This is a genomic window from Methylopila musalis, assembly GCF_042679725.1.
GTDB classification, from domain to species: Bacteria; Pseudomonadota; Alphaproteobacteria; order Rhizobiales; family Methylopilaceae; genus Methylopila; species Methylopila musalis.
Genome location: NZ_JBHTMX010000003.1, coordinates 1 through 56,301, shown reverse-complemented (window position 1 = coordinate 56,301; position 56,301 = coordinate 1). Strand labels below are relative to the sequence as shown.

The following is a 56,301-nucleotide window of genomic DNA, read 5'->3' as shown; positions in this document are numbered from 1 at the left end:
TGACCTCATGGGCGACCTGATCGAGCCGCTGGTCGTCGAAGACCAGAAGTCCCCTGCGCCAGGCGGTCGCTGCGCGCACGTCGACGGCGCGCGGCGCCAGGAGGCCGCCGTCCCGGATCTCCGCCTCCTCGCCCTCGCCGAGCTCGGTCTGAGCGCCGGTGCGGATGTCGCTCGCCCGAACGCGCCTCTCGGTGACCAGCACGCTGGTCGCGTCATAGGCCTGTTCGACCTCGAAGGCGGTGCCGAGCGCCCGCGCCTCCAGATCCCCCGCCGTGACGATGAAGGGGCGGGCGGCGTCCGGCGAGACCGTCACATGGAGCCGGCCCGCATAGAGCGTCAGCCTGCGCTCGCCGGGCGTCAGGTCCACGTCGAAGCTCGTCGAGGCGTCCGCCTCCACGGTGGAGCCGTCCGCAAGGGAGATGGTTCGCCGTTCGCCGGCGGACGTGCGTTCGTCCGCGAAAAAAGCTCCGGGCGGACCGAAGGCTCCCGCCGCGAACGCGCCGCCGAGGCCGATCGCCAGCGCCGCGACGATCGCCACGGTTCCGCCGCCGCGCCGCGGCTTCAGGGCCGGGCCAAGACGCGCCCACAGCAGTTCGGCCCGTTCCGCCGCCGCCCGCCGCTCCGCGCTCGAGGCCTTCCAGTCCTCATAGGCCTCCCAGTCCTGCGCGACGGCGGAGCCGGAATGCAGGTGGACGATGCGCTCCAGCGCCGCCTCCGTCAGGGCGTCCAGCGTCTTTTTGGCGTCGTCCGTCATCGCCTGCGCGCGCTCCCGCGGTCTTCCTGTCTTTCAAGACGTCCGGGGAGTGAAAGCCGACAGGGATCAGCCGGCCGCCGGGTCGAGACTTTGGAGGCAGACCTTGAGCGCCTTCATGATGTGCTTGCTGACCATGCTCGGCGACACGGACAGTCGCGCCGCGATCTCCGCATGGGAGAGGCCCGCCACGCGGTTCAGCAGAAGCGCCGTCCGCGTCTTCGGCGGCAGGCTGTCGAGCGCGGCCTTGAGCCGCGCGAAATCCTGCCGGGCGATGAGGCTGCGATCGGCGAGCGGCGCGGCGTCCGCCAGCATCGTCGCCTGCTCAAGCGGCAAGGCGCGCCCCTGGCGGCGCTCCCGGCGCACGAGATCGACGATCAGATTGCCCGCGATCCGCCACAAGAAGAACTGGGACGCAGGCGTGTCGGAGCGCTCGTCCCGCCGGCTCGCCACATAGCGGAGAAACGCCTCCTGCGTCAGATCGGCCGCGGCTTCCCGGTCGCGAAGGCGTCGATAGGCGTAGCGCCTGAGATCGTCGCTGTAGGCGCGAAAGAGCGCATCCATGTCGGCGGGCGCGTCCGTCCCGCCCCGAAACGAAACACTCATAATGCCGCCCTCAGATCGAGGACTACATACCCAAATGATGAAAACCCTTCAAGATCAATGTTTTATATGAATTCCAAACTGCGCGGGGCATCGTCGCAGCTCAAGTAGAGCTGGCTCGGTTCAACTGAACCTGTCGACGATTGCGAGACAGACGAAGCCCCGCGCCATCGTCGCCCTTCACCGCCCTTCGCCGCCGGCGCCTTACGGCCGCGCTGGTCGCCCGCGACCGCCAGCCTGCCTTGCGACGTCAACGCTTCGCGGCGCGGGTCGGCTTTCGACGGCGGTGCGGTCTCTACGGCACGAGCGTCACGAGCGCGCGCACGGTCGGCCTGAAGACACGGTCGCGCAGAGGTGATCCTCGCCGCGCGCAGCCGGTTTCAATTGGCGTGCACGCAGAATAGTCAGGCTGCAAATAATTTTCTCTTTACGAAAATTATGTCCCCAGAGAGAAATTAAGGCGCGGTGGATTGAGCGCCGCGTCGACGGGGGCAGCCTTCATGGGTGATCAAGCGCGTCGTCTCCCGCAGAACGTCCGCGGGGCCTGCCGGTGACCGACACAGCGGCCTATTGCACGCTCTGCACCTCGTCCTGCGGCGTGATCTACTCGGTCGAAGACGACCGGGTCACGGCCGTCCGCGCGAACCCGGAGCACCCGACGGGGCGTTCCATGTGCCCCAAGGGCCGCGCCGCGCCGGAGCTGATCGACAGCGCCGAGCGCCTCCGCCACCCCATGCGCCGCACGCGTCCCAAGGGCGATCCGGATCCGGGCTGGGAGCGCATCTCGTGGGACGAGGCGCTCGACGCGATCGCGGCGAAGGTGCTGGCGATCCGGGCCGAGAGCGGCGCCGAGGCGGTCGCCTTCGGGATCACCACGCCTTCCGGCACGCCGATGGCCGACAGCGCTCCCTGGGTGGAGCGCTTCGTGCTGCAGTTCGGCAGCCCCAACATCTGCTACGCGTCCGAGCTCTGCAACTTCCACAAGGAGATCGTTCACGGCTTCACCTTCGGCCGCGGCATGCCGACGCCGGACTACGCCAACTCCGACCTGATCGTGATCTGGGGCCACAATCCCACCAACACGTTTCTGGCCCAGGCCTCCGCCATCGCCGAGGCGCGCAAGCGCGGCGCGAAGCTGATCGTGGTCGATCCCCGCGAGACGGCGCTCGCCCGCGAGGCCGATTGCTGGCTCCGGGTGCGGCCCGGCGCGGACGCCGCGCTCGCCATGGGGATCGCGAACGCGCTGATCGCCTCCGGCCACTACGACAGGGACTTCGTGACATCGTGGTCGAACGGGCCGCTGCTGGTCCGGGAGGGGGATGGCGCGCTGCTGCGCGGGAGCGACCTCGGCCTCGCCCCGGCGGAGGCCGCCGTGTTCTGGGACGCGGCTGCGGGCGCGCTGTCCCTGTTCGCGCCGGGCGCGGGCGCACGCTCTCTTCCCAGGACCGCGGCGCTGTCCGGCCGGTTCACGCCGACCGGGGCCGACGGCGCGCCGATCGCCTGCCGAACGGCGTTCGATCTCTACGCGCAGGCGTGCGAGCGCTTCACGCCCGAGGCGACCTCGGCCCACGCCTGGATCGATTCCGACACCATCCTCAAGGCCGCGGAGCTGATCGGCGCGGCGCGGCGGATCTCGCTGCACAGCTGGACGGGGCTCGAGCAGCACGCCACCGCGACCCAGAGCATGCGGGCGGTCTCCTGTCTCTACGCGCTCACCGGATGCTTCGAGACGGAGGGCGGCAACCGGGCCTTCGGCGCGCTGCCCTACCGGGCGGTGAACGGTCTCGACCAGCTTCCCCAAAGCCAGCTCGACAAGGCGATCGGCCGCGCCGAGCGGCCCATGGGCCCCGCCGCGAGCGGCTGGATCTCGACCCACGACCTCTACCGCGCGATCACCGCGGCCGAGCCCTACCGCGTGCGCGCCTATGTCTCGTTCGGGGCCAACCTGCTGCTGTCGCAGGCCGACACCGAGGCCGCGACGGCGGCGTTGAGGTCGCTGGAGTTCCACGTCCACGCCGACCTCTACATGAACCCGACAGCCGAGCACGCCGACATCGTGCTGCCGATCAACACGCCCTGGGAGCGCGAGGCGCTCCGGATCGGCTTCGACATCTCGCCGGAAGCGGCCGAGTGGGTGCAGTTCCGCCCACGCCTCGTTTCGTCCCGCGGCGAAAGCCGCTCCGACGCCGACATCGTGTTCGCGCTCGCCACCCGCATGGGGATGGACGAGGCCTTCTTCGGCGGCTCGCTGGAGCGCGGGTGGGACGCCATGCTGGCGCCGCTCGGCCTCGACGTCGCCGGCCTCCGTCAGACGCCGGACGGCGTGCGCGTTCCGCTTGAGCACCCGACCAAAACGTATGTCGAGACCGGTTTCGCGACGCCGACGGGCCTCGTCGAGCTCTACTCCGAGCGCATGCTGCAGCACGGCTATGCCCCGCTGCCGGCCTTCGCGGACGCCGACCTGCCGCCGACCTCGGAGGAATTCCCGTTCGTGCTGTCGACCGCCAAGAGCGGCTACTACTGCCACACCCAGCAGCGCGGGCTGTCCAGCCTCCGCCGCAAGGCGAAGGAGCCGACGCTGGAGATGGCGGGCGTCGTGGCGCGGGCGAAGGGCATCGCGGCGCGCGACTGGGTGGAGGTGACGACCCAACGCGGCGCGGCGCGGTTCCGGGCGCGCATCAACGACGCGCTCGACCCGCGGGTGGTGATCGGCGACTACGGCTGGTGGCAGGCCTGCACGGCGCTCGGCCAGTCCGACATGCCGTACCGCGGCGAGCGCACCAGCAACTACAACAGCCTGATCGACGCCGCCGCCTCCGACCCCTTGAGCGGGTCGGTCCCGATGCGCTCCTCGGTCTGCGACATCCGCCGCGAGACCCGCTACGGCGAGCAGCCGCAGCGCTGGGGCGGCTTCCGGCGCCTCGTGGTCTCCCGCGTCGAGGCGGAGGCCGAGGGCGTCCGGCGCGTGCATTTCGCGGCCGAGGACGGCGGCGCGCTGCCCGAGTTCGAGTCGGGCCAGCACGTGACGCTGCGCTTCGACACCGAACGGGACGGGCCGGTGACGCGCTCCTACTCGCTGGTGGGCGACGCCGGCGACCCGGCGCCGCGGGAGTACGTCATCTGCGTGCGGCAGGCCCGGCGCGAGGCCGCGCCAAACGCGCCGAGCATCTCCGCCTACATCGCGACCGAGCTCAGGCCCGGCGAGATCGTGGAGGCGCAGGCGCCCAGCGGGACGTTCCTGATCCCGACCGCGGCGGCGCGGCCGGTCGTGCTCCACGCCGGCGGCATCGGCGTCACGCCTTTCGTCACGGCGCTGGAGACGGCGGCGAAGGCGGGCTCGCGGTCGGAGTTCCTGCTCATCTACAACAACCGCGACGGCGCGGCCCATGTGTTCCGCGACCGCATCGCGGCGCTGAAGCGCGCGCTGCCGGGACTGACGGTGATCGACGTCTACAGCCGCCCCCGCGCCGAAGACGTGCGCGGCGAGCATTACGACGCGGACGGCCGCCTTTCGGCGGCCATGGTTCCCGACGGCTGGCTCGAACGGCGCGCCCTGCATTACCTGTGCGGCCCCGAGGCGATGATGGCGTCGGTGACGGAGGCGCTGCGCGCGCGCGGCGTGGCGCCCTTCGACATCTTCCAGGAGACGTTCCGATCGCCGGTCGTCTATCGCGGCCGTCCCGGTGAGACCTTCAACGTGGTCTTCGCCCGAAGCGCGCGATCGGAGCGCTGGGAGCCGGGCTGCGGCCCGCTGCTCGACTTCGCCGAAACGCTCGGCGTCGCCCTGCCCAGCGGATGCCGCGTCGGCCAGTGCGAGAACTGCACGGTCCGCATGATCGAAGGCCAGGTCACCCATCTCCACGGCGGAGACCACGCCGACGCGGACGCCTGCATCGCGTGCCAGGCCGTGCCCGCCTCCGACCTCGTCCTCGACGCCTGAACCCCCTTTCACCTCCTACCTCGATCCGGCGGTTCGCCGGCGCATGTTTAAGGAACGACACCATGAGCGACGCCACGTCAGCGACCCAGGTCCTAGTGAAGCTTGATCCCGCGGGCAGCAACAGCGGCGCCGAAATCCGCGGCCCGGCCACCCTGGGCGAGATCGTCGAGGGAACCTGCGAGCAGGTTCTGGACGTCTTCATGACGAGCGAGAAAGGCAACTTCCTCGCCGGCGTGTGGACCTGCACGCCCGGCACGATGAAGCTGACCGATTACCCGTTCAACGAGATGGCGGTGCTGATCGAGGGCCGCATCATCGTGACCGACGCCGACAGCGGCGCGGTGCAGGAGTTCGGTCCCGGCGAGGCGCTGGCGATCCGCAAGGGCTTCCGCGGCACATGGACGATGCCCGAACCGGTGCTGAAGCGCTTCGCCGCCGAACTGTGAACCGGCGCGCGCATATCGCTGAAGGTCTCTGACGCCTGCGGTATGAGGCGACATGGGCGGCGGGATCGGCCGACACAGACATCGGCCAATCCCGCCGCGGCTCGCGTTCCAATGATCAGCAGCGTGCTCAACCGCGAGAGCACGACGACATGCGTTCGCCAGGTAAAGCCGAGGTGAGCGATCGCCGTTGGCTCTTGCCGGATAAGTTCGGCCGCGCGGGCGTGGCCATGCCAGCGGCTCCCGGCCCATCGGGCGCGGGAAATTGCCCGGGCGCTTTGGTTTGGGGGAGGATACGCCGCCGCCGATGGACCTTTTCCATTCGGCGATATCGTGGAGTTGGGCATATTAGCGTTTACATACGATCTCAGTCGACCTGAACATCTGGGGTTTAACCGACCCACAGGTTTTTGTAGGCGGGTAAGGGAGCTAAGAAGTAGGGGGCGAAGGAATGGCGCTCCGTCTCGAAAGGCCTTCAATGCGTCCAAAAAATAAAATGGTAAAAGTAACGGTCACTCGGCGGCGAGAATTATGATATAAAACTTGGGATGTAAGCATAATAAAATCTGATATTAAAGTGTTATGAATTGAAGGAGGCTGAATTGGGCGACCACCAAGTTAGTTCCGTTGCTTTCTTGGTAAAAGGTGTGCGCCTGAATCCTCATGATGTCACGTCCTATACAGGCATGACGCCAAGCGAAATTAGATTATTCGGAGAAGTAAGGACTTTACAATCAGGTAAGAATATTAAATCAAGAACCGCACTGTGGCTCATGGAGGCTCCAAAGAATGTTTCTTTAGAAAATAAAATTTTGTTCATTGACGATAAATTGCCGTCAAATATTAACAATATAAGAAAAATAAATGGCGTTGAAGATGTTTATCTTGATATTTTTGTTGCTTCTGACCTGCACGATAAAGAAGAAATTTCCTCTTTTCCATAAAGCTTCCTGTAACTCTGTGTACCAAGATACATCTTGCGGGTGCCGAGGTTATAATCGGGTCGTATTGTAGTTTCGCAGATTGAAGCGATATGCGGTCGTGTCTCCGGCGCCAATCGCAATGGGGAACGCAATGTGGACACGCTCGGGGGCGCGTCGGAGAATGTCGCCGTTTCCTGCGGACGCGCGGCGGAGCGGCTGAAGATCAGAGCGAATCCCGACAACGCGGGCAGCCGCGACCCCCATGTTCTCCGCCAGCGCCGCGACGTCGATCCCGGGCGCCTTGCGCCGAGCGCAACGCGACGACGGGATCGTCGCCGGAGATCAGCCCGAGACGGCTAAGCGCCTGATCCACCCGCCACCCGCTCTCCTCCGCCGCACGACGCGCGCGGAGAAAAGCGTATGCTGAAATCATCATGCGGGCAGTTGGTGCGCCCAACCCTATCTCAAATAGTACACCAAATGATAGATTTTATTCTCGAGACCGATTGCTAATTTGGTTCTTAATCAGTCGCGATCGTCAATCGATCGGATATTTCTTGCGCATTAAAATTTCTATTCGGATCCACGGCCATCACCGCTTCCCAAAATTCTGTTGGCGGAGAGTAATCGTGCTCTTGGATGTAGTGAATTATCATGGTCGGCGCCACAAAATATGTGCCAGATTGAGTTGGTATCCATAGCTCGGCCGATCCTATGCTCATTTTTCTGTATTCGAGTTTGTCCGAGAAATAATCTAATCCACAAAACGGACATTGATGTGTGCCGCGCATGGGGTTCGCATAGTAGCTATTGCCGTTCTCCGCTAGCATCAATGATCTCAACTTATCCAAAAACAAATTTGGGGCGCGCCCCTTGTTGTAAAAATGATGTTTATCGAGCCACCCGACAGAAAATGCGCTCTCGAATATAAATCCATCGAGAGGCGAAAAATCGTTCAAGTCCTTAATATACATTTCAGATACCTCTGCGTCCCGTGTAGGGCGCTTAAATCATGCAGGCCATATTTGGGTGCGGCATGTTAACGGTGTGATTTTCAATCGACAATCATATATTATTAGTATGTACTCGAAGTACACTCGGGCACTTTCCGAAAATAAGCTAGAAATTTCGTTTTCGGCAAAAAAGATTGGAATTCTGATTTGATATTCCACCAGTCGCAGGTTGTATCCGGGCCTCCCAACCAGTCGCTGACGCTGGCGGCGATGTGGACGGCGGCGAGGAAGCTCGCCGAGAGGCGCGTCATGTCGGGTGGCGACGCGCCTTAAGTCCTTAAGGCGGCGGAACATCCGTCCGATGGCGTTGCGGGCGCGATAGAGAGCGGGCGAGACGCGCGGTTCCCAGCGACGATTGCGTTTTGGCGGGATGTTCGGGGCGACGCCGGCCGCCTTGACCTGTCGCTGGATCGCGTCGCTGTCGTAGCCTTTGTCGCCGTGAAGCATGTGGGCGGCCGGAAGATAGGCCGGCAGCGGTGCAACTGCTGCGCCGTCCGCCGCCTGGTTGCCGGTCCGCAAGAAGCCGATCGGGCGGCCCAGCCGGTCCATGCGCGCGTGAATCTTGGTCGTGCGACCGCCGCGAGAGCGGCCGAACGTCTGGCTGCGCTCGCCTTTGCCTCCTGCGGCCGAGCAGAAAACCGATGCGTCGGGCGAAGTCAGCCGACACAAGCGCCGGCGCGATCCTGCGGATGATGATTGTTGCCGGAAAATCCACGGCCATCCGCCGGGGAGGATCGCGACGCTCGAGGCGTTCGCCCCAGCCTGCGCGGCCTGACTCAATCGTCAGGTTGGCCTCCCGGCGGCGGAAAATCCGGCATCTGGCGAATTCTTGGCGCGTCGAACCCGATGTTAGCATCGTTCATTCGCGATTTCGTCGCTCAAAGCATTCCGCTCGAAAGAATGCAGCAACGTTTCCCGCGAACGCGATTCTATGGGCAACAGATTATGGGCGAGGCGGGGCATATGATTAAGAATTTTGGGATCACCAAGTCGGCCGCCATGTTTGTTTTGGCTGCGTCATGCGGACTTGTTTCGCATGTCAATCAGGCCGAAGCGCAGACCCCGGCCGAGATGTGCAAGAAGAACTACAAGATCGGCTACAGCCATCCTGTGAGCGAAGCCAAGGCGGTGCAGGCCGTCGCGAAATACGCCAAGAAGCGCGCCACCGACCTGGGCTGCGTCGATCTCCTGATCGACGCGACGACGAATCTCAATCTGCAGACCCAGCGCGCCGCCGTCGAGAACTGGATCCTTCAGGGCGTGGACGCGATCGTCATCCGCGCGGTCGATCCGTCCGCCTTCGTCGGGCTTCAGAAGGAAGCTCAGGCCAAAGGCATAAAGTGGCTGACCTACACCAAGCCGATGAAGGGTCAGGATGGGTCCGTCGGCTGGAACACCGACAAGGCGGGTGAGCTTGTCGCCGCTCATCTCAAGGACTGGGCGAAGACGCACATCGCCCAGGGAGGCGTTTCGTCGGCGGTGACGGAGCTCTCGATCGAGCCCTCCCTGAAGGGCCAGTGGGAGTTCCCCAAGGCTGCGCTGAAGGATCTCGGAGTTCCCATCGTTCTGGCGCAGGACTGCGCCGATCAGGAGTGCGGCCTCGCGATGGCCGAGACGGCGCTGCGCGAGAACCCCAACCTCCGCATCTTCATCGCAGGCAGCACAGACGATCCCGGCGTCGGCGCGGCGCGGGCGTTCCGGAACGCCGGCATCGCCCCCGAAGACGTGTACATCGGCGGCATGGACGGCTCCGAGCAAGCTCTCGTCGAGATCAAGAAGGGGACCTACTACAAGTCGACGGCCGCGATCCGGCTCGATCTTCTTGGCTATTCGATCGTCGACGCGTCGATCAACGCGGTCAATGGCGCCGGCCCGACGGACATTGTCTCACCGAACGAAATCGCGACGACCGCCGACATGAGCGCTCTCGAGAAGCTCATCGCGGTCTACAAGTGAGGTGAGCGATGCCCGCGTCAACCGCATCCATCGAACTTGTCAGGCTGCGTAAGTCCTACGGCCCTGTCGAGGTTCTGAGGGGGGTCGATCTGGAGTTCCGGGCCGGCGAGGTCCATGCGCTCCTCGGAGCCAACGGCGCCGGGAAATCCACCCTTCTGGGCTGCCTCAGCGGGGCGGTCCGGCCCACCTCGGGGTCGATCGTGGTTGACGGTCAGGCGTTCCAGGGCTTCGCGCCACGCGAAGCCCTGGATGCCGGAATCTCGATCATCTATCAGCACTTCCAGCTCGCGCCGACGCTGTCCGTAAGCGACAACGTCTTTCTCGGAGACGAGATCCGGACGCAAAGCTCTCTGCTGGACAGGCGCAAGCAGAGGGCGGCCACGTCGGACGTTCTGCAGCGCATCAACCTCAATATCTCCCCCGACGCTCTGGTCGAGGACCTGAGCGTCGGCGAACAGCAGGGCGTGGAGATCGCCCGTTCGGTCAGGCGCGAGCCTCGCCTGTTGATCCTCGACGAGCCGACGGCGGCTCTCGGCAAGCACGAGGTCGAGGCGTTGCTGGCTCTCGTGCGGCGCCTCGCGCACGACCTCGGCGTCGCCGTGGTCTACGTCACTCATCTTCTCGGCGAGGTCATGGACGTCGCCGACCGCGTGACGATCCTGCGCGAGGGCCAAGTGCTCTGGACGAGGGAGCGCAACGACGTCGTGATCGCCGACATCGTCGAGGCGATTTCACCGGGCGCGCTTTCCGTGCATCGGTCCGGGGAGCGCTCCGCAAGCTCCGCCCGGCTGGCGTCTTTCGAAGGCTTCCGAACGGCGTTCTGCGGCCCGCTGGACCTCGACGTCCGCGAAGGCGAGATCATCGGCGTCTACGGAATGCTCGGCAGCGGGCGCACCGACCTTCTGGAAACCATCGCCGGAGCGCGCAGCGGCTGGGAGGGCAAGCTCCGGCTGGGCGAAGCCGACCTCGATCACGGCTCGGTCGCGCAGGCGATGGCGGCCGGCGTCGCGCTGGTGGCCTCCGATCGCATCAGCCAGTCGCTGTTTCCCAGCCTGACCGCGATCGAAAACCTGATGATGCCGCACTATCCGCAGGTCTCGCGCCTTTGGCGAAATGTCCGCAAAGAACATCGTGTGTTTGCGGAGACGGCTCGTAAGTTGCACCTCAATCCTCCGTCGCCGGAGACCGCCGGCGGAGCGTTCTCGGGCGGCAACGCCCAGAAGCTGATGCTGGGGCGCTGGCTGGCGGGGCTGAGCGATGTTCGCCTGTTGCTGCTCGACGAGCCGACGCAGGGCGTCGACATCGGCTCTCGGGCGAAAATCTACGAACTGCTGCGCGCGTTCACGGAGGAGCGACCCGGCCGCGCCGTCATCTTCGCGACCAGCGATCCCGAGGAGGCGCTCGCCTTGGCGGACCGCATCGCCATCCTCATCAACGGACAGCTCGAACACGTCGTGGAGCCGACCATCGAAGAGGCGCAGCTTCTTTCGCTGGCTCAGACAATCGAAGTCGATCACCGGCAGCTCGCCTTAAGGAGCGCACCATGACGATGTTATCCAGCCACTTGCCTCTCCAGCAGAAGATAAGCCCACGGCGCATCGCCATCAGCCTGATCGGCTTTGCGATGCCGATGGCGACCATTGCTCTGATGCTGTTCTTCGCGCTCAACACGAAGGCGTTTCTTTCCGTCGATAACTTCACGGCGCTGATCTCCCAGAACGCCGCCGTGATCATCATTACGGTCGCCTTCGCGATGCTGCTGATGGCGGGCTATGTCGATCTTTCGGTCGGCTCGGTCATGGGACTGACCGGCGTGGTCGCAGGCCTCATGTTCCTGCACGTCGGCGTCGTCGCGGGAATCGTCAGCGCCCTGGCTCTCGGGCTCGCATGGGGCCTGATGAACGGCGTCCTTATCGGCGTTTGCGGCCTCTCGCCGATCGTCGTGACATTGGGCGGCCTCGCCGCCGCGCGCGGCGTCGCGTTGGCCCTCGCCCCGAACGCGGTTTACGGCTTTCCGGATTTCGTCGTGGAGCTCGGCAGCGGGCGCATCGTCGGTCTCGCCTACATCGGATGGATCGCGCTCGCGGTGGCCGCCGCCGGGATCGTGGTCATGGCGCAGACGCCGTTCGGCAAGCACATCCTCGCGATCGGGATCAACGCTCGGGCCGCCTTTCTGGTCGGCGTCCGGGTCAAGCGGACGATCCTGCTGCTCTATACGATGACGGGCCTCGCCGTCGCGCTCGGCGCCCTCCTGATCGTGGCGCGGCTGGACAGCGCGCCCTCGGGCACGCTCGGCGTCGGGATGGAGATCACGGTGCTGACCGCGGCCTTGCTGGGCGGCATTCCCTTCACCGGCGGGCGCGGCAGCATGTGGCGCGTGCTCCTGGGGATCTGGTTCCTGATCGTGCTGCGCAACGGGCTCGCGCTCATGAATGTCGGGACCGAGTTCACCAACATCATTTCGGGATCGGTGCTCGTCGCCGCCGCGGGGCTCGAGATGTTGCAGATGCATCTCCGCAAGCGCGGCTGAGGCGCGCGCGGCGCGGCCGCAGACGTCGTCCCTCCGCAGGCCGGAGATCGCTCAGGCTCTGACCGGACGACCTTTTGCCCGGCCCGGCCCCGCCTTGCCGCCCAACACCTCTCTTCGGTCGACGCGTCCGCCGTGTCCGCGGCGGGAGGGCGAGACCTGTTCAGCACGATTTCATGGAGACCGCCGATGTCCTGGCACACGTCGCCCAGCACCTCTCCCTTCGCCCATCTCAGCAAGGAACGGGCTCTCGCCTGCGCGAAGGAGTTCATGGCCGATCCAATCGGCCACCACTCGCTCGACCTGCAACGGATCCTGCATCGTTTCCGCGGATCGCCGCTCGAAGGGCGATGGGTCCTTGTCCAGACCAAGCCCTTCGAGGAGTGGCGCCTCGGGCGGATGAACGGACGCGCCAAGCCGATCGAGATCTTCGAGGACAAGGTGTTCACCTCGCATCTCGACGGCGAGAGAGAGATTTTCCGCCTGATGTGGAAGCAGGTGGCCGGCGAATCTCTGAGCTTCTGAGACAGGAACAGACCCATGTTGAACATCACCGCCTATTCGGACCAGATCAGTATTTTGCCGGGTGAGACCGTCAAGGTCATGGTCAACTGCGAACATCATGACTATCAGGTGCAGATGGTGCGTATCCTCTGCGAAGATGGTCATCCGCAGGGGCCGGGGAGCAAGCTCGTCCCGATCTCCTCGCCGGCGAACGGCGCTTATTCAGGGCGCAGGCAGCACATCCTTGCGGGGTCCTACGGCGTGGTGCCGCACGGTCCCGCGCTGGAGGGGCTGTCCAGTTTCACCCTGCAGGCCTGGGTCATGCCGACCACGCCGCAGAAGGGCGTGCAGGCCATCGTCTCCAAGCTGGACATCGGATCGTCCAGAGGCTTCGCGTTGGTCGTCGACGAGACGGGGGCGCTCGGCCTGATGCTCGCCAACGGCGAGGGCCGCGAAATCCTCAAGACCGACGTCCCCATGCTGGGATGGGAATGGTACTTCGTCGCCGCGAGCTACGACGCCGCGTCCGGCGCCGTCGCTCTGGTCCAGATCCCGCAACGCGATTACGCCACGGTGGAGGACGGAGCGATCCTCCGCCGGCAGGCCACGTTGGTCCCGGCGGAGACGGAAGCGCCCCTCGCGTTCGCGTCCTGGTATGGCGGCATGGACACCGGCCGGCGCAAGATGGGCGGCTTCTTCAACGGCAAGATCGACGCCCCCCGTCTGTCCTCCGGCGCGCTGACGCTGGATGAAATGATGATGGTGGGCGAGGCGGGGGCGCCTGGCCATCTGACCCGTCGCCTCGTCGGCGCGTGGGACTTCTCGCGCGACATCTCCACCGACCGGATCACCGACGTCACCGCCCATCAGCTCCATGGGAAGGTGGTGAACGTGCCCACGCGGGCGGTCACCGGCCACAACTGGGACGAGGAACGTCACTGCTGGACGGACCAGCCCGAGATGTGGGGCGCCATCCATTTTCATGACGACGACATCTACGACGCCGAATGGCTGGTGGATTTCGAGTTCGACGCCCCCGACGATCTGCCGAGCGGCCTCTACGCCGCGCTCATCACCTCGGGCGAGGATCGGGAATACGTTCCGTTCGTGGTCCGGCCGCGCAAGGGGCGCGAGAAGACGATCTGCCTCGTCCTGCCGACCGCAAGCTACCTCGCCTACGCCAACGAGCATTTCGCCACCAATCCCTGGGGCGGCGAGCTAATGTGGTTCCGGGCGACGGTGCTCGACAAGCCCCACATCTTTCTCAACGAGCACCGCGAATACGGGCTGTCCTGCTACGATCGGCATTCCGACAACAGCCCGGTCTACTATTCGTCGCGCTTCCGGCCGATCCTGAACATGCGTCCGCTGCACCTCGCCACCAACGGCGGCTTCGGCTCCTCGACCTGGCAGTTCGGCGCCGACGTCTACATCGTCGACTGGCTGACGGAGATGGGCTTCGAGTTCGACATCATCACCGATGAGGATCTGCATGCGCAGGGCGCGACCGCGCTCAAGCCTTACGCCTGCGTTCTGACGGGCAGCCATCCCGAATACACCTCGAAGGAGATGTGGGACGCCTACCACCAGTTCCAGCAGAACGGCGGCCGCTTCATGTATCTGGGCGGAAACGGCTTCTACTGGCGCATCAGTTACGCGCGCGACAAGCCGGGGATGATCGAGATCCGCCGGGCGGAGGGAGGAAGCCGGGCGTCGGAGCCTCCGACGGGCGAGTACTACCTCTCGACCACGGGCGAGTATTCCGGCATGTGGCGGCGCCAGGGCCGTCGCGCGCCCCAGGTTCTGTCGGGTGTCGGCTTCTCGGCGGAAGGCATGGACATCTCGTCCTACTATCGCCAGACGCCGGACCGGGACGACATCCGCGTCACCTGGATGTTCGAGGGGATCGGTCCCGAGGAAATCATCGGGGATTTCGGCCTGAACGGCGGCGGAGCCGCGGGGCTCGAACTGGATCGCGCCGACCGCAACCTCGGCACGCCGCCGCATGCTCTCGTCGTCTGTTCGTCCGAACGGCACACCGACGCCTACATGCTCGTCTGCGAAGATCTTCTGTTCAATCTTCCCGGCTGCACGGGAACGGAATGCGACTGGGTGCGGTCTGACATCACCTTCTACGAGACGCCCAACGGCGGCGCGGTCTGGTCGGTCGGGTCCATCGCATGGGCGGGCTCCCTGTCCCATGACGGGTACCGCAACAACGTCTCGCGGCTGACGGCGAACGTCGTGCGGCGCTTCGTCGACCCGGAGCCGTTCTCGCCCCCGAAGCTCAAGGAGGCGACGGCGACCGACGAGACGGTCTTCGCCTGACGACACGTCGCCGAGAGCCCGGCTTCCGAACGAAGGCCGGGCTCCAATGGTCCCTCTTCAGCGAGTCCCGTCATGCCGCATCCTTTCGACAGAACGATCGCCGTCATCCATTATCTTCTGACCAAGCAGCGTTTCGCTGTCGGTGACGGCCTCGTCGATCTCCGCCGCATGCTCTGGTACCTCGACGTCTCCGCCTCGGTGGAGCTCGGCTCCCGGTTGACGGCGTTCGATTATATCAAGCGTGAGGATGGCCCGGCGCCCGGCCATTTCGCCTGGGTGATCGGGCGGATGCAATCCCTGGGCGCGCTGGGCGGCGGAGCTGCGGATTACCTCGCCTATCGCACCGCTTCGCTCAATCCGATCAGGCTCGCCGACATGACGGGGTTCTCGGACCGGCAGATCGCGATCATCGACCGGTGCTTCGCGATCGTCTCCGCTGCGGGCTATGGCGGCGGACGTCTTTCCGCGGACGCCGAGGCCGAAAAAATCGTGTCGCAGACGCCTAACGGCGAGCGTCTCGCGCTTCCGGACCGGCCCCAGCCTCTGTCCGCGCTCCGGTAGTCTTAAACGTCGCTCGGGGCGGCCGGCTGCAATCGCGCCGGTCGCCTCGTACAGCGTGCGCGGGCCTTCTACGCCGACACGGAAACGACGTCTTCCGCGCGCCGCTCTCGGAAGGCCGTGAGACGCGCCACCGCGCTGTCGGGCCGAACGCTCCGGAGTGAACCCGGCTCCGTTCGCGCGTTTCGCGCCACAGCCAGCCTGGCTTGAGCGCCGATGGGCGCCGCGACTGGACCTCCCTTGTCCTCTTGAAACACTCGAACGCGACGTTCGAACCGAAACGTCCGTCTAAACGGCGGACCGATCTGTCCGACGCGGCGCGGGAAGATGTCTGAGGTTGTTGTTGAGGGCAATCGAAACGGCGCTTGTCCGGCTGTTGCAACCCAGTTTGTCGAAAATATTCTCCAGATGTTTCGACACGGTAGATCGCGCTACGAAATTCAGAGCCGCAATTTCATTGTTCGTGGCTCCGGATATCAGATGTTCGATAATTTGCAGTTCCCGTGACGTCAGTTCGTACGGCAGAGGACAGTCCTCCGCTATCAGGATCCGGGCGTTGTCGCCAACGATCCCGGTAAAGACGCGCCACCACACGCGAGCGTGGCGGAACATGAAGACATTCGGGATCTCCCCGGACGTAAGTGCGGAGAGGTGCGTCTTCAGCGCATCCCTGAGCGTGCCCTCCATTCGGGCGATGCCCGGCAGATCCACGATGTCTCCGTCGCCTGCGATGATGCAGCCGCTGCCATTCTTGACCCGTCCCGCATAAGGGTGCGCCGTGTCCCGCAGGATGTCGGTGAAGTTCCCCAGAATCGTGCGAAGGCGTTCGACGACGTCGCTCATCATGTCGGACGAGGGAAACCGCGGATCGTCGGTGCTGATGTGCAGGTCGCCTGTGTAGCGTCCGTCACGACTGTATAGGCAAAGAGTTATTCCCTCCCTGTATCCGGCGGGATGAAAAATACCTTGAACGGAAAACGTATTATAATAATCAAACGGCATCTCTGACCATTTCAGAGATCGCTGCTGACGCCCTTTTGTCTGGTAGTAATTCCATATCGGATCGGCGTCGACAAAGCCGCTTCTGAGATACGCTGCGACATGGTCATCATATCCGCTCGATGCGACGATCTCATGGCGTTTTTCGACCGGATTGAAGCTCGTGAGGCACGTGCCCGCGAAGGGGAGCCGCGACATCATGAGATCAAGCATTTCGCGGCCCGCGTGAGGATCGCAAGCGCGGCATGCGGTGGCGATGCCCGCAATGTCGATAGGTGTTTCCATGCTCGTCACTCCGCGTCAGACGAGTAGTGCATGCATAAATCGTGCCTGGAACTGTGTAAGGTCGATCTGTTTCGGAGCTGTGCTTGTCCTACGCCTCGGGCGTCCCGCGATGGCGACCGGTCGAGCGCGATATGCGGGAGACCGCCGTGCCACCGAAAGGCCATATGAGGCTTCGGCGCGGGGACTCGCCGAAACCTTCAGCAATTAATCTCTGATTAACGAGGCTCAGCCGAGGCGGCCGCAACGGTCTGAAACGTCGAGGGAACTTGTGCTGCGGGGCGCGAAAAGCGCAGCTATCGCAATAACTTAGGTCGTGGCGGAGAGGGTGGGATTCGAACCCACGGTACGGTTGCCCGCACAACGGTTTTCGAGACCGTCCCAATCGACCACTCTGGCACCTCTCCGCAGTTCGCGAGCCGTCGATGGCGGCCTCAATACACAAAAGGCGCATCGCGCACAAGGCGTTGCAACGCGCTCTGCGCCAACGTCGCGCGGGGGTCTGCGGCGTGTGACACCCGCGGGGCGCGGCCGGGCGTGACGACGGGGCCGGTGCAGGGCGGTGGGGGCGCCCGGTGTGGAGCTTCGGGAGCGGTCGTGACAGATTGCGCGCCCCGCGCGGTTTCGCGCCCTGTCGAGGAGACCATCATGAGATTATCCCACGCCCTGGTGTTCGCCGCCGCCCTGTTCGCGGCGCCGGCGCGGGCTGAAACGCCGCCGGCGCCGCCGGTCGACGTGGCGAGCACACAGGCCGTGATCGCGAAACTGAACGCCTATGTGGCGCTCTCGAACCGCACGATGCGCGCGAGCGAGTCGATCGCCCGCTACGAGAGCTGGGCGAACGCCAAGACCGGCCCCACCGGTCGGGAGCGCATCATCTACGGGCTCTATTCGCTCTACGACGTGCGCAAGGAGATCGAGAACGCGGCGCAGGCGGCGAAGGACGAGCCGGCCATGCCGGAACTCGACGCGGCGATGCCGGGCTACATCGCGGCCTATCAGGCGCTGGCGCCGATCGTGACCGAGGCCGACGGCTATTACACGCGCCAGGACTACAAGGACGACAAGATGGCCGGCGGCAAGGCGCTGCACGCCAAGCTCGCCCCCGCGGCGGCCGCGTTCAAGGCGGAGCGGGCGAAGGTCGACGTTCTGCTCGCCGCCGAGAAGGAGAAGGCCGACGTCGCCGAGCTGGCGGTGATCGAAAGCCAGATGGGCAAGAACGCGCGCTGGCATGTGGCGAACGTCATGCTTCACGCCCGGCGCACGGTGGCGCTGCTCCCGACACAGGAGGCGCCCGTGGTCGATATGCCGGCGTTCGAGGCCGCGGTGCTGACCTATGCCGGCGCCGTCAAGGACATGGACGCCTATTCGGCCGAGAACCCGAACGCGTTCTTCGTGTTCGAGTCCCGGCCGCGCTCGTTCCTGGGCAAGCTGCGCGAGTTCCGGGACAAGCTGCAGAAGGCCAAGGGCGACGCGCGCAAGGGCGCCGCGCGGGACCTGACCTGGCTCGTCAACGACTACAACATGATGGTCTCGACCTCCCAGAGCGCGACCACATTCGCGAAATGAACGGCGGACGGCGGCGAGCGCGCCCATGGAATGGGCGGACAGGCATGGTCGAAACCGATCCGGCCGCTATCTGATGATTTCGTCAACTTGGGAGGCAAAGCAACGCCATGGGCATTTTCGACACCATCAAGAATGCGATCTTCGGCTCGGAGGCCAAGGCCGACGAGGCCCAGCCCGCGCCGACCACGCCTGCGGCGCCCGCGCCCGGCGCTGACGCCGCTGCGCCGTCGACCCCGGCGCAGGGCGAGGTCGACGTGGCCGCCGTGCTGGACGCGGCGGCGGCCAAGAGCGGCCAGACCCTGAACTGGCGCACCTCCATCGTGGACCTGCTGAAGGCTCTCGGCATCGACAGCAGCCTCTCCAACCGCCAGGAGCTGGCGAAGGAGCTCGGCTACTCGGGCGACGCCCACGACAGCGCCGCGCTGAACGTGTGGCTGCACAAGCAGGTCATCGCCAAGCTGAAGGCGAACGGCGGCAAGGTGCCGGCGGATCTCACCTGACACGATGTGACGGCGGCGCGCGCCCGGATTTAGCGCCGGGCCGCGCGCGCCCTACGTCAACGCCTCGAACGCCCGGCGCAGGGCGCGCAGCCTTACGCCGGCTTTTCGCCTCCGGGAGGGATGCGTCGATGTCGGAAAAGCTAAAGAAGACGCTGTTCGGCGTCATCATCGCCGTGGTCGCAGGGCTCGCGGTCAGCTACGGGCTGATCAGCCAGGATCAGGCGGACAGGATCAAGACGCAGACGCAGGACGTGTTGAACGGGCCGGAGCAGCCGAAACCGGCGCCCGCGCCGGAACAACCGCCGCGCGGCGAACCGGCCCCGCAGCCCGCGCCTCCGGCGTCGCCCACGCCTGCGCCATCTCCATCTCCTGCGCCGTCTCCTGCTCCTGCTCCGGAGCCGGCCACGCCCGATCCGGCCCAGCCAAGCGCGCCGGGACCGACGGCACCGCCCCCGGCGTCCGGCGGGCGATAGGCCTTCGTCGCTCGTCGCGAAGAGACGGGCGCGCGCAACGTAAAAACCCGCTCGCCGCCTCTCACGGGGCGCGGCGGGTCGCGGCCCACAGCAGGAGCGCCCCGGCGCTGAACGCGGCGCCGAGCGCCGAGACGCCCGGCCAGCCCGCCCGGGCGTAGATCGCGGTCGCCGTGACGGCGCCGCTGGCGCTACCGGCGGCGTAGAACGTCATGTAGCCGCCGACGAGGCGGCTGCGCGCCTCCGGGCGCCGCTCGAAGATGACGTTCTGGTTCGCCACATGGACCGCCTGCACCGCGAGATCGAGCAGGATGACGCCGATCAGCGCCGCCGCGACCGAGCGCGGCAGCAGCGCGATGATCCCCCACGACGCCAGCAGAAGCGCGAGCGACAGGCCGGTGGTCCGTTCGCCGTGGCCGCGATCCGCGAGCCGGCCTGCGCCTCGCGCCGCGAGCGCGCCCGCCAGCCCCACGAGGCCGAAAAGCCCGATCTGCGTGTGCGAATAGGAGAACGGCGGCGCGCTGAGCGGCAGCGCCAGCGCCGTCCAGAAGGCGCTGAACGCGGCGAAGATCAGTGACGCGAGCAGACCGCGGACCAGAAGGACGCGGTCGCGCAGGAACAGGACGGGAATCGACCGGAGGGCGGCGAGGTAGCGGTCCGTGCTGGCCGGAGCCTGCCCGCGCGGCAGGAAGCGCGCCAGCAGCGCGACCATGACCAGTGTAGCGACGGACGAGGCCAGATAGACCGAGCGCCACCCGCCCACATCCGCGAGCGCCCCCGCGACGGCGCGGGCGGCGAGAATGCCGATCACCACGCCGCTGGTGACGAGGCCGACCGCCTCGCCCCGTTCGGCGGGCGTGGCGAGCGTCGCGGCGTAGGCGACCAGCACCTGAACCACCACCGCAAGCATGCCCATGGCCGCCATGCCGGCGAACAGCGCGGCCGCGGTTTGGGCCGTGGCCACGGCGAGCAGCGCGGCCGCCAAAAGCGCGCCCTGCGCGAGGACGAGCCGGCGGCGGTCCATCAGGTCGCCGAGCGGCGTGAGGACGATCAGCCCCAGCCCGTAACCCGCCTGCGTCAGCGTCACGACCAGACCGGCGGAGGCGGCCGGAACGCCAAGCTCGCGCGCCATGGAGTCGAGCAGGGGCTGGGCGTAATAGACGTTCGCGACGCTGAGCCCCGCCGCCGCCGCAAGGATCGGCGTCGCGACCCGCGCCCGGCCGGCGTCCGCCGCCGTGGCGTTTCCGTCGTCCTGTCCCATGCCTGTTCCCCGCCGTCGTTCGATCCGGTCTCACGACGGGACCGGTTGCGGGGCGCCATATCCAGTTCTATTTTAGAACCAGATCGCGCGGACGGAGATCGGCGGCATGGTGAAGAGGGTCAGCCTGTGGGACGCCGGATGCCCCGTGGCGCGGGCGCTGGACGTGATCGGCGACTGGTGGTCGCTGCTCATCATCCGCGACGCCTTCGACGGCGCGCGGCGCTTCGGCGAGTTCCAGACCGGGCTCGGCGTGGCCAAGGGCGTGCTCGCGGCGCGGCTGCGCGACCTGACGGCGAAGGGCGTTCTGGAGACCGCGCCGGCCTCGGACGGCTCCGCCTATCGGGAGTACGTGCTGACCGAGAAAGGCCGCGGCCTGTTCCTCGTCATCGTCGCGCTGCGCCAATGGGGCGAAGACCATCTCTATCCGCCCGATGCGCCTCGCTCGTCGCTGGTGGAGGCCGACGGCGGCGCGCCGGTCGCCCGGCTGGAGCTGCGGGCGCGGGACGGGCGGCGTCTGGAGTGGAGCGACACCCGCGTGACCAGGCTCGCGCCCGACTGAGCGGCGTCAGGCGTCCCGCTCGTCCGCATCCGTTCCCGGATGCCGGTGGGCGACCTTGGCGAAGCCGGCCTCCGAGGCGGTCCACCCGGTAAGACTAGGAAGAACGACGGCAGGGCGTAGCCCGGATCGTTAAGCACGCCGTGGCGGATCGGGAACAGCAGGTCGTCCATCCGCCCCTTGCGCGCTGTGTCCTTGATGGGCCTCGGCGCGACGCTGGTCGGGGTCGGCCTCGTCGACCAGCGTCGCGCCGCCACGCTTCGGGCAGAGCCGTGGGAGCTGAGCGTCCCCCATCGTGGCGGGACGCGTTACAGCAACAGGGCCTTGGACAGCATGTTCAGCGCCTTCGTCCTGTGGCCGGTCAGGTCGATCGGAGCGCAATCCCAGTCGATCCCGGCAAAGTCGCCAGCGACGAAATACGGCATGAGCTGGCGCAGCGTGCTGAAGCGGGAGTTGTCCGACGACCGGCAGATGATGACCGGCGCGCCCATCGCCGCGCAGGGCGCGGCCGCGTGATGCAGCGACGTCACCACCCGGGTCGCGCGGCGGCGGTAGTCCGCCAGCAGATGACGCGCATGGTCCTCCGCATGGCGCCGGTCGAGCGCGGACAGCGGGAAGGCGTGAATGAGCTTGCGCTGGTGCACGAACTCCACGGACGCCAGCATCTCGGGCGGCATCAGCCCCAGCACCTCGTTGGGGAAGGCGCCGGCGCCGTCGCCATAGACGACGAAGGTGCGTGGCTCCGTCGGCGTCTGCTCGCGCGGCGCCAGCGTCAGGGTCAGGCAGCCGGACACGAAGGCCTTTACCCCGAGACGGGTGAGCGCGGCGGCGGTGGCGTCGTCCCGGCAGCCGATCGGCTCATGGCGCTTCAGCTCGGCGAGGTGCTTGCGGATCACCTCCCGGCGCGCCTGAAAGCCGATGAAGACCGGCGTGATCGCCGGGGCGATCGGAAAGCACCAGTCGAAAAAGCACCCGTTCATGACGAGCCGGACGGGCTCGCCGTCATAGGTGGCGAGCGCGTCGCGATCGACCTCGATCACCTCGGCGTCGGGAATGCCGAAGGCGCGGAACGCCTCGCGCGCCGCGATCGTCTGGACGAAGTCGCCGAGGTTGACGGAGATGAACCCGTTCCGGTCGAACTTCTCCCGCTGCGACAGGGACGCGCCGTAGCCGAACGTCATGACCCCGAACTTCATCGACGACACCTGCGCGTAGCCCCTCGTCACCGCGCCGCGAAGGCGCGCTGCGGATCGGCCATCATCCGCTCCATATGCCGGACGATCCGTTCCGCGGAATCCCCCGGCTCGAGGTTCTCCCGCAACAGGCAGTCCTGATACATCATCTTCAGGTCGGACGGCGCCATCATGTCGCGGATCACGGCGGCGACGTCGGTGTCCTGGCGTACGCGCCACGCCGGATGCAGGAAGGCGGTGTCGTCGTCGAACTCGATATGCCCGACGGGCACGCCCGCGGCCATCGCCTCGAGCGTCACGGTGGACGGCGTGGTCAGCGCCGCCCGCGCGCCGCGAAGGTCGTCCGCGAGGCTGTCGGTCGAGACCGGCGTGGCGCGAAACCGCCGGACGAGTTCTGGGGGCAACTGGTCGCGGACCAGCCCGATGCGGCAGAGGCCGCCCTTCTCGTTTACGCCGCGGCTGAGCCGGAGGCGGAACGGGACGCCCTGCTCGCCGCAGGCGACGAGAATGCGGTCGAGCGCGCGGTAGAACGCGGCCGTTCCGGCGAGGTCGAACGCCGGCCGGTTCGCCGCGGTGATCAGAAGATAGCCGTCCGCGGGCGGCTTCCGCACGGGGTCGTCCCAGCCGATGCGGCAGCTGCCGGTGACCGCGATCCTGTCCGGCGACACGCCGAAGGACCGCAGCAGGCCGGCGCTGCGCGCGCCGAACACGGCGATCTGGTCGGTGTGAAGCGGCCGATAGCGAAGCACGCCGCCGGCCGCCTCGTGGTTGGCGTGGCGATGTTCGATGACGCCGTCCTGCAGGGTCAGGGTCGGGGTCCGACCTTTCAGGTCGCTCATCAGCCGCGCCACGTCGGCGCGCACGGAATGGACCGTCACGACCAGCGACGACGCGGCCAGACGCTCGACCTCGGCGCCGGCCTCGGTCACCCACAGGGTTTCGACGCGGACGCCCCGTGCGACGAGCAGAGCCGACACCTGCTCCACGTAATGCGCGTAGTCGGGATGGACCACGAAGACGACATGGCGTGTCACGATGGTCCTGTCCCGATAGGCCGCTCTGTCGCGCGGCGGTTGGCCTGCCGAGGTCCCGTTTGGGTTCCCGTCATGGGGTTGTGGACCATCTCGCGGGCGGCGTCGTTACAAATGGTCCGGTTTGAAGCGTGCGCGGAACCCGGCATGGCCGCGTCACATTCAGTTGACTAAATGGATCGAATTTGTATTTTGAATGGGCGCGTTCGTTTCCGCGCGCTGGCCGTGGCGTGCGATCGACCGAGTCCGGAGCCTGAGATGAACGCCGCCGTCCGTTCCGCCGACACGCCGACGCCGCAGCGGATCGACAGTTCCGGGCCGGCCTCGTCCCCAAAGCCGGCGCCCCGCGCCGCCGGGCCAGCGTTCGGCCTCGCGCGCTTCGACATCTGATTTTCCGACCGTTCCCTCTGCTCCCGGTTCCCTCGATGTTCAAAACCCTGCTCGCCGCGGCCCTGACGGCCGCTTTCGCCACGTCGTCGCTGGCGCAGGACACGCTGGTGATCGGCGCGCCGCTGCCGCTCACCGGCGCGCTCGCGCCCGAAGGCGCCAAGCTGCGCCAGGGCTACGAGGTGTGGCTGGACAAGGTGAACGCCGCCGGCGGGGTCAAAGCCGGCGACGCCCGGCTCAAGGTCGAGATCAAGTTCTACGACTACCAGTCCAACACGCCGAAGGCGGTGCAGATCGCCGAAAAGCTGATCACGGACGACAAGGTGGACTTCCTGTTCTCGCCCTTCGGCTCCGGCGCCACCAAGGCCGCGAGCGCGGTGGCCGAGAAGAACGGCGTGCCGCTGATCGCCTCGTCCGCCTCGTCGGCGGAGGTGTTCGATCAGGGCTACGCGAACCTGTTCGGCATCTACACCGACAACTCCACCCTGAGCGAGCCGATCGCCGACCTCGTCGTCAAGGCGGGCGACGTGAAGCGGGTGGCGATCCTGTCGCGCAACGACCTCTACCCGCTGTCGCTGGCGAACGAGTTCGAGAAGTCGGCGAAGAAGCGCGGCCTCGATGTGGTGTATTTCGAGAAATACGCCATCGGCACGCTCGATCACGCCTCCGCCCTGACGCAGCTCCGCGCCGCGAACCCGGACTGGGTGGTGGTGACCGGCTACATCAACGACCTGATCCTGCTGCGCAAGCAGGCCGCGGACCTGAAGATCGCCCCGAAGGCCTTCACCGGCATCAACGGGCCGGCCTATCCCGAATGGATCAAGGCCGCGGGTCCGCTCGCCGAAGGCGTGACCACGTCGAGCTGGTTCCACCCGGTGCTGAACTACGCCAGCAAGGACGTGTTCGGCTCCACCAAGGTCTTCGTCGCGGACTTCAAGGCGAAGCACGGCGTCGAGCCCGACTTCACCCAGGCCTCCGGCGCGGCGGTCGGCGTGGTGCTGCAGCTCGCCGTCGAGCGCGCCGGCTCCAAGGACCGCGACGCGGTGCGCGCCGAGCTGAAGAAGGGCGGCTTCGAGACCTTCTTCGCGCCGATCTCGTTCGCGCCGTCCGGCATCGCCAACTCCTACGTACCGCCGGTCTACCAAATCCAGAACGGCAAGGTCGAAGTGGTGTTCCCGGCGGGCGTGGCGACCTCGACCTACAAGCCCGGCGTCGGCGGCTGATCTCCGGCGCCGACGTGCTCTACCTCCAGGTTCTGCTGAACGGGCTCGCGCTCGGCGGGCTCTACGCGTCTATCGCCGCCGGCTTCTCGCTGGTCTGGGGCGTGCTGAACGTCATCAACATCCTGCACGGCTCGCTGATCGTGCTCGGAGGCTATCTGGCCTATTTCGCCTTCGCGGCCTGCGGCGTCAGCCCGTTCCTGTTCGCGCCCGTGGCCGGGCTCGCGCTGTTCGGGCTCGGCTACCTGATCCAGACGGTGGCCGTGAACCCGGTGATGGGGCGGCCGGTGCTAATGACGCTGACGCTCACCTTCGGCCTCAACCTGCTGCTCGACAACGTCATGCTGGCGGCCTTCAGCGCCGATTACCGCAAGATCACGCTCGACCCGCCGCTCGGCGTGCTGGAGATCGGGCCGGCGCTGGTCCCGGTCGACCGGCTTGTGGCGACCGCCGTCGGGCTCGCGCTGGTCGCGGCGCTCTGGCTGCTGCTGCGCTCCACCCAGCTCGGCCGGGCGATCGTCGCGGTCCGGATGGACCGGGAGGCCGCGGCGCTGATGGGGATCGACGTGCGCCGCATCTACGCGCTCGCCTTCGCGCTCGGCGCCTTCATGGCCGGCGCGGCCGGGGCGCTGTTCGCGGCGATCTTCCCGATCTCGCCCGTCGCCTCCAGCGGCTATCTCGGCAAGGCGTTCGTGATCTGCGTTCTCGGCGGCCTCGGCAGCGTGCCGGGCGTGGTGGTCGGCGGCTTCGCGCTGGGCGTGATCGAGAGCTTCGGCGCGCTCGCCTTCGGCCCCGAACACGCCGGAACGCTGGCCTTCGTGCTGCTCATCCTGCTGCTGATGCTGCGGCCCTCGGGGCTTCTGGGCCGGGCCGGATTCCAGTGACCGGCCGTCTCCTCCTTATCGCGGGCGGGCTCGGCGCGCTGTTCGCCATCGGGCTGCTCGCCGACAACTACCTGCTGCGCCTCGCCGCCACCGCCTGCATGTACGCCGCGCTCGCGCTGTCGTGGAATCTGGTCGGCGGCTTCGCCGGCTATCCCTCCTTCGCGACCGCCGCCTTCTTCGGCCTCGGGGCCTATGCGAGCGGCGTGGCGCAGGGCTTCGGCGCGCCGTTCTGGCTCGCCTGGGGCGGGGCCGGCGCGCTGGCCGCCGTGTTCGCCGCGGGGCTCGGCGGCGCGATCCTCCATCTCAAGGGGCACTATTTCGCGATCGCGAGCCTCGTGGTAGCCGACGTGCTGCGGGAGCTCTGCAACTCCTGGACCGACGTCACCGGCGGCGGCATGGGGCTGAACCTGCCCCTGATCGCGCTCGGCGGACCCCGCGCCCAGGCCGCGTTCTACTTCGCGGCCTTCGCCGCTGTGGCCGCCTTCGCGCTCGTGGTCGCCTGGGGCGTCAGCCGCTCGCGCCTCGGCGTGGCGCTGCGCTGCATCGCCGAGAACGAGAGCGCCGCGCCGCTGATCGGCGTCGCCACCCGGTCCGCCAAGGTGAAGGCCTTCACGCTGTCCGGGCTGATCGGCGGGCTCACGGGCGCGGTCTACGCCTCCTGGGTCACCTACATCGACCCGACCGACGTGTTCGACGTGCTGCTGTCGGTGAAGCCGATCATCATGGCGCTGATCGGCGGGGTCGGCACCCTGTTCGGGCCGGTGGTGGGCGCGGTGGTGTTCCTCGGCCTCGAAGAGCTGATCTGGCGCAACGTGCTCGAATTCCACGCCGGGCTGCTTGGCCTCGTGGTGGTGGCGCTGGTGCTGTTCCTGCCGGCGGGCCTCAGCGGCGCGCGGCCGTGGGGCCTTGTCCGGCTGGCGCGGCGCCGTTTCGGGGCGGGCGCGCGGTGAGCGCGCTGCTTCGGATCGAGGGCGTCACGCGCCGGTTCGGCGGCGTCACGGCGGTCGACGACGTGAGCCTGACGGTCGATCGAGGCGAGATCGTCGGGCTGATCGGCCCGAACGGCGCGGGCAAGACCACGCTGGTCAACGTGGTCGCCGGCGTTCATCGCCCCCAGCGGGGAACCGTGCGGCTCGACGGCGCGCGCATCGACGATCTGCGGCCGGACCGCATCGCCCGCCTCGGCCTGGCGCGCACCTTTCAGGTGGTGCAGCCGTTTCCGCGCATGACCGCGCTCGAGAACGTGGCGGCTGCGGCCCTGTTCGCGGGCGGCGCCCGCAGCCTCGGCGCGGCGCGGGAGCGTGCGGCCGAGCATCTCGCCTTCTGCCGGCTGAGCGACGAGGCGGAGAAGCCCGCCGGCGCGCTCAGCCTCGCCAGCCGCAAGCGGCTCGAACTCGCCAAGAGCCTCGCGATCGGACCGAAGATCCTGTTCCTCGACGAGGTGAACGCCGGGCTCAACCCAGCCGAGATCGTCCTCGCGCTGGAGCTGATCCGCGCCATCGCCGATCAGGGCGTGGCGATCGTGCTGATCGAGCATCTCATGAAGGTGGTCACGGGCGTCTGCCGCCGGATCGTGGTGCTGAAGCAGGGTCGGGTCATCGCCGACGCGTCCCCGGCGGAGGTGGTGGCCGATCCGGTGGTGATCGAGGCCTATCTCGGCCGCCGGTTCGCCGAACGGCTCGCCGCCGCGGAGGCGCGGCCATGACCGCGCCGTTGCTCGACGTGTCGGGCCTCGCCGCGGGCTATGGCGACGTGGGCGTGCTGGCGGACGTCGCGCTCGAGGTGCGGGCCGGCGACATCGTGGCGCTGATCGGCTCCAACGGCGCGGGCAAATCCACGCTGCTGCGGACGCTGTCGGGCCTTCTGACGCCGAGCGCCGGCCACGTCCGGCTGGACGGCGCGCCGGTCGGCGCCGCCTCCGCGCGGGAGCTGGTCGGGCGCGGGCTGGTCCATGTGCCGGAGGGCCGCCGGCTGTTCGCCGGGCTCTCGGTCGCCGACAATCTCCGGCTCGGCGCCTACGCCCGCCGCGACGGGCGCGCGGCGATCGCCCGCGACATCGCGCGCATGTACGAGCTGTTCCCGCGGCTGGCGGAGCGGCGCGGGCAGGACGCCTCGACCCTGTCCGGCGGCGAGCAGCAGATGTGCGCCATCGCACGCGGCCTGATGGCCCAGCCGCGCCTGCTGATGATCGACGAGCTCTCGCTCGGGCTTGCGCCCAACATCGTCGAGGATCTGGTCGAGACGCTCCGGCGGGTGAACGGCGACGGCCTCAGCCTGCTGCTGGTCGAGCAGGACGTGGTGACCGCGCTCGAACTGTCGGGCCGCGCCTATGTGCTCGACCGGGGGCGGATCGTCCTCGGCGGCCCGTCCGCCGTCCTCGCCCGCGACCCGGCGGTGCGCAAGGCCTATCTCGGTGACCTCACAGGAGCGCCCGCATGAGCGACGACCGCCCGCGGATCGACTACTATTTCAGCTTCATCTCGCTCTGGTCCTATGTGGGCGGCCTGACGTTCCAGGATCTGGTCCGGCGAACCGGGGCCGAGGTCACGTTCAAGCCGATCGACCTGCTCGCGGTCTTCGCCGCCGGGGGCGGAAAGCCCGTCAAGGAGCGCCCGACGCAGCGGCAGGCCTATCGCCTTGTGGAGATGAAGCGGTGGCGCGAGATCCGGGGCGTTCCGCTGACGCTGCATCCGAAGTTCTATCCGGCCGATCCCTCGCTCGGCCACCGCGTGCTGCTGGCGGCGCTGCGCGAGAACCGCGACGTTTCCGCCTTCGCCCATGCCGGGCTCAAGGCGGTGTGGGCGGACGAGCTCGACATCGCCGATCCGGCGACGCTGGTCCGGCTCGCCGACGACAGCGGCCTGCCCGGCGCCGAACTGCTGCGGCGCGCGCACGACGACCCGACGCTCGCGGCGGAGGAGGGCGCCCTGACCGAGGAGGCGATCGCCCGCCAGCTGTTCGGCGCCCCGTTCTACTTCTTCCGCGACGAGCCGTTCTGGGGGCAGGACCGGCTCGATCTGCTGGAGCGCGCGATCACGGAGCGGCCGGCGCCGGTTCCGTTCACGCCGGTCGCGTGAGGCTCCGCGCGGCGAGACGCCAGTGGCCGAAGACGCGGGCGGTCTCGTAGGCTTAAACAGGCGCGGCCATGGTCCGGGCTCGCGGACCGGAGGCGGCGGAGGACGACGGCATGGCGAAGCGGCAGTTGAAGCTCGGGGCCTTCATGCGGCCCGTCAGTCTGCACACCGGGGCCTGGCGCTATCCCGGCGCCTATCCGGACGCGAACTTCAATTTCGAGCACATGAAGCGCTTCGCCCGGCGGCTCGAGGAGGCGACGTTCGACGCCTTCTTCATGGCGGACCACCTCGCGGTGCTGAACATGCCGCCGGATGCGCTGAAGCGCAGCCACACCGTGACCTCGTTCGAGCCGTTCACGCTGCTGTCGGCGCTCGCCGCGGTGACGGAGCGGATCGGGCTGGTGGCGACCGGGTCGACCACCTTCGATCTGCCCTATCACGTCGCCCGCCGCTTCGCCTCGCTCGACCACATCTCGGGCGGCCGGTCCGGCTGGAACATCGTCACCACCTCGAACCCGGACGCCGCGCTCAATTTCGGGCTCGACGACCACATGGAGCACGACGCGCGCTACGCCCGGGCGCGGGAGTTCTACGACGTGGTGACGGGCCTGTGGGATTCCTTCGCCGACGACGCCTTCGTGCGCGACGTGGAGTCCGGGGTCTATGTGGACCTCGACCGCATGACGCGGCTCGACCACAAGGGCCCGCATTTCTCAGTGCGCGGCCCGCTCAACATCGCGCGGCCGCCGCAGGGGTGGCCGGTGATCGTGCAGGCCGGCGCGTCGGATCCGGGACGCCAGCTCGCGGCCGAGACCGCGGACGCCGTGTTCTGCGCTCCGAGCCGGCTCGCCGAGGGGCAGGCCTATTACGCCGATGTGAAGCGCCGCGCCGCGGCCGCGGGGCGCGATCCCGACCATATCAAGATCCTGCCCGGGGCCTTCCTCGTCGCCGGCGACAGCGTCGAGCAGGCGCAGGAGAAGCGCCGCGCGCTCGACGCGCTGGTGCATGTGCACAGCGGCTTCGGCTCGCTCTCCACGATGCTCGGCCATGACGTCTCGGGTTTCGATCCGGACGGCCCGCTTCCGGACCTGCCCCCGACCAACGCCAGCCGCAGCACCCAGGACAAGATCGTGTCCTTCGCCCGCCAGGAGAACCTGACGATCCGCCAGCTCGCCCATCGGGTCGGCGGCTATTCCGGGCTCGCCTTCGTGGGGACCGCGCGCACGATCGCGGACAGCATGCAGGAATGGCTCGAGGCGGACGCCTGCGACGGGTTCAACGTCATGTTCCCCTACCTGCCGGAGGGGCTCGACGACGTGGTCGACAAAGTGGTGCCGGAGCTGCGCCGTCGGGGCCTGTTCCGCACCGCCTACGAGGGCCGCACGCTGCGGGAGAATCTGGGCGTCCCGCGCCCGGAGAACCGGCGCGTCTGAGCGCCTTATGTCAGGCGTCGACGGTGTAGGCCGCCTCCGTGGGCGCGCCCGGCAGCAGCGGCGGCCCGAAGGCGGAGACGCCGCCGTAGAACGTCGCCTCGGCGTAGCCCGCGTCCTCTTCGACGGACTGGACGAACCGCACCAGATCGCTCGCGACCTGACCGGCGATCTCCCAGTGCGGCGAGTGGCCGGCGCTGGCGTAGTGGATCGCCTCGATGTGGGGCACGCTCCGCATCAGCGCCACCTGCGCGCCGCGGTTGAAGACGCCGTCCCGCGCGCCCCAGAGCGACAGCGCCGGCACGCGGATCGTCGCCGGCTCGGCGGCGGCGGGCTCGGTCAGGAGGCCGTCGAGCGCCTCGCGCCAGGTGCGGGCCGACAGCCGGCGGCTGTCGACGACCAGCGCCCGCCGGCGCGCCTCCCGCACGGCGGGCTCGAATTCGGCGGTCTGGAACGTGTCGATGAACTCGTCCGTGACCACGTCGCCCAGCTCCTCCAGCTCGACGCGCACCGCCGTGAGCGTGGCGTTGCCCGCGGCCGTCGGCGCGGCGCCGATCAGCGTCAGGCTGCGCAGCAGGTCGGGCCGGCGCTCCGCGACGCGCTGCGCCACGATCGAGCCCAGCGAATGGCCGACGAGATGGACGGGGCCGGAGGCGACCGCGTCGAGGAAGGCGATGGCGTCGTCGGCGAAGTCCGCGACCGCATAGGTTCCGGCGTCGCCGGTGCGCCCGTGGCCGCGCTGATCGAGGGCGAACACCCGGAACCCGTCCGCGAAGGCCGGAAGCAGCGGCTCGAATCCGCGCCAGCTGTCGCCGTAGCCGTGCAGGAGCACGACCGTCGGGCCTGTGGTTCCGAAGGCGACATAGTGGTAGCGCACGCCGCCGATCAGGATGAAACGGCTTTCGGGCCAGGTGGTCTTGACGGTCATCGCTGCGCTCCGGGTCTCGGTCGCGCTCCGCGGCCCGGCTTAAGGCGCCGGACCGCGGAGCGTTCAGGGGGTCAGTAGTCGAGGCCCGCGGCCGGGTTCGGGGCGGCGCCCTTCTCCCTCGGCAGCTCCGCCACCAGCGCCTCGGTGGTGACGAGCAGGCCGGCCACGGAGGCCGCGTCCTGCAGGGCGGTGCGCACCACCTTCACCGGATCGAGGATGCCGGCCTCGATCAGGTCTACATAGGTCTCCGACTGGGCGTCGAAGCCGAAGGTGGGCGACGCGTTCTCGAGGATCTTGCCGACCACGATCGAGCCCTCGACGCCGGCGTTCTCGGAGATCTGGCGGATGGGGGCCTCGAGCGCCTTCAGCACGATGTGCACGCCGGCGCGGACGTCCGGATTGTCATGCTGGATCTCGGCGACCGCCTTGCGCGCCCGCAGCAGGGCGACGCCGCCGCCCGGCACGACGCCTTCCGCGATCGCGGCGCGGGTGGCGTTAAGGGCGTCGTCGACGCGGTCCTTGCGCTCCTTCACCTCGATCTCGGTCGCGCCGCCGACGCGGATCACGGCCACGCCGCCGGCGATCTTCGCGAGACGCTCCTGCAGCTTCTCCTTGTCGTAGTCGGAGGTGGTGTCCTCGATCTGCGCCTTGATCTGGGCGGCCCGGCCCTTGATGGCCTCGGGATCGCCCGCGCCGTCCACGATCGTGGTGTTCTCCTTCTCGATCCGCACCTTCCGGGCGCGGCCGAGCTGCTCGATCGTGACGTTCTCGAGCTTGATGCCCACGTCCTCGGAGATAACCTGGCCGTTCGTCAGGATGGCGATGTCTTCGAGCTGGGCCTTGCGGCGGTCGCCGAAGCCCGGCGCCTTCACGGCCGCGACCTTCAAGCCGCCGCGGAGCTTGTTGACCACGAGAGTTGCGAGCGCTTCGCCCTCCACGTCCTCGGCGATGATCAGCAGGGGCTTCGCCGTCTGCACCACCGCTTCGAGCACCGGCAGCAGCGGCTGAAGGCTCGCGAGCTTCTTCTCGTGGATCAGGATGTAAGCGTCTTCGAAATCGACGATCAGCTTCTCGGCGTTGGTGATGAAGTACGGCGAGAGATAGCCGCGGTCGAACTGCAGCCCCTCCACCACGTCGAGCTCGGTTTCGAGGCTTTTGGCCTCCTCCACCGTGATGACGCCCTCGTTGCCGACCCGCCGCACGGCGTCCGCGATGATGTCGCCGATCTCCTTCTCGCCGTTGGCCGAGATGGTGCCGACCTGCGCGATCTCGTCGGGGGACGACACCTTGTTGGAGCGCTCCACGATGTCCTTGATCGCGACCCCGACCGCGAGGTCGATGCCGCGCTTCAGGTCTTGCGGGTTCAGGCTCGCGGCCACCGCCTTGGCGCCTTCGCGGACGATCGCCTGGGCGAGCACGGTCGCGGTGGTGGTGCCGTCGCCGGCGAGGTCGTTGGTCTTGGAGGCCACCTCGCGCACGAGCTGGGCGCCCAGGTTCTCGAACTTGTCCTCGAGCTCGATCTCTTTGGCGACGGTGACGCCGTCCTTGGTGATGCGGGGGGCGCCGAAGGATCTCTCGATCACCACGTTGCGGCCCTTGGGGCCGAGGGTGACCTTGACGGCGTTGGCGAGAATGTCGACGCCGCGCAGCAGGCGCTCGCGGGCGTCGGCGCTGAATTTCACGTCCTTGGCAGGCATGGGAAGCTCCTTCTAACGGCCGCTCTGGGCCATGGCCTTGAAGCGGAAGGCGTCAGCCGACGACGCCGAGAATGTCGGCTTCCTTGACGATCAGGACGTCGGCGCCGTCGATCTTCACCTCGACGCCGGACCACTTGCCGAACAGCACGCGGTCGCCCGCCTTGACGTCCAGCGCCACCAGTTTGCCGGCCTCGTCGCGCGCGCCCGGCCCGACGGCGATGACCTCGCCCTCCTGCGGCTTCTCCTTCGCCGTGTCGGGAATGATGATGCCGCCCTTGGTCTTCTCCTCGCCTTCGAGGCGCCGGATCAGAACGCGGTCGTGCAACGGTCGAAAGCTCATGCGCAGGTGCTCCGTCGATGGTGAGACGCGCCGTGCGTCCGGCGTCCGGTCGCCGGCGGTCCCGATGAGGTTCTGAGGGGGCGTCGCGCCGAAGAGCGCCCTCCCGCCGACGAAGCCTGTCCAACTCCGCGCACTAAATCAAGTCAATCTATAAAATGAATATATTTATGTTGACGGCCCGGGCGACGTGGCGGAGCATCGGGCTCTTCTCGCTCACGAAGCGAGGCGCGGACGCAGGCGGCCGCCTGCGTCCGGATCGGCAGCAAACCAAGGTGCGCTCATGGCCACGATTACGAAGACCTTGATCGGCGAGTCGCTGGTCGGCGAAGGGAATGAAGTCGCCCACATCGACCTCATCATCGGCCCGCGCGGGTCCACCGCCGAAACGGCCTTCGTCAACTCGCTCACCAACAACAAGGACGGCTTCACCTCGCTGCTCGCGGTGCTGACCCCGAACCTGCTGGCGAAGCCGAACACGATCCTGTTCAACAAGGTGACGATCAAGGACGCCCGTCAGGCCGTCCAGCTGTTCGGCCCGGCCCAGTACGGCGTCGCCAAGGCGGTCGTGGACTCGGTCGCCGAAGGCGTGATCCCCGAGGACGAAGCCGACGACTTGTTCATTTCGGTCGGCGTGTTCATCCACTGGGAAGCGGCCGACGACGCCAAGATCCAGCAGTACAACTACGAGGCCACCAAGGAAGCCCTCAAGCGCGCCGTCACCGGCGAGCCGAAGGCCAAGGACGTCGTGGCCCAGGTCGCGACCGCGAAGCACCCCTTCGCCGCCAACTAGAGCGGAAACCACCCTGGGCAGAACCCGCCTGCCGCCAAGCCGGCAGGCCTGTTCCAGCGGTTGGTCGCTCTCCTGACCGGCAAATGACGGCGGACGGCCCAAAGCGCAGGCTTCGGGCCGTCTTCGTTCGCGCCGGATTGTCTCGCCGCGCCCGCGCCGGCGATCGGACGCCAGCTCTTTTTCGCTCGATCGCAAAATTCCCGCATCGCGCGCTGGACAGCATCACACTATTTAATATAGCGATTTAGTGGATTATTTAACCGACGACGGCGAGGTCGCTCGTGCCGCACATCCGTTTCGGGATCTGGGCCCCGGTTCATGGCAACCGGGCCGCCGCTCACGATCCGCTCGAACCCTATGACGCCTCGTGGGAACACAACCGCGACACCGTGCTTGAGGCCGAGGCGCTGGGCTATGACGCCACGCTGGTGGCGCAGCACACCGTCAACCCACATTTCGCCGAGCGCGACCAGCTGGATTCCTGGACCGCGACCGCGGCGCTCGCGGCGGTGACGAGCCGGATCGAGCTGATCTCCGCCATCAAGCCGGGCCTGTTCCATCCGGTGGTGCTCGCCAAGATGGCGCTGCAGATCGAGGAGATTTCCGGCGGACGCTTCGGCCTGAACCTCGTCAACGCCTGGAACCACGCCGAATTCGAGAAGGCGGGCCTGCCGTTCCCGGAGCACGACGCCCGCTACGCTTATGGGCGGGAGTGGCTGTCCGTCGTGCGGCGGCTGATCGGCGGCGAGACCGTCACCCATCGGGGCGACCACTTCACGGTCGACGACTACACGCTGCGCCCCGCGAGCCGCCACCGCGCCCGGCCGAGGATCTATCTCGGGGGCGAGTCCGAGCCGGCGCGGGCGCTTGCGGCCGACCTCAGCGACGTCTGGTTCATCAACGGCCAGCCGCTCGACTCCGTGGAGGCGCTGATCCGCGACCTCAAGGCGCGTCCGAGGGCCGGCGCGCCGCTCGGCTTCGGCCTATCGGCCTTCGTGATCGCGCGGGAGACCGAGGCGGAGGCGAAGGCCGAACACCGCCGGCTGATCGAGCTTGCGGAGAAGGACAAGCCCGCCAAGGCGATCCAGGCCTCGAACACCGACCCCAACGTGGTGATGTTCCAGACCATGGCGCAGCGCAGCTTCGTGGGCACCAACGGCGGCACCGCCGCCGGCCTCGTCGGCTCCTACGATCAGGTGGCGGAGCGCATCGACGCCTTTTCGCGCGTCGGCGTGGAGCTGTTCATGCTGCAGTTCCAGCCGCTGCGCGCCGAACAGCGCCGCTTCGCGGAAGAGATTTTCCCGCGCTTCGGCCGCGCCGCGAACCCCTCCCGTCCCGCTCTTAAATCGGAGGCCCTATGAGCCTCGCCGACATCCGCCTCACCGAAACCTACGTGGGCCGCAAGACGGAGCGGGCGCCCGCCCGTCCGCCGGCCCCGCGCGCCCGCCGCGCCGGACGCTCCAACGGCGCGCTGTTCGCGCTGTCCTGGGCGGCGCCGGTCCTCGTCCTGATCGTCTGGGAGGCGCTGTGCCGCTCGGGCTATGTGGCGCCGCAGATCCTGCCTGCGCCCAGCAAGGTGGCGCTGACGGCGTGGAAGCTCGCGCTGGCGGGCAGCCTGTTCTCCGATCTCGGCGTCAGCCTGCTGCGCGCCGCCACCGGCTTCGCCATCGGCGGGCTTCTGGGCTTCACGCTCGGCGTCGCGGTCGGGTTCTCGCGCGTCGCGGAGGCCGCGATCGACCGCAGCGTGCAGATGGTGCGCGCGGTGCCGTTCCTCGCGGCGCTGCCGCTGACCATCATCTGGTTCGGCGTCGGCGAGGGGCAGAAGATCTTCCTCGTCTCCCTCGGCGTGCTGTTCCCGATCTACGTCAACACGGTGCTCGGCATCCGGCAGGTGGACCCCAAGCTGCTGGAGCTCGCCCGCGTGCAGGGGCTCACCGGCTGGGCCACCATCCGCCGGATCATCCTGCCGGGCGCGCTGCCCTCGATCCTGACCGGCGTGCGCTACGCGCTCGCGGTGGCGTGGCTCGCCCTGGTGGTGGCGGAGACGGTGGGGGCGCAGGCCGGCCTCGGTTTCCTCGCCATGGACGCGCGGGAGTTCCTGCGCACCGACGTCATCGTGCTGACGATCGTGATCTACGCCGCCATCGGCGCCGGGTCGGACGCGATCGCCCGGCTGCTGGAGCGGCGCCTGCTGCGCTGGCATCCGAACTTCGCGGGGGCCGGACGATGAGCCTCTCGGTGGTCGCCAACCGTCCCGCGGTCGCGGTCCGCGGGCTCGTCCGCCGCTACGGCGCGCGCACCGTCATCGACGGGCTCGACCTCGAGATCGCGCGCGGCGAGTTTGTGGCGCTGCTCGGCGAAAGCGGCTGCGGCAAGACCACGCTGCTGCGCGCCCTGTCCGGCCTCGACCCGATCGACGGCGGCGCGGTCGACGCGCCGCGCCGGCCCGCCGTGGTGTTCCAGGAGCACCGGCTGCTGCCGTGGGACAGCCTGTGGCGCAACGTCTCGCTCGGCCAGCCCGAGAAGGGCGCGCGCGAACGGGCGGCGGAGGCGCTGGCCGAAGTCGGGCTGGGCGAACGTCTCGACGACTGGCCGCGCAACCTGTCCGGCGGACAGTCCCAGCGGGTCGCGCTCGCCCGCGCGCTGGTGCAGGAACCGGAGCTTCTGCTGCTGGACGAGCCCTTCGCCGCGCTCGACGCCCTGACGCGGCTCAAGATGCAGGCGCTCGTCAAGGAGCTGGTGGCCCGCCACCGGCCGGGCGTCCTTCTCGTCACCCACGACGTCGACGAGGCCATCGCGCTCGCCGACCGTGTGCTGCTGATGCGCGACGGCGCGATCGCCTACGAGCGGACGCTCGACGGCGCGACGACGCCGGACGCCGTGCGCGGCGAACTGCTCGCGCAGCTTGGTGTGCCGGCGCCGTCGCGCCGCGCCGCCGACGCCGCCTCCACTCCCCAACCGGTCGCCTGAAGGCCTGAAACACCATGTCGTTCTTCAAGACTCCCTCTCGCCGCTCCTTCATCGCGACCTCGGCCGTCGCCACCGGCGCGCTCGCGCTCGGCCTCAAGCCCGACGGCGCGCTGGCGGCGCGCAACACCGACAAGGTGCGGCTGACCTTCGGCCCCTCGGGCGGCCTGACGCTGATCGCCAAGGAGCGCGGCGCGCTGGAGAAGTCGCTCAACGACCAGGGGATCAAGGTCGAGTGGGTCGGCCCGTTCCCGAACCACGCCCCGACGCTGCAGGCGGTCACGGGCGGCAGCGCGGACTTCTCGTTCGGCGGCTCCACCACGCCGGCGCTCGCCGCCATCATCGCCGGCTCGCCGCTGGTCTTCACCCAGTTCCTGATCTACCGGCCGCGCACCACGGCGATCATCGCCAAGGACGGCTCGGGCATCGACAAGGTCGAGGATCTCGTCGGCAAGTCGGTTGCGGTGAACCGCTCCGGTCTCGGCGAGTTCCTGCTGGTCGCGGCGCTGGAGAAGCACGGCGTCGACCGCTCGAAGGTGAACTTCGTCTATCTCAACCCGCCGGACGCGGCCCCGGCGCTGGCGTCGGGCAAGGTCGACGCCTGGTCCATGTGGAGCCCCGGCGTCGACATCGCGCGCCATGAGTACAAGGCCCACGACGTGTTCCTCGAGGAGCGCGACCTCGACTTCCAGATCGACTTCACCACCTGGCTGACCTCGCGCAAGTTCGCCTCCGAGAACGGCGACATCGTCCGTCTGGTCAACAAGGCGTTCCAGGACGAGGCCGACTGGGCGACCGCCCATCCGGAGGACGCGGAGAAGATCGCCCAAGGCACGCCGCCCCGCTACGGCGACGCGGTGCGCGATCGTTTCCTCGCGCTGAAGCGCCGCTACGAGATCCACCCCGTCACCGACGAGGCCTTCGTGGCGCAGCTGCAGAAGGCGGCCGACTGGCTGGTGGAGCGCAAGGTTCTGCCGGAGCAGGTCAAGATCACCGACCTTCTGGCGCAGGTCTGACGGGGAGGCGGGAGCGATGAGGCCGTTTTTCGCCGCCGCGCTTGCGGCCTTCGCGCTCTCCGCCGTTCCGGCGCTGGCGGACACGATCCGCATCGGCACGGTGCCGGGCGGCTACGGCGACTCGATCGCCGCGGCCGCCGAGGAGGCGAAGGCCAAGGGGCTCGACGTCCAGGTCGTGGAGTTCACGGACTGGACGACCCCCAACGTCGCGCTCCAGTCCGGCGACATCGACGTCAACTACTTCCAGCACCGGCCCTTTCTCGACAACGCCATCCAGCAGCGCGGCTACGAGTTCGCCGATCTCGGCGTCGGCGCGCTCGCCAATGTCGGGCTCTATTCGCTGAAGCATAAGAGCCTCGCCGACATCCCGCAGAACGGGACGGTCGCGATCGCGAACGATCCGGTGAACCAGGGCCGCGGCCTGCTGCTGCTGGAGAAGGCGGGGCTGCTGAAGCTGAAGGAGGGCGTCGGCTATCTCGGCTCGCTCGACGACATCGTCGAGAACCCGAAGAACCTGAGCTTCACCGAAGTCGAGGGCCCGCAGCTGGTGCGCGTCACCGGCGACGTGGACCTCGCGCTCGGCTACCCGCATTTCATCGTGGCCTCCAAGGCCTTCGACGCGCGCAGCGGGCTCGCCTACTCGGGCATCGAGGACAAGCGGTTCGCGATCCTGTTCGTGGTGAAGAAGGACCGCGCGGCCGATCCGGACCTCAAGGCGTTCGTGGAGGTCTACCAGTCGTCGCCGAAGGTGCGGGCCGTGCTGGCGAAAGCCTTCGCGGACGATCCCAAGCTCTACGCGCTGGCGTGGCTGAATGACTGAGGCGGTGGCCCTCGCCGCGTGGCGCGATCGCGACCGGGCGCCGCCCGAGAACGACGGCGGCGCGGACGCGCGCGGGGCCACAGCTGACGCCCCGGTCGCGATCCAGTTCCGCGGGGTGGCCAAGACCTACGTCTCGCCGAAGGGCGAGATCGGGGCGCTGAAGAACATCGATCTCGCCATCCCCGAGGGGCGCGTCTTCGGCGTCATCGGGCGCTCGGGCGCGGGGAAGTCGAGCCTGCTGCGGCTCGTCAACCGGCTCGAAAGCGCGACCTCCGGAACCGTGATCGTCGGCGGGCGGGACGTCGGGACCCTCGACGGCGAGGCGCTGATCGGCCTGCGCCGCCGGGTCGGGATGATCTTCCAGCACTTCAACCTGCTCGCGTCCAAGACGGTGGCCGAGAACGTGGCGCTGCCGCTGAAGGTGGCGGGCTGGCGGCGCGCCGAGATCGACGCGCGCGTCGCCGAGATGCTCGATCTGGTAGGTCTGGCGGACAAGCGCGACGCCTATCCGGGCCGCCTGTCCGGCGGGCAGAAGCAGCGCGTCGGCATCGCCCGCGCGCTCGCCGGCCGGCCGGACGTCCTGCTCTGCGACGAGGCCACCTCCGCGCTCGACCCCGAAACCACCCAGTCGATCCTGGCGCTGCTCCGGGACGTCAACCGCGCGCTCGGCATCACCATCCTGCTCATCACCCACGAAATGAGCGTCATCCGCGACATCTGCGACGACGTGCTCGTGCTGGAGAAGGGCGAGATCGCGGAGACCGGCCCGGTCTGGCGCGTGTTCGGCGCGCCGCGTCATCCGGCCACCAGGGCCCTGCTGGCGCCGCTCTACCGCGAACTGCCGGAGGATCTGGCGGGCCGGGTGCTGCCGACGCCGCCGCGCCACGGGGGCGAGGCGCTGGTGGAGCTGTCGCTGACCGGCGAGCGGGCGCAGGACCTCGGGGCGATCACCGCGTCGCTGGGGGCGTCCGCCCGGATCCTGACCGCGACCCTCGACCGCATCGGCGGGCGCACGCAGGGGAGCGTGCTGGCGGCGCTCGCCGTGAAGTCCGGCGCGCGCCTCGACCTTCCCGCGAACGCACGGGTGATCGGCTATGTCGCCGCAGATGGTTGAGCGCCTCTGGCGCGCACTCTTCGACACCGTGCAGATGGTGGGCGTCTCGGCGGGGATCGCGCTGCTCGCCGGCGTGCCGCTCGCGGTGCTGCTGGTCACGTCCCAGCCGGGGGGCCTCGCGCCCGCGCCGGCGCTCCACCGGGTTCTCGGCGCGCTCATCAACGGCTTCCGCGCCACGCCCTTCATCGTGCTGCTGGTGGCGCTGCTGCCGGTGACCCGCTTCCTGACCGGCACCACCATCGGCGTCTGGGCGGCGATCGTGCCGCTCGCGATCTCGGCCACGCCGTTCTTCGCGCGCATCGCCGAGGTGTCGCTGCGGGAGGTGGACAAGGGCCTGATCGAGGCCGCGCAGGCCATGGGCTGCCGCCGCCGCCACATCGTCACGCAGGTGCTGCTGCCCGAGGCGCTTCCGGGCCTCATCGGCGGCTTCACCGTCACGGTCGTCACCATGATCGGCGCCTCCGCCATGGCGGGCGTGGTCGGGGCGGGCGGCCTCGGCGACGTGGCCATGCGCTACGGCTACCAGCGCTTCGACACCACGGTGATGGCCGCCGTGATCGTCATCCTGGTGGCGCTCGTCACGATCGTCCAGCTTTCCGGCGACCTCGCTGTGCGCCGCCTGAAGGCGCGCTGAGGAACCCGCCCGTGTCCAAAGAGATCCTGTTCAACGCCTTCGCCATGAACGCGGTGGGGCACCAGTCGCCCGGCCTGTGGCGGCATCCGCGCGACCGCTCGGGCGAGTATCATCGGCTGTCCTACTGGACGGAGCTCGCGAAGACGCTGGAGGCCGGGCTGTTCGACGGGCTGTTCCTCGCCGACGTGCTCGGGGTCTACGACGTTTATGGCGGCTCGCCGGACGCGGCGCTGCGGCACGGCACGCAGGTGCCGGGCGGCGACCCGTCGCTGATCGTGTCCGCCATGGCGGCGGTCACCCGCGATCTCGGCTTCGGCGTCACCTCGAACCTCACTTATGAGCCGGCCTTCCCCTTCGCGCGGCGTATGTCGACGCTCGACCACCTGACCGACGGGCGGGTCGGCTGGAACGTGGTCACCGGCTATCTCGACAGCGCCGCGCGGGCCGCGGGGCTCACGAAGCAGCGCGCCCATGACGACCGCTACGCGGTGGCGGACGAATACATGGACGTGGTCTACAGCCTCTGGGAAGGCAGCTGGGACGACGACGCGGCGGTGCGCGACGTCGCGCGCGGCGTGTTCACCGATCCGGAGCGGGTGCGGCCGGCGGTCTATCACGGCCGGCACTTCTCGCTCGACGCGGTGCATCTGGTCGAACCGTCGCCCCAGCGCACGCCAGTGATCTACCAGGCCGGCACGTCGCCCGCCGGCCGCGCCTTCGCCGCGCGCCACGCCGAATGCGTGTTCGTGTCCGGGCCGAGCTACGCCGCGCTCAAACCGCGCGTGGCCGACATCCGCCGTCTCGCCGTCGAGGCGGGGCGCGATCCGTCCGCCATCAAGGTCTTCGCGCTCGCGACCGTCGTGACCGGCCCGACCGACGCCGCGGCCGAGGCCAAGCTCGCCGACTTCCGACGCTATGTCAGCCCCGAAGGCGCGCTGACGCTGATGTCCGGCTGGACCGGCGTCGACCTCTCCACCTACGGGCTGGACGACGAGGTCCGGCATGTGGAGACCGACGCCGGGCGGACCGCGCTCGAGAACATCACCCGCGCCGATCCGTCCCGGGTCTGGACGGTGAGGCAGGTCGCCGAGCATGTGGGGATCGGCGGCATCGGCCCGGTCTTCGTCGGCTCGCCCGCGACGGTCGCCGACCAGATGGAGGCGTGGATCGCCGGGACCGACGTGGACGGCTTCAACCTCGCCGCCGCGGTCGCCCCGGAGACCTTCGAGGATCTGGTCGAGCACGTGGTGCCGGAGCTCCAGCGCCGCGGGCGCTACAAGCGCGCCTACACGCCGGGAACGCTGCGCGAGAAGCTCGGCGGCGCCGGGCCGAAGCTGCCGTCCTCGCACCCCGCCGCCAGCTTCCGCTCGCCCCGCTCCCTCGCGCAGGCGGCCGAATAGTCTCCCTCAAGCGAGGAGTTCGCCCATGACCGTCGTCGCCCGCGCCGCGCGTTTCGCAGGCCCCGCCATTCCCCGCCTCGGCTCGCCCGACTTCGCGGCGCTTCTCTCGGAGATCGCGGCCGGGGCCTCGGAGCGCGACAGCGCCCGCGTCCTGCCCCACGAGCAGATCGGCCTCATCCGCCGCGCGCGGCTCGGCGCGCTGCGCCTGCGCGAGGAGGACGGCGGCGCCGGCGTCTCGCTGCGGGAGCTGTTCGCCACGGTGGTCGCGCTCGGCGAGGCCGATCCGAACGTGGCGCAGATCCTGCGCAACCATTTCGGCTTCGCGGAGCGCTTCGGCCAGCCGGCCCCGAACGACGCGCACCGGCGCTGGGCGGCGCTGATCGCGGGCGGCGAGATCGTCGGCCTCGCCATGACGGAGCTCAACGGCCGCAATGTGGGCGGCGTCGACTTCGACACCAAGCTCAGCGTCCGGGGCGACGGCTACGTGCTGAACGGCGTCAAGTATTTCAGCACCGGCAGCCTGTTCGCGGACCATGTCATGGTGCGGGCGCAGGACCTGTCCGGCCGCTTCGTCACTGCGGTGATCCCGACCACGCGGGAGGGCGTGACGCTGGTCGACGACTGGGACGGGTTCGGCCAGCGGCTGACCGGCACCGGGACCACCCGCTTCGACGACGCGCCCGTGCGGCGCGACGAGGCGGTGTTCGACGACGAAAGCCGGGGGCAGGGCTACGACCGGCCCTATCACGGCTCGTTCCAGCAGCTGTTCCTCACCGCGATCGTGGCGGGGATCATCCGCGCGGCGGCCTCCGACGCCGCGGCGCTGGTGAGGCGGCGGGCGCGCTCGTTCTCCTTCGCCCCGGCCGAAAAGCCCGCCGACGATCCGATCCTGCAGCAGGCCGTCGGCGAAATCGCGAGCGCGGCCTTCGCGGCCGAGGCCGCGGTTCTGGCCGCCGCCGACGCGCTCGACCGGGCGGTCGCCTCCCGCACGGACGGCGCGCCCGACTTCGCCGCCGCCCACGAGGGCGCGCTCGCGGCCGCGAAGGCCAAGGTGATCGTGGACGAGCTCGCCATCCGCTCGGGCTCTAAGATCTTCGACGTGGGCGGCGCCACTTCGACCAAGGCGAGCGCCAATCTGGACCGCCACTGGCGCAACGCCCGCACGCTCGCGACCCACAACCCGGCGGCCTACAAGGCGCGCAGCGTGGGCCAGCACCTGATCTCCGGCGAGAACGTGCCGCTTACCGGATTCTTCTGAACCGTCATCGGTCGCACGGGCGCAGGCGCAGGCCGGTCTCTCCGGAGGCGCCGCCGCGCGCATCTCCCTGGGGCCGGCGCGCCGCCGGGGAAGCGCACATCCGGCAACTAATTACTTTTGATTCATTCAATAGATTTTGTAGACAAACTACGACTTTCGTAGAACGCTTTTGAAGGACGCCCTCAATGTCTCTGGTCTCGCGTCGCGCCGTGCTCGGTGGGAGCCTGGCGGCGCTTTCGATCGCCGCCGCGCCAAAGCCGGCCCGCGCCGGCGCCGTCACGGTCGAGGTCGGATACGTCCCCTTCGTCACCATCGCGCAGCTGTTCGTCATCGCCGAGGAGGGCTGGGCGAAGGAGGCGGGGATCGACCTCAAGCCGGTGCGGTTCAGCTCCGGCCCGGCGCTGATTCAGGCGGTCGCCTCGGGCAAGTTCGAAGCCACCTATTGCGCCGTCTCGCCCGTCACGGTCGCGCGCGCGGCCGGCGTCGATCTGAAGATCGTCGCCACCAACGGCATCGAGTCCGTGTCGCTGGTCGCGGGCGGGCCGCTCTCGGACGCCTTCGGCAAGGCGAAGTCGCCGGCGGAGGCCTTCGCGCTGTTCAAGAGCGCGCACGGGCGCCCGGCCAAGCTCGGCGCGCTGCCGAAGGGCACCATTCCGGATTCGGCGCTCCGCTTCTATCTGGAGGCCAACGGCGTTCCGGCGTCGGACACCGAGATCCTCGGGCAGGGCGAGGAGCAGGTCCGGCAGGCGCTGCTCGCCAAGGCCATCGACGGCGCCGCCATGCCCGAGCCGGTGATCAGCATCGCGCTCGCCAAGGACCCGACCGCCCGCGTGGTGGCCAACGGGCGCCAGCTGCTGCCCGGCCAGCCCGGCTTTGTGCTGTCGCTGCGGGAGTCCTTCATCAAGGCCCATCCGGAGGCCGCGCGGACGCTGGTGGCGCTGAACGACCGCGCCACCGAGCTGATCAAGACCGATCCGCAGCGCGCCGTGAAAAGCGTGCTCAAGCATCTCGGCCGCGGCCTGATCCCCGAGGACGTGCTGCTGACGGCGCTGACCTCGCCGTACAACCCCGTCTCCAGCGATCCCAACCTCATTCTGGCGAGCACCGAGCAGTTGCAGGACTTCCAGGTCCGGATCGGCGCCCAGTCCAGGGCGATCCCCAACGACGAGCTGTTCGACCTCAGCTTCTACAACGCCCTGAAAGGCGGGCGGTGATGGCGTCCGCGCCGTCCCGCCGCGCCTCGGCGCTGACGTCGGCCGCGGCCGCGGCGCTGTTCCTGCTGCTCTGGGAGGCGTCGTCCCGCACCGGGCTTCTGCCCACGGTGCTGGCGCCGCCGCCGAGCAGCATCATTCCCGCGTTCCGCACCGAGTTCGCGAGCGGGCTCTGGGTTGAGAACGTCGTCTCCAGCCTCACCCATTACGCCTGGGGCGTGGTGATCGGCAGCGTGCTCGGCATCTCGCTCGGCGTCGCCGCCGCCCTGTGGCCGATCGTGGACGCCGCGCAGGAGGGCATCGCCCGGCTGCTGCGGCCGATCCCGCCGATCGCGTGGATCCCCTTCGCGATCATCTGGTTCGGCATCTCCGAGGCCGCCGCCGCCTTCATCATCGCCATCGGCGTGTTCTGGCTGAACTACTTCGCCACCAGCACGGCGGTGAAGTCGGTGGACCGGGACTTCATCGAGCTGGCCCACGCCTTCGGGCAGGGAAGCTTCGTCAACCGGCTGGCGAAGGTGATCCTGCCGGGGGCGGCCCCCGGCATCTATTCGGGCCTCAGGGCCGGCCTCGGCATGGGCTGGATCGCGGTCCTCGCCGCCGAGCTGTTCGGCATCACCGGCATCGGCCAGCGGATGATGGAGGCCTCCGGCGTCCTCGCGACCGACGTCGTCATTCTCTACATGGCCACCATCGCGCTGCTTTACACGCTCTCGGACGGCGTTCTGGTGTGGCTCAGCAGGCGGACGCTCAAATGGATGCCGTGACGACCCTGCGCCCCGCGGAGCGCCCCGTGGTGCGACTGCGGAACCTCGCCTTCGGCTATCCGGGCGACCGGTCGTCGATCGTGCTCCACAACCTCGACCTCGACGTCGGCCACGGCGAGTTCATCGCGCTCGTCGGCAAGTCGGGCGTCGGCAAGTCCACCCTGCTGCGCGTCATCGCCGGCCTCGCCCCGCCCGTGCGCGGGACCGTGGAGGTGGAGCCCGCCAAGGAGCCGGGGTCGCGCCCCCTCGGCCTCGTGTTCCAGGACGCGCGGCTCCTGCCCTGGCGCAAGGTCGTCGCCAATGTGGAATACGGCCTCGAGGGGCTGGTGCGGAGCCGGCAGGAGCGCCGGGCGCGCGCGCTGGACGCGCTCAGGCTCGTCGGCCTCGGCGACTATGTGGACCGCTGGCCGCATCAGCTGTCCGGCGGCCAGCGCCAGCGCGTCGGCATCGCGCGGGCGCTGGCGCTGCGTCCGAAGCTGCTGCTGATGGACGAGCCCTTCGGGGCGCTCGATCCCGTCACGCGGCTGACGCTTCAGGACGAGCTGCTCGCGATCTGGCGCAACACCGGCGCCTCGATCGTGTTCGTCACCCACGATCTCGACGAGGCCACCTACCTCGCCGACCGCGTCATCCTGCTGGGCGGCAGCCCCGCGCACATCGTCCGGGAGTTCTCGGTCGACGCGCCGCGCCCCCGCGCCCGGGACCGCCACCGGGGCGAGTCCGGCGCCTCCGCGCTGCATGTGGAGGTCTACGAGACCTTCACCGCCGCCGCGCAGTGACCCTCCCGCGGGAGGGCGCCGCCCTCCCGCTCTCTCCTTCCGGACCCTCGCGCCGCGCGCGCGCCATTCAGAGGATCAGCATGTCCGCCTCGAACTCCGTCGACCAGAACACCGTGCGGCGCCGCGGCGTCGGCCTGCGCGCCCTGAACGCCGACAAGGCCTCTCCCGGCTTCACCCTGTTCGCGCCCATCACGGGCGCCGGGCAGGTCTATCTGATCGACCTCAACGGCGAGATCGTCCACCAGTGGAACCTGCCGCATCCCCCCGGCTCCTACGGCTACCTGCTGCCGAACGGCAACCTGTTCTACAACGGCAAGACCACCGAGAACCTCGACAACGTGCCGTGGTGGTTCAAGGGCGGCGTCGTGCTGGAGGCCGCGCCCTCGGGCGAGATCGTCTGGGAGCACCGCCACCCCGACCATCACCATGACGGCCGCCGCCTCGCCAACGGCAACACGGTCATCCTCGCCACCGAGCGCGTTCCCGCCGACCTCGCCGCCAGGGTCCAGGGCGGCCTGCCCGGCACCGAGCTCGCCGACGGCGGCATCCTCGCCGACGTCATCCACGAGGTGACGCCGGCCGGCGAGATCGTCTGGAGCTGGCACGCCTACGAGCATCTCGATCCGGCGGTGGACATCATCACCGCCCACGACAAGCGCGAGGAATGGAGCCACGCCAACACCGTCGGCGAGCTGGCGAACGGCGACTTCATCCTGAGCTTCCGGAATCTCTCGACCGTCGTCATCGTCTCGCGCGCCACGGGCGAGATCGTCTGGAAGCTCGGCCGGGAGGCGCTGTCGCACCAGCACTATCCGCACGAGCTCGAGAACGGCAACATCCTTGTGTTCGACAACGGCACCTATCGCGAGAACGTGGCGCTGAACTTCTCCCGCGTCGTCGAGTTCGACCGCGCCACCAAGGAGGTGGTCTGGCAGTACACCGACACGCCGCCGCAGAACTTCTTCAGCCCCTACATTTCCGGCGCCCAGCGGCTGCCCAACGGGAACACGCTGATCACCGAGGGCAACTACGGCCGCATCTTCGAGGTCACGCCCGACAGGGAGATCGTCTGGGAGTTTGTGAACCCGCATTTCGGAACGCAGCAGATCACGAGCGACGCGTCGCCGGCCGTGGCGGGCGAGCAGAACTCCGTGTTCCGGGCCTTCCGCTACGCGCCGGAGCAGATCCCGTGGCTGAAGGTCTGAGCGCGCCGCGATCGCGCGGGCGCCTCGCCCGCGACCTGTTTCACGCCGTCAGCGACAGGGGCGTCCAGAAGCGGGCGCTGCTGGTGGCGGTGGTCGTGGGCGTCATCCTCAACGCGATCAACCAGGGCGACCGCATCCTCGCGGGCCAGTCGCCCGACGTGGTGAAGCTGATCCTGACCCACATCGTCCCCTACTGCGTCGGCGTCTACGGCGGCGCCACCGCCATCCTCGGCCGCCGCTGATACGAAATCATGCTCAGGCCGTGGGCGCCGCGCCTTGCGCGCGGGCCACGGCCTGTTCGAAGCGCAGGCGGGTCGTGGCCTCGACCCGCGTCAGCTCGAAACGCGCCGCGATGAGGCGGACAAGGTCGCCGCCCCAGCTGGTTTCCCGGACGTGGCGGGCGAGGCCGGCGAGTTCGCACAACGGGATGTCGGCGTGGCCGCGCACGGCCGCGGGCGCCGCCCGGAAGCCGATCACCGTCGCCGGCGGCAGGCTTCTCGGCCAGACCACGACCCGCTCGTCCTCCCCGACGCGCGCGCAGTCTAATGGAATCGCGGCGAGGATCGTCTCCCGGATGCGGCCTCCCGAACGGGCGAAGCCGTGCGCGCGCGCGACCCGCCGGATCAGCACGTCGTCATAGACCGGCGCCTCCGCGGCGAGCACCTCCGCGATGAGCTCCGCCAGCGTCTCCCGGTAATCGGCGTCGTGGAACCGGTCGGCGTCGAGCCGCGGCCGCCATGCCTCCAGATCGGCCGGCTGATAGGCGCGCGGATCGGCCGGCGCCTGCGGCGCGCTGGCGGCCTCGACGGGTTGGACGCGCTCGGCGTAAACGGGAGGCCGTTCCGGTTCGCTTTCGGGCGCGGCCGCCACGGCGTCGTCGGGAAGCGTCGCCGGCTCCTCGTCGCGAAGGTCTGCGCCCGCGTCCGCCGCGAGCGGCGGGGCGTCGGGCAGGTCGTCCGACGCCGACCCCACGTCGTCTGGTTGATCGTCGTTCGGCTTGGCGTCGTGTTCAGCGGTCGCGGCGGCTTCGGCGGCGGCGGCGGCCTTCCGGCGCTCCTCCTCAAGGTCGTCGCGCAGTCTGGCGTCCAGCTTCTCGATCGCGTCCTGCGCGTTCATCCACCAGTCCGCGCTCCAGACACGGCGGATGCGCCATCCAAGGCTGGTCAGCACCATCTCCCGCAGCCGGTCGCGGTCGCGCGCGGTGGCGGAGGAGTGATAGGTCGCCCCGTCGCATTCGACGCCCGCCAGATAGAGGCCCGGCCAGTCGGGGTGGACCACGCCCAGATCGATCCGGAAGCCGGACACGCCGACCTGCGGATGCACCGTCCAGCCGCGCGCCTCCAGCGCGCCCTGCACCGCGGCCTCGAACGGCGATTCATGGGTTCCGCTCGTCGGCGCGATCGCTTCGGCGAGCGCCTTGGCGCCCCGGTCGGCGAATTCGAGGAAATGCTTGAAGTCCCGCACCCCGCGGGCGCCGGAGCGGCCGAGATCGATCTCCTCCGGCCGCAGCGAGGCGTAGACCAGAAGGGATTCCCGCGCCCGCGTGATGGCGACGTTCAGCCGTCGATGGCCGCCCTCCTTGTTGAGCGAGGACACCGTGGTCGAGATCTTTCCCGCGGGATCCCGTCCGACCGCGATCGAGAACACGATGATGTCGCGCTCGTCGCCCTGCACGTTCTCGAGGTTCTTCACGAACACCGGCTCGGGCCATTGCGCCTTGTCGAAGAACCGCTCCAGCTCCGGCCGGGACCGTCGGGCCTCGTCCAGCAGATTCTCGATCAGACGCTGCTGTTCGCCGTTGAAGGTCACGATTCCGAGCGAGCGACGCCGCGCCGCGAAGGAGGGCTCGGTCATGATGGCGATCACGTCGGCGACGAGCGTGTCCGCCTCCGCGCGGTTCACACGCGCCTTGCCGCGCTCGTAGATTCCGTTCGGCACGTGGATCAGGCGCACCGCCCGATCGTCGGTGACGGGCGAGGGGAAGGTGATCAGACGGCCGCCATAGTAATGGGCGTTGGAGAAGGCGATCAGGCTTTCGTGGCGGCTGCGATAGTGCCAGTCGAGACGCCGCTGCGGCACGTTGGCGGCGAGGCATTCGTCGAGAATCGACTCCTGGTCGGCCACGTTCGAGCCGTCCTCGATGTCGTCGACGCCGCGGTCGCCCACATTGGTCGGCGGCAATTGCTCGGGATCGCCGACGATGATCGCCTGCCGGCCGCGGGCGATGGCGCCGATCGCGTCCCAGGGCGATATCTGGGACGCCTCGTCGAAGATCACCACGTCGAACGGCTCCCGATCGGCCGGCAGATACTGGGCGATCGACAGCGGGCTCATCATCAGGCAGGGCGTCAGCGTGGTGAGCGCGTTCGGCATGCGCGAGAACAGCTGGCGCAGCCGGAGCTGGCGCGACCCCTTCTGCGAAGCGAGTTCGCGCGCCAGCGCGCCCCATTCCGGATCGGCGCCGAACGCGCTCGGCGCGGGCGCGCCGCCGCCAAGACGTCGCCGCACCACGCTCTTCGACAGTTCCGCCACGCGAAGGTCGGCGGCGCGGAAGCGGGCGATCGCGTCCTCGTGCCGCTCCACCATGAATCCGCGAAGGACCGGGTCGGCGCTGACGACGTGATCGATCCACCAGCGCGCATAGGCGTTTTCGAACGCCTCGTGGATCTGAGGGCCCGACAGGGCCCCGCTCTCCAGCGCGCGCACCAGCGGGCCAAGGCCCATGTCCCGCGCGCGGGCCGCCTGCCGGCGCCACGCGCACCAGGACTGGGCGCGGTTCAGGCTCGAACTCCAGCGCTGAAGCGCCGCGATGGTCTGATCGATCCATCCCGGTCCGGTGAAGAGCGGCTTCTCGGGTTCGTCCCTCGCCGCGAGCTTGCCGAGAGCGGTGATCGCATCCCCGGCCTGCCGCAAGTCCGTACGGAAGGCGTCGCACAGCGTGCGGGCGCGCTCGGTCGACGCCACGTCCGCCGCCAGGGCCGCGGCGTTCCGGGCGGCGTCGTAGCCGCCGAAGTGGGTGGAAACGGCCTCAAGCACCTGGGCGGCCTTCTCGGCCCAGGCGATCGCCGGCGCGAAGGCGGACGCCGGGGTGGCGGGGTCGGCCAGACGGGGCGAGAACACGTTCAGCCTGTCGGCGCCCGCGGCGCCGGCGCGCACGAAGCGCGCCGCGTCGATCAGCGCCGCGATATCGGGACCGAGGTTCTCGGGCAGCGGGCCGTCCGCATAGGGCTCCAGCTTCAGTCGAACCTTCGCCACGCGCGAGCCGCGCATCAGGAAGTTCGACGTCTGGGCCTGGATCCAGTCGTTCTGAAGAGCGATCAGATCGAGGTCGAGCCAGCCCGGGCGGTACTTTCCGACCGTGCGCGACGCCTTCTCCTCGACGCCGGCGTGAAACCGCTCGCGCGCGTCGATCGCGTCTTTCAGGTCGCGGGCGTCCGCGCCGAGAAAGCGCACGCCGTCGCGAGCGTCGGGCAGCGCCAGCATAAAGCCGAGCAACGCGAGGCCGCGCAGCCCCGCATGGGTCTGCGTCAGCGGCTCCAGCCGGGTCGCCTGCGCATAGGCCTTGGCCGACGCGTCGAGGCGGTGAAGGGCCCCGGTCACCGCCTCGATCGCGCCGGTAAGCTCCGTCCGCCAGATCGGAGACCAGTCAGCCGCGCCCATGCCCTGCAGCGGGTGGTCGGCGAGCGGGCCCGCCGCGCTGATCACCGTGCGCAGCTCGTGGCAGACCGCTCGGAGGTCCTGAAGCGTCTGGGGCGTGTGCGCCTTGTGGTCGCTCCAGGACAGGGCGACGCCGGCGTCGCCCCGCATCGCGCGCCCGAACGCGTCGTAGGCCGTCATGCCGTTTTCGCGACGGCGGTGCAGCGCGTGGACGAGGCCGTTCAGCTCGTCGCGAAGTCCGGCGAGCTCCGCGGTGGCGTCCGGCCAGGCGTCCACCTGAGGCGCGACGCGCTCGTGCCAGGCGGTCTTCAACTGGGCGAGGACGCTCGACTTCTGCGCTTTCGTGGAGTGCACCTCGAGGCAGTATTCGCCAAGCCCGATGTCGTTGAGCCGGCGCTGCACCACCTCCAGCGCCGCCGTCTTCTGGGAGACGAACAGCACCGTTTTTCCGCTCGCCAGACATTGCGCGATCATGTTCGCGATCGTCTGGCTCTTGCCGGCGCCGGGCGGCCCGAACAGCACGAAATCCTTGCCGTCGGCCGCGGCGAGCACGGCCGCGAGCTGGGACGAATCCGCCGACAGCGGCGCGAAGATCTGGTCCGGCCTGAAATCGCGGTCGAGCGACGCGGGCTCCGGGAACGACCACCCGTCGCCGTAGGAGTGGGTCGGCGTGTCGACCAGATGCCGGACCAGAGGACTGCGCTTCAGGGCGTCCCGGCGCTCCACCAGGTCCTTCCACATCAGGAACTTGGTGAAGGAGAAGGCCGAGAGCGCCACGTCGCCGTCGCTGACCTCCCAACCCTCGAGGTCGCGCACATGGGCGCGCGCGATCCGGAACACGCGCGCCACGTCGATGCCGGACTGGTCGACCGGCATATCGCCCTCGAGATCCGGCATGCGCAGGTTGAAGTCCGCGCGCAGCATCTCGAGCAGCGTGGGATTGATCCGCGCGTCCTCGTCGAGGATCGTCAGCCGGAAGCCTGCCCGCACGCTCGATCGGTTCAGCGCCGCAGGGATCAGCAGAAGCGGCGCCCGGCAGCGGCTTGCGCCGCCTCTTTTCGGTCGCCAGTGCAGGGAGCCGACGGACAGGAACAGGACGTTCGCGCCGCCTTCCTCGAAGGCGTTCTTCGACAGCCGATACAGCTCCAGCAGCCGGTTCTCCAGCTCCCGCTCGGGCAGCAGCGCGTGGACCTCGCCGCGCGCCTGCGTTTCCGCGAGATAGCGTGTCCGGCCGTCCTCCTGCCGGTCGCGGGCGAACACCTGCCGATCCCGCTCGTCGCCGCCGTCGAGCACGTCGGCCCGGGGCAGGATCTTGAACGCCTGTCCGCCGGACAGCGCGTCCTCCAGAGCGGCCACATCCGCGCATTCGAGCTCGATCGTGGCCTTGCCCGGCTTGAAGTTCAGCAGCTTGTTGCGCAGCGTGAGGTCGAGCAGCTTCCGTTTCCAGACCTCCAGCCGGTCGCCTGTCGTCTCGGCGACATCCGCGATAGCGAGGGTCTCCACGAAGCTCGGCGCCGCGCCCAGCTCCTGCTTCAGCGGCTCGGCCGGCGCCGAGGCGATCGGCGGCTGGGCCCCGTCCGAAAGCTCCATCGGCCGGATGCCGCGGTAGCGGGCGCGCCGGATGTCGAGAGCGATCTCCAGCCCCCGTTCGGCGTCGTCCTCGACCTGATCCGAGCCGGATTCCACCGCGCGGGCGAAAGCGGCCGGAGGGTCGCTCGTCAGCAGCGTGGTCTCGATGAAGATCATCTCCTCGAGATCGCGCCGTTTCCGGAGCGCCTGCATGTCGTCGATCATGACGGCGGGAAGCTCGTCCTTCGCAAGCAGCAGGCCGACGAAGGCGTGCCCCGTCGTCAGCACGACGACCGGGTTCAGACCCGCCTGTTCGAGGCTCGCCGCCAGCAGCACGGTGAGATCGAGGCAGGTTCCCACCCGGCGGTCGAGGACGTCGCGGGGGCCGCGCACCTTCTGGCCGTACAGTTCGAAGCTCGCCGGCGGCAGCACATAGGTCACGCGCCGGTCGGCGATCGCGGCCCAGATGGCCTCCGCCATCTCCCAGACCCGCGCCTTCCGCCCGCTGGCGTATCCGTCGAACGCGGTGGACCGCCCGGCGGCCGAAAGCTTGGCGGCGGCGTCGCTGAGCACCACGTCAATCGCCGGATCGTTCGGGCGCACGAAGGCGGCGAGCAGTTCCGGCGCCGCGCCGCCGCCGCCCCAATGGGTCGGAGGCAGAAGCCTGAGAGGGACCGTCTCCCGGGCGATCTCTTCGCGGCCGGACGAGACCACGATCTTCAGCTCCATCCGCGCGGCTTCCGTCACGGCGGCGAGCAGCGACGTGTCGAGCCTGACGTCCGGGGTCGGGATGTGGTGGCGGCCGCCGGCGATGACGCCCTCGATCCGCAACGTCGTCGCGGTGATCGCCGGCGGTTCGCTCGACAGCGTGATCGCGATGTCGGCGAGGTCCGTTTCGCCGTCATTCGTGAGCGTGAGCTCGCGGATGATGGGGATGGCGTTCTGATGGTGCGCGATGCTGACGTGCTCGTAGGCCGAGCAGGCGATGTTCACGTTCGAGGCCAGAACCACCGCGCCCTCCGAGTCGAGGGGGACAGCCTATCTCCACGCGCAGGAGTTGAGCAACTCAACAGAGATATACTCCTTTTGGACGACTGAGATGCGGCGGCCACCCCTGTCGCGCCGCTTGGAAGGCGACATCAAGGCCCCCGCCGATCGTCCAAAACGCGAACGGCCGGCGCTCCTTGCGGGGCGCCGGCCGTTCGCGCGTGTCGGGAGGTCAGGGCTTCGCGCGCGTCTCGTCGGACGTGTCCGTCGCGGCGGGCTTGCTTGCAGGAGCCGCGGCGGAGAGCAGGGCTTCGGTCGGGTTGGCGCCGCCGGCGAAGCCGGCCGCCTTCAGCAGCTCGTCGAGCACGGGGCGCTGGGCGCTGTAGTTCAGGAGCTGGCCGGCGAGGCCGTCGCCCAGCCCCACGCCCGCGCCGCCGCCGGCGTCGCCGCCGCGGCCGAGCATGCCGCCGGTGTCGAAGATGCGGATGTCGGAGATCTTCTCCACCGGCTTCACGATCTCGGCGAGCGCGGCCGGGATGACCTGGATCCGGGCGCGGGTCAGCTCGAACTCGATGACGCGGGCGTCGAGCACGTTGCGGGCCTCGTTCTTCAGCCGCTCCGCCTCGGCCTCCGCCTGACCGGTGGCGACGGTGGCCTCGGCGCGGAGCTTGGCGGCCTCCGCGTCGGCGGTGGCGGCGATGCGGATGGCGTCGGCGCGGTCGGTGGCGGCGTTCTTCTCCGCCTCGGCCGCGACCGTCACGCTGGTCGCCTCCACCTCGGCCGCCTTGCGGGCGGCGATGATGGAGATCTCGCGGTCGCGGTTCGCCACCTCGACCGCCTGCGCGGTGGAGACCTTTTCAGTGGCGGCCACCGCCATGGCGCGGGCGTCCTCGGCCTGGGCGCGGGCTTCCGACTCCGCGCGGCTGCGCTCGGCCACCGCGATGGCGGCCTCCTGCTTGGCGATCTCGATGTCGCGGTCGGCGCCGGTCTGGCGCTGGCGCACGGCGAGCTTGGCTTCGATCTGGGCGGTCTCGCGCGCCTTGCCGGCTTCGGCCTCGCGCTCGGCGATGGCGCGCTCGCGGTCGATGCGCGCCTCTTCCTCGGAGCGGACGGCCTGCTGCTCCTTGGCCGCCACCTCGGCGCGGGTGGAGGCGGCGATGTTGGCGATGTCGCGCTCCTGGGTCAGCTCGGACTCGCGCTGGGTGCGCTCTATGGCGAGGGTCTGCTGGCGCGCCTCGAGGTCCTTCTGGGAGATGGCGACCTCGGTGTTGCGCACCACCTCGTTGCGCTCCTTGCGCCGGTCCTCGGTGATCTTGGTCAGCGAGGCGAGGCCCTGCGCGTCGAACACGTTGTTCGGGTTGAAGTGGCGGATGTCGGTCTGGTCGAGGCGGGTCAGCGACACGGATTCGAGCTCGAGGCCGTTCGACTGCAGATCGGCGCCCACCGCCTCCTGCACCGCCTTCACGAAGTCGGCGCGCTTCTCCTGCAGCTGGTTCAGCTCCATGGTGGCGGCGACGGAGCGCAGGCCGTCCACGAACTTCGCCTCGATCAGCTGGCGCAGCTCCTCGGCGTTGTTGGTGCGTTCGCCGAGCGTCTGGGCGGCGAGCGCGATGGAGTCGGAATCGGGCTTCACCCGCACATAGAACTCGGCGCCGATGTCGACGCGCATGCGATCCTTGGTGATGAGCGCGTCGCTTTCGCCCCGGCGCACCTCCAGCCGCAGCGTGTTGAGGTTGACCCAGGCGATGGAGTGGAACACCGGCAGCACGACGGAGCCGCCGTCGAGCACGACCTTCTTGCCGCCGAGGCCCGTGCGCACATAGGCCTGATCGCGCGTGGAGCGCTTGTAGAGGATGGCGAACACGAGGCCGACGCCGAACAGCGCCGCGAGGCCGATCGCGGCAGGCACAAGGATGTCCATGGGTTACGTTCCCCCGTTCGTGAGATGCGGCGGCGGCAGGCTCAGCCGCCGAGTTCCTCCGGCGCCAGAACCGCGCTGAAGACGTTGTTGGAGAGATCGACCAGAAGGGCGGGCGCGCCCTGCGGAATGTCGGGCGTGGCCACTGCGGCGCGGGCGCGCACCATGTGCCAGTTGCCATGGGCGTCCTGCACGCGGACGTTGCCCGGCAGGCCCTGATCCAGCGGGCCGACCGTCACCGCGCCCACCCGGCCGACGAGATCCTCCAGCCGGATGACGTAGGTCTCGTCGCGGGGGATGATCCGCCCGATGACGCCGCTCGCGGCCCGCACGCCCGGAACCGTGACCACGGCCGCGCCCGCCGCCGCGACCAGCGCCGGCAGCGGGGCGGCGACCGCGCTCGCGATCTGCTGGATGACGAAGCCCGCCATGGCGAACAGGCCGAGCGCGATCATGACCAGCACCAGAAACGGCACGCGGCCGACGTTGATCCAGCTGAACAGACCCGTCCCGCCGTCCGGCCCGTGCTCGATCCCGAACGACTTCTCCACCAGATCGCTGAGCTGGAGGCCGATCAGCATCATGACGAGCTCGATCCCGACCACCGCGAACAGCATGAGAGCTGCGACGGCGAAGGGGCGCGCCTCGGGGGCGAAGACGAGATCCATCGCGGTTGTCCGTTACGCCCGGGTCTTGAAGCGGGCGAGCCGCTCCTCGATGGCGCTGTCGCGGCTGAGCTTCTCGAGCTCGTCCAGCTCGGCGGCGTTGGCGACGCCGCCCGCCGACGGCACCCCGGTGACGCGGGCGATGGCGGCGCTGGCGCGGTCCGCCGCGGCGGCGGG

The 56,301-nt window shown here is 68.8% G+C and carries 48 protein-coding genes and 1 tRNA gene (1 of these 49 only partly in view); 34 read left to right on the top strand and 15 right to left on the bottom strand.

Features of this window, described 5'->3' with window-relative positions:
- Together ACFQ4O_RS01285 and ACFQ4O_RS01280 are read right to left on the bottom strand one after the other, a co-directional pair.
- Positions 1 to 754, bottom strand: partial view of a FecR family protein gene (locus tag ACFQ4O_RS01285; RefSeq protein ID WP_378773799.1) — the 5' portion only. 173 nt of this gene lie to the left of the window's left edge; only the first 754 of its 927 coding nucleotides appear in the window; the start codon lies at positions 752 to 754; its stop codon lies off the left edge, out of view.
- 66 nt (positions 755 to 820) lie between these two features.
- Positions 821 to 1,315 carry an RNA polymerase sigma factor gene (locus ACFQ4O_RS01280; protein WP_378773798.1) on the bottom strand — a complete coding sequence of 165 codons (495 nt, stop codon included), beginning with the start codon at positions 1,313 to 1,315 and terminating at the stop codon, positions 821 to 823.
- Positions 1,316 to 1,904: 589 nt separating this feature from the next.
- On the opposite strand from ACFQ4O_RS01280, the gene ACFQ4O_RS01275 reads away from it, so the two are divergent.
- The 3 genes from ACFQ4O_RS01275 (at position 1,905) to ACFQ4O_RS01265 (ending at position 6,681) form a co-directional block, all read left to right on the top strand.
- The gene (locus ACFQ4O_RS01275) at positions 1,905 to 5,294 is read left to right on the top strand and encodes a molybdopterin-dependent oxidoreductase (protein WP_378773796.1); all 3,390 of its coding nucleotides are present in this window, start codon (positions 1,905 to 1,907) and stop codon (positions 5,292 to 5,294) included.
- 62 nt (positions 5,295 to 5,356) lie between these two features.
- On the top strand, positions 5,357 to 5,740 hold the full coding sequence (locus ACFQ4O_RS01270; protein ID WP_378773795.1) for a cupin domain-containing protein: 384 nt from the start codon (positions 5,357 to 5,359) through the stop codon (positions 5,738 to 5,740).
- 599 nt (positions 5,741 to 6,339) lie between these two features.
- Positions 6,340 to 6,681, top strand: coding sequence for a DUF4279 domain-containing protein (locus tag ACFQ4O_RS01265; RefSeq protein ID WP_378773794.1), 342 nt, complete (start codon positions 6,340 to 6,342; stop codon positions 6,679 to 6,681).
- Positions 6,682 to 7,181: 500 nt separating this feature from the next.
- On the opposite strand, the gene ACFQ4O_RS01260 is transcribed toward ACFQ4O_RS01265, so the two are convergent.
- Both ACFQ4O_RS01260 and ACFQ4O_RS01255 read right to left on the bottom strand, forming a co-directional pair.
- Positions 7,182 to 7,634 carry a DUF7919 family protein gene (locus ACFQ4O_RS01260; protein ID WP_449288995.1) on the bottom strand — a complete coding sequence of 151 codons (453 nt, stop codon included), beginning with the start codon at positions 7,632 to 7,634 and terminating at the stop codon, positions 7,182 to 7,184.
- A 36-nt stretch (positions 7,635 to 7,670) separates the two neighbouring features.
- The gene (locus tag ACFQ4O_RS01255; protein ID WP_378773791.1) at positions 7,671 to 8,342 is read right to left on the bottom strand and encodes a transposase; all 672 of its coding nucleotides are present in this window, start codon (positions 8,340 to 8,342) and stop codon (positions 7,671 to 7,673) included.
- Positions 8,343 to 8,369: 27 nt separating this feature from the next.
- Here ACFQ4O_RS01255 and ACFQ4O_RS01250 point away from each other — a divergent pair, with 27 nt between their 5' ends.
- The 6 genes from ACFQ4O_RS01250 (at position 8,370) to ACFQ4O_RS01225 (ending at position 15,549) form a co-directional block, all read left to right on the top strand.
- Complete coding sequence (locus ACFQ4O_RS01250) at positions 8,370 to 9,629, top strand: sugar ABC transporter substrate-binding protein (RefSeq protein ID WP_378773790.1); 1,260 nt, start codon at positions 8,370 to 8,372, stop codon at positions 9,627 to 9,629.
- An 8-nt stretch (positions 9,630 to 9,637) separates the two neighbouring features.
- A complete protein-coding gene (locus ACFQ4O_RS01245; protein WP_378773789.1) occupies positions 9,638 to 11,176 on the top strand; it encodes a sugar ABC transporter ATP-binding protein in 1,539 nt (512 codons plus the stop codon).
- Positions 11,173 to 12,159 carry an ABC transporter permease gene (locus ACFQ4O_RS01240; RefSeq protein ID WP_378773787.1) on the top strand — a complete coding sequence of 329 codons (987 nt, stop codon included), beginning with the start codon at positions 11,173 to 11,175 and terminating at the stop codon, positions 12,157 to 12,159. The genes ACFQ4O_RS01245 and ACFQ4O_RS01240 overlap by 4 nt, the downstream gene beginning before the upstream one ends.
- Positions 12,160 to 12,345: 186 nt before the next feature.
- A complete protein-coding gene (locus ACFQ4O_RS01235; protein WP_378773786.1) occupies positions 12,346 to 12,681 on the top strand; it encodes a hypothetical protein in 336 nt (111 codons plus the stop codon).
- 15 nt (positions 12,682 to 12,696) lie between these two features.
- Entirely contained in the window at positions 12,697 to 14,988 is a 2,292-nt protein-coding gene (locus ACFQ4O_RS01230; RefSeq protein ID WP_378773785.1) for a N,N-dimethylformamidase beta subunit family domain-containing protein, read from the top strand.
- A 72-nt stretch (positions 14,989 to 15,060) separates the two neighbouring features.
- Positions 15,061 to 15,549, top strand: coding sequence for a hypothetical protein (locus ACFQ4O_RS01225; protein WP_378773783.1), 489 nt, complete (start codon positions 15,061 to 15,063; stop codon positions 15,547 to 15,549).
- Positions 15,550 to 15,834: 285 nt separating this feature from the next.
- Here the strand turns inward: ACFQ4O_RS01225 and ACFQ4O_RS01220 are convergent, their stop codons facing one another.
- A complete protein-coding gene (locus ACFQ4O_RS01220; protein WP_378773782.1) occupies positions 15,835 to 16,830 on the bottom strand; it encodes a helix-turn-helix transcriptional regulator in 996 nt (331 codons plus the stop codon).
- Between the two features lie 314 nt (positions 16,831 to 17,144).
- Positions 17,145 to 17,234 (bottom strand) — tRNA-Ser (locus ACFQ4O_RS01215).
- 241 nt (positions 17,235 to 17,475) lie between these two features.
- Here ACFQ4O_RS01215 and ACFQ4O_RS01210 point away from each other — a divergent pair.
- Positions 17,476 to 18,396: a YiiG family protein gene (locus ACFQ4O_RS01210; protein ID WP_378773781.1), complete on the top strand. Its 921-nt coding sequence runs from the start codon at positions 17,476 to 17,478 to the stop codon at positions 18,394 to 18,396.
- Positions 18,397 to 18,503: 107 nt separating this feature from the next.
- Entirely contained in the window at positions 18,504 to 18,896 is a 393-nt protein-coding gene (locus ACFQ4O_RS01205; RefSeq protein WP_378773779.1) for a DUF3597 domain-containing protein, read from the top strand.
- 534 nt (positions 18,897 to 19,430) lie between these two features.
- On the opposite strand, the gene ACFQ4O_RS01200 is transcribed toward ACFQ4O_RS01205, so the two are convergent.
- Positions 19,431 to 20,627, bottom strand: coding sequence for an MFS transporter (locus ACFQ4O_RS01200; protein ID WP_378773778.1), 1,197 nt, complete (start codon positions 20,625 to 20,627; stop codon positions 19,431 to 19,433).
- Positions 20,628 to 20,733: 106 nt separating this feature from the next.
- Here ACFQ4O_RS01200 and ACFQ4O_RS01195 point away from each other — a divergent pair, with 106 nt between their 5' ends.
- On the top strand, positions 20,734 to 21,186 hold the full coding sequence (locus ACFQ4O_RS01195) for a winged helix-turn-helix transcriptional regulator (RefSeq protein WP_378773776.1): 453 nt from the start codon (positions 20,734 to 20,736) through the stop codon (positions 21,184 to 21,186).
- 305 nt (positions 21,187 to 21,491) lie between these two features.
- Here the strand turns inward: ACFQ4O_RS01195 and ACFQ4O_RS01190 are convergent, their stop codons facing one another.
- Both ACFQ4O_RS01190 and ACFQ4O_RS01185 read right to left on the bottom strand, forming a co-directional pair.
- Positions 21,492 to 22,379, bottom strand: a complete 888-nt coding sequence (locus ACFQ4O_RS01190) for a polysaccharide pyruvyl transferase family protein (RefSeq protein ID WP_378773775.1) — start codon at positions 22,377 to 22,379, stop codon at positions 21,492 to 21,494.
- A gap of 26 nt (positions 22,380 to 22,405) precedes the next feature.
- Positions 22,406 to 23,410 (bottom strand): hypothetical protein, encoded by a 1,005-nt coding sequence (locus tag ACFQ4O_RS01185; RefSeq protein WP_378773773.1) that lies wholly within the window; start codon positions 23,408 to 23,410, stop codon positions 22,406 to 22,408.
- Positions 23,411 to 23,832: 422 nt separating this feature from the next.
- On the opposite strand from ACFQ4O_RS01185, the gene ACFQ4O_RS01180 reads away from it, so the two are divergent.
- From ACFQ4O_RS01180 to ACFQ4O_RS01150, 7 genes are all read left to right on the top strand, one after another.
- Positions 23,833 to 25,017, top strand: coding sequence for an amino acid ABC transporter substrate-binding protein (locus tag ACFQ4O_RS01180; protein ID WP_378773772.1), 1,185 nt, complete (start codon positions 23,833 to 23,835; stop codon positions 25,015 to 25,017).
- A 14-nt stretch (positions 25,018 to 25,031) separates the two neighbouring features.
- Positions 25,032 to 25,898: a branched-chain amino acid ABC transporter permease gene (locus tag ACFQ4O_RS01175; protein ID WP_378773770.1), complete on the top strand. Its 867-nt coding sequence runs from the start codon at positions 25,032 to 25,034 to the stop codon at positions 25,896 to 25,898.
- The gene (locus ACFQ4O_RS01170) at positions 25,895 to 26,848 is read left to right on the top strand and encodes a branched-chain amino acid ABC transporter permease (protein ID WP_378773769.1); all 954 of its coding nucleotides are present in this window, start codon (positions 25,895 to 25,897) and stop codon (positions 26,846 to 26,848) included. The genes ACFQ4O_RS01175 and ACFQ4O_RS01170 overlap by 4 nt, the downstream gene beginning before the upstream one ends.
- Complete coding sequence (locus ACFQ4O_RS01165; protein WP_378773767.1) at positions 26,845 to 27,603, top strand: ABC transporter ATP-binding protein; 759 nt, start codon at positions 26,845 to 26,847, stop codon at positions 27,601 to 27,603. Before ACFQ4O_RS01170 ends, ACFQ4O_RS01165 begins: the two co-directional genes overlap by 4 nt.
- Positions 27,600 to 28,337, top strand: coding sequence for an ABC transporter ATP-binding protein (locus ACFQ4O_RS01160; protein ID WP_378773765.1), 738 nt, complete (start codon positions 27,600 to 27,602; stop codon positions 28,335 to 28,337). The genes ACFQ4O_RS01165 and ACFQ4O_RS01160 overlap by 4 nt, the downstream gene beginning before the upstream one ends.
- On the top strand, positions 28,334 to 28,975 hold the full coding sequence (locus ACFQ4O_RS01155) for a 2-hydroxychromene-2-carboxylate isomerase (protein ID WP_378773764.1): 642 nt from the start codon (positions 28,334 to 28,336) through the stop codon (positions 28,973 to 28,975). The genes ACFQ4O_RS01160 and ACFQ4O_RS01155 overlap by 4 nt, the downstream gene beginning before the upstream one ends.
- A gap of 110 nt (positions 28,976 to 29,085) precedes the next feature.
- Positions 29,086 to 30,405 carry an LLM class flavin-dependent oxidoreductase gene (locus ACFQ4O_RS01150; RefSeq protein ID WP_378773828.1) on the top strand — a complete coding sequence of 440 codons (1,320 nt, stop codon included), beginning with the start codon at positions 29,086 to 29,088 and terminating at the stop codon, positions 30,403 to 30,405.
- A 10-nt stretch (positions 30,406 to 30,415) separates the two neighbouring features.
- On the opposite strand, the gene ACFQ4O_RS01145 is transcribed toward ACFQ4O_RS01150, so the two are convergent.
- From ACFQ4O_RS01145 to ACFQ4O_RS01135, 3 genes are all read right to left on the bottom strand, one after another.
- On the bottom strand, positions 30,416 to 31,330 hold the full coding sequence (locus ACFQ4O_RS01145) for an alpha/beta fold hydrolase (RefSeq protein ID WP_378773763.1): 915 nt from the start codon (positions 31,328 to 31,330) through the stop codon (positions 30,416 to 30,418).
- 71 nt (positions 31,331 to 31,401) lie between these two features.
- Positions 31,402 to 33,027: a chaperonin GroEL gene (gene groL, locus ACFQ4O_RS01140; protein ID WP_378773762.1), complete on the bottom strand. Its 1,626-nt coding sequence runs from the start codon at positions 33,025 to 33,027 to the stop codon at positions 31,402 to 31,404.
- Positions 33,028 to 33,079: 52 nt separating this feature from the next.
- A complete protein-coding gene (locus tag ACFQ4O_RS01135) occupies positions 33,080 to 33,367 on the bottom strand; it encodes a co-chaperone GroES (RefSeq protein ID WP_378773761.1) in 288 nt (95 codons plus the stop codon).
- Positions 33,368 to 33,647: 280 nt separating this feature from the next.
- On the opposite strand from ACFQ4O_RS01135, the gene fae reads away from it, so the two are divergent.
- The 15 genes from fae to nrtS all read left to right on the top strand — a co-directional run bounded on the left by fae (position 33,648) and on the right by nrtS (position 47,570).
- Positions 33,648 to 34,157, top strand: coding sequence for a formaldehyde-activating enzyme (gene fae / locus ACFQ4O_RS01130; RefSeq protein ID WP_378773760.1), 510 nt, complete (start codon positions 33,648 to 33,650; stop codon positions 34,155 to 34,157).
- Between the two features lie 281 nt (positions 34,158 to 34,438).
- The gene (locus tag ACFQ4O_RS01125) at positions 34,439 to 35,518 is read left to right on the top strand and encodes an LLM class flavin-dependent oxidoreductase (protein ID WP_378773759.1); all 1,080 of its coding nucleotides are present in this window, start codon (positions 34,439 to 34,441) and stop codon (positions 35,516 to 35,518) included.
- A complete protein-coding gene (locus ACFQ4O_RS01120; protein WP_378773758.1) occupies positions 35,515 to 36,387 on the top strand; it encodes an ABC transporter permease subunit in 873 nt (290 codons plus the stop codon). Before ACFQ4O_RS01125 ends, ACFQ4O_RS01120 begins: the two co-directional genes overlap by 4 nt.
- Positions 36,384 to 37,127, top strand: a complete 744-nt coding sequence (locus tag ACFQ4O_RS01115) for an ABC transporter ATP-binding protein (protein WP_378773757.1) — start codon at positions 36,384 to 36,386, stop codon at positions 37,125 to 37,127. Before ACFQ4O_RS01120 ends, ACFQ4O_RS01115 begins: the two co-directional genes overlap by 4 nt.
- A 14-nt stretch (positions 37,128 to 37,141) precedes the next feature.
- Complete coding sequence (locus tag ACFQ4O_RS01110; RefSeq protein ID WP_378773756.1) at positions 37,142 to 38,140, top strand: NrtA/SsuA/CpmA family ABC transporter substrate-binding protein; 999 nt, start codon at positions 37,142 to 37,144, stop codon at positions 38,138 to 38,140.
- A 16-nt stretch (positions 38,141 to 38,156) separates the two neighbouring features.
- A complete protein-coding gene (locus ACFQ4O_RS01105; protein ID WP_378773754.1) occupies positions 38,157 to 38,960 on the top strand; it encodes a MetQ/NlpA family ABC transporter substrate-binding protein in 804 nt (267 codons plus the stop codon).
- The gene (locus tag ACFQ4O_RS01100; protein WP_378773752.1) at positions 38,953 to 40,074 is read left to right on the top strand and encodes a methionine ABC transporter ATP-binding protein; all 1,122 of its coding nucleotides are present in this window, start codon (positions 38,953 to 38,955) and stop codon (positions 40,072 to 40,074) included. The genes ACFQ4O_RS01105 and ACFQ4O_RS01100 overlap by 8 nt, the downstream gene beginning before the upstream one ends.
- The gene (locus ACFQ4O_RS01095; RefSeq protein ID WP_378773751.1) at positions 40,055 to 40,708 is read left to right on the top strand and encodes a methionine ABC transporter permease; all 654 of its coding nucleotides are present in this window, start codon (positions 40,055 to 40,057) and stop codon (positions 40,706 to 40,708) included. Before ACFQ4O_RS01100 ends, ACFQ4O_RS01095 begins: the two co-directional genes overlap by 20 nt.
- A gap of 11 nt (positions 40,709 to 40,719) precedes the next feature.
- Positions 40,720 to 42,108 (top strand): LLM class flavin-dependent oxidoreductase, encoded by a 1,389-nt coding sequence (locus ACFQ4O_RS01090; protein WP_378773749.1) that lies wholly within the window; start codon positions 40,720 to 40,722, stop codon positions 42,106 to 42,108.
- A gap of 25 nt (positions 42,109 to 42,133) precedes the next feature.
- Entirely contained in the window at positions 42,134 to 43,366 is a 1,233-nt protein-coding gene (locus ACFQ4O_RS01085) for an acyl-CoA dehydrogenase family protein (protein WP_378773748.1), read from the top strand.
- 185 nt (positions 43,367 to 43,551) lie between these two features.
- Entirely contained in the window at positions 43,552 to 44,580 is a 1,029-nt protein-coding gene (locus ACFQ4O_RS01080) for an ABC transporter substrate-binding protein (protein WP_378773747.1), read from the top strand.
- Entirely contained in the window at positions 44,580 to 45,344 is a 765-nt protein-coding gene (locus ACFQ4O_RS01075) for an ABC transporter permease (RefSeq protein WP_378773746.1), read from the top strand. Before ACFQ4O_RS01080 ends, ACFQ4O_RS01075 begins: the two co-directional genes overlap by 1 nt.
- Entirely contained in the window at positions 45,332 to 46,123 is a 792-nt protein-coding gene (locus ACFQ4O_RS01070; RefSeq protein ID WP_378773745.1) for an ABC transporter ATP-binding protein, read from the top strand. Before ACFQ4O_RS01075 ends, ACFQ4O_RS01070 begins: the two co-directional genes overlap by 13 nt.
- Before the next feature lie 80 nt (positions 46,124 to 46,203).
- Positions 46,204 to 47,328 (top strand): aryl-sulfate sulfotransferase, encoded by a 1,125-nt coding sequence (locus ACFQ4O_RS01065; protein ID WP_378773744.1) that lies wholly within the window; start codon positions 46,204 to 46,206, stop codon positions 47,326 to 47,328.
- Positions 47,313 to 47,570 carry a nitrate/nitrite transporter NrtS gene (nrtS, locus tag ACFQ4O_RS01060; RefSeq protein ID WP_378773743.1) on the top strand — a complete coding sequence of 86 codons (258 nt, stop codon included), beginning with the start codon at positions 47,313 to 47,315 and terminating at the stop codon, positions 47,568 to 47,570. The genes ACFQ4O_RS01065 and nrtS overlap by 16 nt, the downstream gene beginning before the upstream one ends.
- A 13-nt stretch (positions 47,571 to 47,583) precedes the next feature.
- On the opposite strand, the gene ACFQ4O_RS01055 is transcribed toward nrtS, so the two are convergent.
- The 3 genes from ACFQ4O_RS01055 to ACFQ4O_RS01045 all read right to left on the bottom strand — a co-directional run bounded on the left by ACFQ4O_RS01055 (position 47,584) and on the right by ACFQ4O_RS01045 (position 56,127).
- Positions 47,584 to 53,565 carry a DUF3320 domain-containing protein gene (locus ACFQ4O_RS01055; protein WP_378773741.1) on the bottom strand — a complete coding sequence of 1,994 codons (5,982 nt, stop codon included), beginning with the start codon at positions 53,563 to 53,565 and terminating at the stop codon, positions 47,584 to 47,586.
- Positions 53,566 to 53,773: 208 nt separating this feature from the next.
- Positions 53,774 to 55,462, bottom strand: coding sequence for a flotillin family protein (locus tag ACFQ4O_RS01050; RefSeq protein WP_378773740.1), 1,689 nt, complete (start codon positions 55,460 to 55,462; stop codon positions 53,774 to 53,776).
- 41 nt (positions 55,463 to 55,503) lie between these two features.
- Complete coding sequence (locus tag ACFQ4O_RS01045; protein WP_378773738.1) at positions 55,504 to 56,127, bottom strand: OB-fold-containig protein; 624 nt, start codon at positions 56,125 to 56,127, stop codon at positions 55,504 to 55,506.
- Positions 56,128 to 56,301 lie beyond the last annotated feature (174 nt).

What these genes read in the sequence shown, in the direction of transcription:
- groL (WP_378773762.1), bottom strand. Translation starts at nt 33,027, where the DNA reads ATGCCTGCCAAGGACGTGAAATTCAGCGCCGACGCCCGCGAGCGCCTG.
- ACFQ4O_RS01110 (WP_378773756.1), top strand. Translation starts at nt 37,142, where the DNA reads ATGTCGTTCTTCAAGACTCCCTCTCGCCGCTCCTTCATCGCGACCTCG.
- ACFQ4O_RS01200 (WP_378773778.1), bottom strand. Translation starts at nt 20,627, where the DNA reads ATGGGACAGGACGACGGAAACGCCACGGCGGCGGACGCCGGCCGGGCG.
- ACFQ4O_RS01240 (WP_378773787.1), top strand. Translation starts at nt 11,173, where the DNA reads ATGACGATGTTATCCAGCCACTTGCCTCTCCAGCAGAAGATAAGCCCA.
- ACFQ4O_RS01075 (WP_378773746.1), top strand. Translation starts at nt 44,580, where the DNA reads ATGGCGTCCGCGCCGTCCCGCCGCGCCTCGGCGCTGACGTCGGCCGCG.
- ACFQ4O_RS01195 (WP_378773776.1), top strand. Translation starts at nt 20,734, where the DNA reads ATGGTGAAGAGGGTCAGCCTGTGGGACGCCGGATGCCCCGTGGCGCGG.
- ACFQ4O_RS01070 (WP_378773745.1), top strand. Translation starts at nt 45,332, where the DNA reads ATGGATGCCGTGACGACCCTGCGCCCCGCGGAGCGCCCCGTGGTGCGA.
- ACFQ4O_RS01155 (WP_378773764.1), top strand. Translation starts at nt 28,334, where the DNA reads ATGAGCGACGACCGCCCGCGGATCGACTACTATTTCAGCTTCATCTCG.
- ACFQ4O_RS01100 (WP_378773752.1), top strand. Translation starts at nt 38,953, where the DNA reads ATGACTGAGGCGGTGGCCCTCGCCGCGTGGCGCGATCGCGACCGGGCG.
- ACFQ4O_RS01245 (WP_378773789.1), top strand. Translation starts at nt 9,638, where the DNA reads ATGCCCGCGTCAACCGCATCCATCGAACTTGTCAGGCTGCGTAAGTCC.
- ACFQ4O_RS01080 (WP_378773747.1), top strand. Translation starts at nt 43,552, where the DNA reads ATGTCTCTGGTCTCGCGTCGCGCCGTGCTCGGTGGGAGCCTGGCGGCG.
- ACFQ4O_RS01135 (WP_378773761.1), bottom strand. Translation starts at nt 33,367, where the DNA reads ATGAGCTTTCGACCGTTGCACGACCGCGTTCTGATCCGGCGCCTCGAA.
- ACFQ4O_RS01045 (WP_378773738.1), bottom strand. Translation starts at nt 56,127, where the DNA reads ATGGATCTCGTCTTCGCCCCCGAGGCGCGCCCCTTCGCCGTCGCAGCT.
- ACFQ4O_RS01115 (WP_378773757.1), top strand. Translation starts at nt 36,384, where the DNA reads ATGAGCCTCTCGGTGGTCGCCAACCGTCCCGCGGTCGCGGTCCGCGGG.
- ACFQ4O_RS01220 (WP_378773782.1), bottom strand. Translation starts at nt 16,830, where the DNA reads ATGGAAACACCTATCGACATTGCGGGCATCGCCACCGCATGCCGCGCT.
- ACFQ4O_RS01280 (WP_378773798.1), bottom strand. Translation starts at nt 1,315, where the DNA reads ATGGATGCGCTCTTTCGCGCCTACAGCGACGATCTCAGGCGCTACGCC.
- ACFQ4O_RS01150 (WP_378773828.1), top strand. Translation starts at nt 29,086, where the DNA reads ATGGCGAAGCGGCAGTTGAAGCTCGGGGCCTTCATGCGGCCCGTCAGT.
- ACFQ4O_RS01205 (WP_378773779.1), top strand. Translation starts at nt 18,504, where the DNA reads ATGGGCATTTTCGACACCATCAAGAATGCGATCTTCGGCTCGGAGGCC.
- ACFQ4O_RS01095 (WP_378773751.1), top strand. Translation starts at nt 40,055, where the DNA reads ATGTCGCCGCAGATGGTTGAGCGCCTCTGGCGCGCACTCTTCGACACC.
- ACFQ4O_RS01145 (WP_378773763.1), bottom strand. Translation starts at nt 31,330, where the DNA reads ATGACCGTCAAGACCACCTGGCCCGAAAGCCGTTTCATCCTGATCGGC.
- ACFQ4O_RS01105 (WP_378773754.1), top strand. Translation starts at nt 38,157, where the DNA reads ATGAGGCCGTTTTTCGCCGCCGCGCTTGCGGCCTTCGCGCTCTCCGCC.
- ACFQ4O_RS01235 (WP_378773786.1), top strand. Translation starts at nt 12,346, where the DNA reads ATGTCCTGGCACACGTCGCCCAGCACCTCTCCCTTCGCCCATCTCAGC.
- ACFQ4O_RS01050 (WP_378773740.1), bottom strand. Translation starts at nt 55,462, where the DNA reads ATGGACATCCTTGTGCCTGCCGCGATCGGCCTCGCGGCGCTGTTCGGC.
- ACFQ4O_RS01160 (WP_378773765.1), top strand. Translation starts at nt 27,600, where the DNA reads ATGACCGCGCCGTTGCTCGACGTGTCGGGCCTCGCCGCGGGCTATGGC.
- ACFQ4O_RS01210 (WP_378773781.1), top strand. Translation starts at nt 17,476, where the DNA reads ATGAGATTATCCCACGCCCTGGTGTTCGCCGCCGCCCTGTTCGCGGCG.
- ACFQ4O_RS01230 (WP_378773785.1), top strand. Translation starts at nt 12,697, where the DNA reads ATGTTGAACATCACCGCCTATTCGGACCAGATCAGTATTTTGCCGGGT.
- ACFQ4O_RS01270 (WP_378773795.1), top strand. Translation starts at nt 5,357, where the DNA reads ATGAGCGACGCCACGTCAGCGACCCAGGTCCTAGTGAAGCTTGATCCC.
- ACFQ4O_RS01085 (WP_378773748.1), top strand. Translation starts at nt 42,134, where the DNA reads ATGACCGTCGTCGCCCGCGCCGCGCGTTTCGCAGGCCCCGCCATTCCC.
- ACFQ4O_RS01225 (WP_378773783.1), top strand. Translation starts at nt 15,061, where the DNA reads ATGCCGCATCCTTTCGACAGAACGATCGCCGTCATCCATTATCTTCTG.
- ACFQ4O_RS01260 (WP_449288995.1), bottom strand. Translation starts at nt 7,634, where the DNA reads ATGTATATTAAGGACTTGAACGATTTTTCGCCTCTCGATGGATTTATA.
- ACFQ4O_RS01180 (WP_378773772.1), top strand. Translation starts at nt 23,833, where the DNA reads ATGTTCAAAACCCTGCTCGCCGCGGCCCTGACGGCCGCTTTCGCCACG.
- ACFQ4O_RS01120 (WP_378773758.1), top strand. Translation starts at nt 35,515, where the DNA reads ATGAGCCTCGCCGACATCCGCCTCACCGAAACCTACGTGGGCCGCAAG.
- fae (WP_378773760.1), top strand. Translation starts at nt 33,648, where the DNA reads ATGGCCACGATTACGAAGACCTTGATCGGCGAGTCGCTGGTCGGCGAA.
- ACFQ4O_RS01190 (WP_378773775.1), bottom strand. Translation starts at nt 22,379, where the DNA reads ATGAAGTTCGGGGTCATGACGTTCGGCTACGGCGCGTCCCTGTCGCAG.
- ACFQ4O_RS01065 (WP_378773744.1), top strand. Translation starts at nt 46,204, where the DNA reads ATGTCCGCCTCGAACTCCGTCGACCAGAACACCGTGCGGCGCCGCGGC.